Below are 57671 nucleotides of genomic sequence, written 5' to 3'. Positions count from 1 at the left end.
CAATGAAAGTGTGCGGACCCGCTCGGTGGCGCGTCTTCTGGCATTTCAGGATGTACCAGTTCGCCTTCTGGATCGGCGTAAAATGGCGAACCGCAATCGTCGCAAAATTCCATCGCGAATAATTCATCATGACGCTGTATGTCACTGATGCCGCACTCGCGTAGCAACGACAGAATTTGTTCTAGCGGCGTTTGACCTTCGGTCTCGATATCTGTTGGGTCAGGCGGCTCCTCGATAGCTTCTTCTTGTCCATATAGCGGCCACACTACGCCGTAGATAATTTCAGTGGTTTGTCCGATGGAAAATCCTATGCGGTATTCGTCTACACGATCGCTCTCTGGCTGCTCGCTGAAACGACCAATAGTAACGTGCAGATCTTTGCTTTCGATTTCCAGCGTGGTGGAGAGGTAATAACTAGCGGCACGCAAAGAGACCGGCCGAATTTGCTTGTCGCCCTCACGACAGGCGACAAAGTAGGCCTCTGGTAGCAATAAGTCGATCCCGCAGCCGGGCAGGAGCCGACTGACATTAGGCGTTACCTGTGCCAGCCAATGCTCTAATGCAACGCTTTTTTTGGTTGCAGTGCTGGATGCGCTGATGTTACTGCCACTCAGTGCGCCCGGTTGCCAGCAAAAAAATGCGTGTCCGGTTGGCACCACCAAGGTAGCCAGCAAATATCGCGTGTCGGCCAAAAATGGGGCGGTTTCAGGGGCGTTGGGTGGATTGGTAACAATGGCCCCGGTAAGCGCTGCTTGCGACATACGATGCATTAAAGCGTAGGTGTCGGCGTGTGAGCGCGGCAACTGATCAATGGCATACAAGGTCGGCATCAGGGCAACGCGGACATCGGAAGCCAGTATATGTGCGTGCATATGACCTGTTAAGGTGGCGACCATATCGGGCGGAACGCTTCCTGAAGCAATTGAAAACCGCGTCCAGGCCAACACCGGTATAGCAATTAATAAGGTGTCATAGCGCAACCCCCCATGCTCGATCGTCGAAGATTCGCTACAGGCTTCGACTGCATCCATCAAGGCTTCATACGCGTCTGCCTGCTCGGGAAATAGCTGTTCCAGTGCACTATCGATTGGTTCCTGATGATGGCTTTTAAGGAGCTTGCTCAGATGCGTATCGAGCTCGTGCTCCCAAGCCCGTTGCTCTATGCGGCTAGAGGCAAGAACCAGTGCTTGGGCGAGTTCAGTCAGTCGGTGGCTGTCGGTGGAGAACTTACGTGGTGTTTTAGACGGACGGCGCATGATGGTTTGGTACTTTGCGTTGTGAACGAAGAAAATTGCTTAATTGATGTCTTCTATTGTAGTGGACTATCGACGCGGTGACGAAAAAAAACGCCAGCCTAAGTAAATAGTCCGGCGTTTTTTGCTACCCTTTAGCGGTCGTGCTTGTTGCAGCAGCGCATGCTACTGGTACTAAACACATTGCTTTAATACATCGTGTTAAAACATTTACTATGCAACGAAACTGCGACTGGTTGCCGGTCTATACATCAACCGCGACCAGCCGCAACTTACCTTATGCTGCCAGCAACTGACGCAACACGAATGGCAGAATACCGCCGTGTTTGTAGTAGTCAACTTCAATAGGTGTATCAATGCGCAGCAATACAGTCACTTCTTGCGTATCGCCGTTTGCACGATGAATGACAAGGATGGCATCTTGTTGTGGCTTGATTTCACCGTCAATACCTTTAAGGTCAAACGTTTCGTCGCCGGTGATGCCCAGCGTAACGGCGCTGTCGTCGCCCAGAAATTGCAGTGGCAATACGCCCATGCCGACCAGGTTTGAACGGTGAATACGCTCAAACGATCGTGCAAAAACTGCTTTCACGCCGAGTAGTTGCGTACCTTTAGCTGCCCAGTCACGTGACGAACCTGTACCGTACTCTTCGCCTGCGAAGACCATGGTTGGAATGCCGTCATTGACATATTGCATCGCTGCATCGTAAATCGACATTTCAACAGCGGCAGGTTGATGCAGGGTGATGCCGCCTTCAACACGTGAACCGTCTGGTGTTGCCGGGATCATCAAGTTTTTGATACGGACGTTAGCAAAAGTGCCGCGCATCATGATTTCATGGTTACCACGGCGTGAACCGTAGGAATTGAAGTCAGCCTTCAGGACACCATTTTCTGCCAACCATTTACCAGCAGGGCTGGATTCTTTGATCGCACCGGCTGGTGAGATATGGTCGGTTGTGATGGAGTCGCCAAAGACGCCCAAAGCGCGCGCGCCGGTGATGCCGGTAGCAGCCGGTTTCGGCTCCATGGTGAAGTCCTGGAAGAACGGTGGTTCAGCAATGTATGTCGAGGTTGGCCAGTTATAAACTTCACCTTGTGCCACGCCTTTAATGCCTTCCCACAGCTTGCCCGGTGCGCCTTTTACGTCTGCGTAGTTTGCCTTGAAAGTCTTGGCATTCATCGCAAATTTCATTAGCTTGGCAACTTCTTGCGAAGTAGGCCAGATGTCGCCCAGATAGATATCTTTGGCTTTACCATCTTTGCCTTTACCACGGCCAACTGGCTCAGTCATCAGATCGCGCGTCATGTTGCCGGCGATGGCGTAAGCCACAACCAACGGTGGCGATGCCAGGAAGTTAGAGCGAATGTTCGGATGAATCCGTGCTTCAAAGTTACGGTTACCCGATAGGATCGCTGACGCAACGACGTCGTTTTTAACAATCGCTTCGTTCATCGCTGGCGTCAAATCACCAGCATTACCAATACAAGTGGTGCAACCGTATGCAGTGACGCCAAAGCCCAGCTTTTCCAGGTACGGAAGCAGTCCGGCAGCGGTCAGGTATTCGGTCACAACACGTGAGCCAGGCGCGAGCGAGGTCTTGATGTGTGGTGAGACTTTAAGGCCCGCTTCAACCGCTTTTTTAGCTAGCAAACCAGCCGCCAGCATGACACTTGGGTTGGAGGTGTTGGTGCATGAAGTGATCGCTGCAATCAATACATCGCCGTTCATCAGCTTAACGCCATCAGCGTTGACATATTTAGCGTCGAGGTCTTCGGCTTTCTTGTTGAAACCGCTCTCTGCAGCAGATTTACTGAACAATTCAGCGAAGTTGTTTTTTACATTGCCGATTTCGATACGGTCTTGTGGACGTTTCGGACCCGCCAATGATGGTGCAACTGTTCTTAAATCAAGTTCGATAACAGTGGTGTAATCGATGTCGCCTTCTTTTGGAATGCCGAACAATTTTTGTGCGCGGAAATAGCCTTCGAAAGCGGAGATTTCAGCCTTGCTGCGCCCGGTGCCCTTGAAGTAGTCCAGCGTTGCTTCATCAACCGGGAAGAAGCCCATCGTTGCGCCATATTCTGGTGCCATGTTGGCGATGGTTGCGCGGTCTGTCAGGCTGAGGGACGCAGTGCCTTCGCCGAAGAACTCAACAAATTTGCCAACAACCTTTGCTTTACGTAGCAGTTCTGTGATGGTCAGGACCAAGTCAGTTGCGGTACAACCTTCGCGCAATTGGCCTACCAGATTGACACCGACAACGTCCGGTGTCAGGAAGTAAACCGGTTGACCCAGCATACCCGCTTCCGCTTCAATACCGCCAACACCCCAGCCGACTACGCCGATACCGTTAATCATGGTGGTGTGGGAGTCAGTACCGACCAATGTATCCGGGTAAAACACGTCACCCTTTTTGTGCACGCCGCGTGCGAGGTATTCCAGATTGACCTGGTGGACGATACCGAAGCCTGGAGGAACAACGCCGAAAGTATCAAATGCCTGCATGCCCCATTTCATGAACTGATAGCGCTCGTTATTGCGCTGAAATTCCAGTTTCATGTTGAGGTCGAGCGCTTTCTTTTCACGGAAATGATCGATCTGCACAGAATGGTCGACAACCAGATCCACTGGCACCAACGGTTCAATATTTTTTGGATCTTTGCCGAGTTGGGCGGCGACGTTACGCATCGCAGCCAGGTCAGCCAGCAGTGGTACGCCGGTGAAATCCTGCAGGACTACGCGAGAAACGACAAAAGGAATTTCTTCCGTACGTGCGCCAGTTGCGCTCCATGCAGCCAGTTGCCGAACATGTTCTTCAGTTACTTTCTTGCCATCGCAATTACGCAATACTGATTCCAGCACGATACGGATGGAGACCGGAAGGCGTGAAATGTTAATACCGAGTTTTTTTTCAAGTGCAGGCAATGAATAAAATTTGCCTTTCTTGGTATCGGAAATTTTAAATTCCTTGAGCGTGTTCAACGTGTTGCGAGACATGATTTCTCCTTAATTAACAATCCAGGTATTACGGTAATGGGGTACATCTTTGGCACGCATTCAATAGATGAACGGCACTGGTTTACATCTGGCCAGTGTCAGCACGCGAAAATCTCGCACTCTTCCTGACCTAAATTAAAAATTTTAAGCCTGCAAAGAGTCTTTGAACGTTCTTAACGACTTAGAACCCGCTTGCGATCAGCGACGCACGGGCATTATTTGCTGAAAAGGGCGCGAAATATCGGAACGGTCTTGATATCTTCAGTATTTTCAACGCTATATAACTTCTAGTCACGTCCGAGCAGTCAGATAGTAAACTGGTTCTTAAAAAAAGATAGACACTACCGCAGCCATCAGCATACTTGCCACTCCGCTCCAACTGGGCGTGGTAGGTTTGGTCACGGTATTGCCGTATTTCGATTCTTAGCTACGGGCAGGCTCCGCAAGGTTTCCCGTAGGTGCCGGTGCAGGGACCGGGCTCTGCTCGGACGACATGCATTCGTTAGCTAGTTGTTGACCCTTTTTTGAGTCAAGCAACATACCTTTAGTCGGAATGCCAATCCAAACCAAACCATATTTGTGATTTTCATAACGACTGGCACCCGTTGTTGTACTAACGGTGGTGAGACGATGTAGCGTATTACCCCAGCGTAAAGCGATGTGCTTAGGATCTGCAGCGTTACGGTAAATCGTCAATTTGTTACCAAGCTCGCACTTGTAGTCGATGGCGATATCGACTTTGATATCTGGCGTGCCTTCATCTTCGCCATCGTCCGTTTCAAGAGCGGGTATCGCTTTCTTCCCGGTAGATTTTTTAACGGTTTTCTTTTTGACCACTTTTTTGGTCGGCGCAGGCTTAGTGTCAGTAGTTTGGGCAATAGAACTCATGGGCGCAGCGATCAAGAAGCTGGCGCAGAGCAAACTGAGGAAAGTAAAGGTCTTTTTCATTTTGTGTGAACGGGTAGTGAGGCAGTGATTATCAGGCAGTAAATATTACGCAGAAAATGATGACGTTAGCAGGCGCAATAGAATATTTGTAAAGTATAAAAAAGAATGTCTAGTGTAAAAATAATGCGTTGGCAAGCGGTGGCAGGGTAATTCCACTATTTTTTGCCCTTTGTAAAACCGTCCAATAATAACGGTAGCTGGCGCGATCATGCAGAGTGCCGCGATGTTGTATTGGACCCCATGCTGCTTTTTGAGCGGCAAGTAAAATCTCCGCGGCTTCGCTGACTTCGGATTGCGATGGCAAAAATGCGTTCAAAATTTGCTGCACTTGCTGGGGGTGAATACTCCACATACGCGTGTAGCCAAATTCCATTCGGGCACGCCGCGCATCGTCTGCAACCACCGCATTGTTCTTGATATCGGTCGTGACGTTGTGCGAAGGTGTTTTGCCGTGCGCGTGGCAGGCCGCAGCAATCTCAAGCTTGGCACGCGTGACAAGGGGATGAACGAACTGCCCGGGGGAGCGCATCGCATCGCTTGGGATGGCACCATAGTGCGCAGAAACAAAATCCATGATGCCGAACGACAGCGACTCAATTTGGGGCAGTGCGGCAATTGCGGTTACATCGGCTAAAGCACCGTGGGTTTCAATCAGAACGTGGACAGGCATTGTTGTTCTGCCAGCGCGTTGACTGTGGTGATTAATCAGGTCCAACGCTGCAATAACATCGGCGACACGCTCAACTTTAGGCAACATCAGATAGGCCAATCGGGTGGCAGCAGTGTGGCAAATGATTTCTACATCTTGCTCAAAAAAGCTACTCCCCACGTCATGAACCCTTGCACCGATGCGATTGAAGCGATTGTCCGGGCTGGCGATAACCTCCGCCACCAGACGAGCGTGTGCCACTTCGTTACCGGAGGCGGCGCCGTCTTCGCAATCAAAAGTGATGTCAAATACTGGACCCAGAGTATGCTGAAGTGTGACCGACTTGCGCATTATTTTTTCTGCGCCCGCGTAGTGATCACATGCCGGTAATGAGACCGGTTGTTGCTTGCCTAGGAATAAAACCTCGGTAGGATGCATTCGACTTGCTTTTGCGTGAAAGGACTTGGATAGGGTATTAAACTTTGGCTTTTACTGAATAATTCAACTGCACGCTGCGAGAAATAGCTTTAATTTTTTGTATATTAAAATGACTATGACTGGTATTGGTTACACTTCTAACTTACCGGATTTTAGTTTCCGCGTTTCAGTTACTAAACCTTATTACCGAATCTCTCCGCCGAAATTTATCGTAATACTATTTCTCCTTGATATCCCAAAACAAAAATAGAATATCAAGGATGAATATTCGGACGCACGCGACCAGTAAGCGTCGCATGCGTCATCGCGGCAGGACTTAACCTACCAAATGCTTCACGCCTTCACGCTCTTCCAGCAGTTCGTTCAACGTGACATTGATACGTTCTTGAGAGAATGCGTCGATTTCCAGGCCCTGAATAATGGTGTATTCACCGTTTTCAGTAGTGACCGGGAAGCCAAAGATTGTGCCTTCTGGAATGCCATATGAGCCATCCGACGGAACACCCATAGTCGTCCACTTGCCGTTAGTGCCAAGTATCCAGTCGCGCACGTGATCGATTGCTGCGTTGGCTGCGGATGCTGCCGATGACAGACCGCGTGCTTCGATGATGGCTGCGCCGCGTTTGCCGACTGTTGGCAGGAACACGTCTTTATTCCACGCATGGTCGTTGATCAAATCTTTGACCGACTGGCCTTCAACGGTCGCGTAACGATAGTCGGCATACATGGTTGGCGAGTGATTGCCCCAGACAAACATTTTTTCGATTGCGGCCACCGGCTTACCAGACTTGGCAGCAACTTGCGACAACGCACGGTTATGATCCAGGCGTAGCATTGCAGTGAAGTTTTTGGCCGGCAGGTTTGGTGCAGATTTCATCGCGATGTAAGCGTTGGTGTTGGCTGGATTGCCGACGACCAGTACCTTGACATTGCGGGAAGCGACCGCATCCAGTGCTTTACCCTGAACTGTAAAAATTTGAGCATTGGCTTCGAGCAGATCTTTACGCTCCATACCTGGACCGCGAGGACGTGCACCCACTAGCAGAGCAACGTCAACGTCCTTGAACGCTGTCATCGGATCGCTATGTGCGGTTACCTCAACCAGTAGCGGGAATGCGCAGTCGTCGATTTCCATGATGACGCCCTTTAATGCTTTTTGGGCTTTTTCGTCAGGAATTTCCAATAACTGCAAAATGACCGGTTGGTCTTTGCCGAGCAAGTCGCCATTAGCGATGCGGAATAACAGGGAATAACCGATTTGACCAGCGGCGCCGGTTACGGCAACACGCATTGGGGTTTTAGCCATGTTGAATCTCCAGAGTGGTAATGAAAAGCGTAATCTATATTGCGTAACCTCATATGATACCGTCGAATGCAGTATGCGTCAGTTAGTTTTGGCGACATTCCTGCCAAAACCGCCAGCACTTGCGGAGCCACGGAAAGTTTGAGGGTGCAATCTATAGCTGCACGGGTCGTTTAAGACCAACGCGGAATTAGTGTGGTTTGCGTAAATCGACCAGAAAGCAATTTGGCGATCCTAAGCAAAATAGGTTTGTAGCGAGTGTAGGCGCACCAAGTTTGTCTGTCAATCACTATCTTATATCTTATATAAGACATCTTAATGATGTACTTTGTGCTGGACTAGCTGGGTAGTTTTGTGTTGAAATATTACGTTATGAGTTCCAATCCAACAAATATAGTCATTGCTGATCCAGCCACCCCAGGCAATATTGGCGTCCCTGCGGCATCTCCCACATTCAGCCCCCTCTATCAACAAATTAAAGCGCTCATCATGCAGCGCCTTCAGTCTGGCGAATGGAAGCCCGGCGAGCTCATTCCCAGTGAAGTAGAACTAGGCAATCGATTTAAAGTCAGTCAGGGAACCGTGCGCAAGGCAATCGATGAACTGGCTGCAGAAAATCTGGTGATCCGGCGTCAGGGAAAAGGGACATTTGTTGCAACGCATCACGAAGATAAAACGCAATTTCGATTTTTGCGATTGATGCCGGACGACGGACAGCCGAAACCCGCCGAAAAAAGAGTCATCGAACTGAAGCGCTTACGGGCTCCAGCTGAAATTGCACGGCTCTTAAGCATGAAATCCGGAGATTCTGTAGTATTCGTTAAGCGCGTTATGTCGTTTGAGGGAGTTCCCACCATTGTGGAAGAGTTATGGTTGCCGGGCGTAATATTCAAGAGCCTCACATTGGAACGTCTAGCAGAATATCGAGGGCCGATGTATGGCTTATTTGAAACTGAATTTGGTACGCGTATGATCCGCGCCACGGAGCAGATACGTGCGGCCAGCGCGGATGAAGAGATCGCGCTTTTATTAAATGTAGCCCCAATGTCGCCATTATTAAGCGTGGAACGCGTGTCGTTCACCTACGGTGATAAACCGGTTGAGGTTCGACGTGGCCTGTATGTAACGGCGCATCATCATTATCAGAACGAATTAAGTTAGAAATTGTATATTTGCCCTACGTATGCCGAAAAGAAAAGTAGACTAGCGAGGTGTTTGTGGTGATAGGTGTTGCTAAAGGTAATACAGGCGAGCGTCGGTACAAAGGCAAGCCACTGAGTTTGTTGAAGTGTGTAGTTTGAATGGCAAAGTGTAGGCAATAAACCGGTCGTCATTACCGCAAAACGCCATAAGGCGGCTGAATATTTAATAATAATGGTGTGCTGCACCAAAATAAGCGAAAATCATGCAGTTGTTTAATCGCAATTGTTTCAAATACTGAGGAGAACCCCCGTTATGCCCGATGCAGAAGCCGAAAAAAATCCGCGGCCCCAATTTCGCAACATACATATTAGTCACATCATTGGATACCGGTTGCCACTGGCAGGTTTCATCTCTATTTTGCACCGAATCAGTGGCTTGTTGATGTTTTTGCTGCTGCCTTTCATACTATTCTTGCTTGACTCCAGTTTAGTGTCGGAAACCTCCTTCGAGTACCTAAAGGGGTTTACGTCGAACTGGTTCGTTAAACTGATTATTTTGGCATTGTCGTGGGCTTATTTGCATCATTTCTGTGCTGGCATCCGTCATCTGGTCATGGATAATCATATCGGTTTGGACAAAGATAGCGCACGCAGGTCATCGGTTGGCGTATTTGTTGTTAGCCTGCCGCTGGCGCTTATCGTGGCATTAAAACTATTCGGAGCATTCTAAATGGCGAATAATATTGGCTCAAAACGCTTGGTCGTTGGTGCGCATTACGGTCTGCGAGACTGGTTGGCACAGCGTGCTACCGCGGTTGTCATGGCGGTTTATACCGTCGTTCTGCTAGTCTCTTTTTTGACCGCAAATGATTTCAGTTATCAGGGGTGGGCGGGATTGTTCTCGCATCAGTGGTTTAAGCTGGCGACTTTCGTCACGCTGATGGCGCTGTTTTACCACGCCTGGATTGGTGTTCGCGATATCTGGATGGATTACGTTAAGCCTGTCGCTCTGCGATTGGTATTGCAAGTTGCCACAATTTTGTGGCTAGTCGGTTGTGCCGGATGGGCGGCGCAGATTTTGTGGAGAGTGTAATCGTGGCAGCAATCAAATCCACAATTCCTACACGCCGCTTTGATGCGGTAATCGTTGGTGCCGGTGGTTCCGGTATGCGTGCTTCGCTGCAGTTGGCAGAAGCTGGTTTAAATGTTGCCGTGCTATCTAAGGTATTTCCCACACGCTCGCACACGGTTGCGGCGCAGGGCGGTATTGGTGCTTCACTGGGAAATATGTCGGAGGACAACTGGTACTGGCACATGTTTGACACGGTCAAGGGCTCGGATTACTTAGGTGATCAGGATGCTATTGAATTTATGTGTCGCGAAGCAGCCAAAGCCGTTTATGAACTTGAGCATTTAGGTATGCCGTTCGATCGTAACGCTGACGGTACGATTTATCAGCGTCCGTTTGGCGGGCATTCTGCGCACTTCGGTGAAAAGCCAGTTGCACGTGCTTGCGCTGCGGCTGACCGTACCGGTCATGCATTGCTGCATACTCTGTACCAACGTAACGTTCGCGCCAAGACGCATTTCTTTGTTGAATGGATGGCGATTGATCTCGTTAAAGATGCTGACGGCGATGTTTTGGGCGTGCTGGCACTTGAAATGGAAACCGGCGAGATCATGATGCTGGAAGCCAAGACTACAGTCATGGCAACGGGTGGCGCGGGTCGGATCTGGGCCGCATCAACCAACGCCTTTATCAATACTGGCGACGGTATGGGAATGGTTGCACGTGCCGGCATTCCGCTGGAAGACATGGAATTTTGGCAGTTTCATCCAACTGGCGTTGCCGGTGCGGGTGTGCTGATTACAGAAGGTGTTCGGGGTGAGGGCGGTATCCTGATCAATTCTGAAGGCGAGCGTTTTATGGAGCGTTATGCACCTACGCTGAAGGATCTTGCGCCGCGTGACTTTGTATCGCGTTCGATGGACCAAGAAATCAAAGAAGGTCGCGGTTGCGGTCCTAACAAGGACCACCTGATGCTGGATCTACGCCATATTGGCGCCGAGACCATCAAAAAACGTCTTCCATCGATTCTGGAAATTGGTCATAAGTTTGCTAACGTGGATGCGCTCAAAGAGCCCATTCCTGTCGTGCCGACGATCCATTATCAAATGGGTGGAATTCCGACCAACGTTTACGGTCAGGTAGTGGTGCCTAAAGACGGCATCCCTAATGCAATCGTCAATGGTTTGTATGCGATTGGTGAATGTGCTTGCGTTTCTGTCCATGGCGCAAACCGGCTGGGAACCAACTCGCTGCTGGATCTGGTTGTCTTTGGTCGCGCTGCAGGTAATCATATTGTTGACAGCAAGCTTAAAGAACGCAGTAATAAGCCGCTTCCAGCTGGTGCAACAGACGCCGCGATGGCACGTGTCGCCAAACTGGAAGCCAGTACCGGCACCGAGCGTGTGCAAGACGTTGCTAATGATATTCGTAAAACGATGCAGCATTATTGCGGCGTTTTCCGGACCGATGAATTGCTCCAGCAAGGTTACAAAGAAATTATGGTGCTTGATGAGCGCCGTAAGAATGTTTCCTTTCAGGATAAGTCGATGGTTTTCAACACTGCACGCGTTGAAGCCCTTGAACTTGACAATATGATCGAAGTAGCGAAGGCGACCATTACTGCCGCAGCCGCTCGTAAAGAATCACGCGGCGCGCATGCGCATCGGGATTATGAAAAACGCGATGATGAAAACTGGATGAAGCATTCGTTGTGGTACTCCGAAGGTAATCGTCTTGATTACAAGCCGGTAATTACCAAGCCTCTGACGGTTGATACGTTCAAGCCAAAACCACGTACTTTCTAATAAGGTCTAGCCATGTCACGTACTATTAAATTTAAAATCTATCGCTACGATCCGGACAAGGATACGAAGCCTTACATGCAAGATCTGACGGTTGAATTGTTGCCGACAGATAAGATGCTACTTGATGCTTTACAACGCATTAAGGCGGATGTTGATGACTCGCTGTCGTTGCGTCGTTCCTGCCGTGAAGGCGTTTGTGGTTCTGATGCCATGAACATAAACGGTAAAAACGGCCTGGCGTGCACGACTAATCTGAACGAACTATCTGAGCCAATCGTCCTGCGCCCATTACCTGGATTGCCAGTAATTCGTGATCTGATCGTCGATATGACGCAGTTTTTCAAGCAGTACGATTCAGTCAAGCCATATCTAATTAACAACACTATTCCGCCGGAAAAGGAGCGTTTGCAGACTCCCGAACAGCGTGAAGAGCTGGATGGCCTGTACGAGTGTATTCTGTGTGCTTGCTGTTCGACGTCATGCCCTTCATTCTGGTGGAATCCGGACAAGTTCGTCGGACCCGCAGGCTTGTTGCAGGCTTATCGTTTCATTGCTGATAGCCGCGATGAAGCGACCGGTGACCGTTTGGACAACTTGGAAGATCCGTATCGTTTATTCCGTTGCCGTTCGATCATGAATTGCGTTGATGTCTGCCCTAAGGGATTGAATCCTAATGCAGCTATCGGCAAGATCAAAGAACTGATGGTTCGTCGCGCTGTATAGATGGTTCGGCTGTAAAGAATTATTGCAATCGTTGACTCTGATCAGAAGCATTTGAATTTTTGATCAGAGTCGTATTAAGAGTTTTTGCAGTTGAGTTATATTGATTCATCGGTGATCCATAAGAACCACTGTGTTAAACGGAATAAATAAATCATGACCATTACTCACCAGGACGACCCCGCAAAGCGCGCAAGATTGCGCTGGCGTGCACGGCGCGGCCTTTTGGAAAATGATTTGATTCTCACCAGATTTTTGGATGCAAATGAATCCACCATGACGGACGACGATGTCGATGCTTTCACGCGATTGATGAACTTATCCGATGGGGATTTGATGAATTTGCTGATGGGACGCAATGAGGCCGAGGGCGAAGTGAATTTGCCTCAGGTGCATGCTTTGGTCGCGCGACTACGCGTTATCTGAGCAAGAATGATTCCGCCATTGACGCTATATAGTCGGTGAAATGCGACACTTTGCATGCGGAGCAGCAGCGTATAAACGTCTTGTATTTTTATAAAGCACCACCTGTTGAAAGAGGGAAAGCCATGACCAACGCTGAAACAAAAGCAACGCTATCATTTTCTGACGGTAGCCCATCGATCGATTTTCCAATTTACAAAGGGACCGTCGGTCCTGAAGTGATCGATATTCGTAAATTATATGGTGCGACCGGCAAGTTCACCTATGACCCCGGTTTCATGTCCACTGCCGCCTGTAATTCATCGATTACCTATATAGATGGCGACAAAGGTGAACTGCTTTATCGCGGTTATCCGATCGAGCAACTGGCTGTCAATTGCGACTTTCTGGAAACTTGCTATCTGTTGCTGAACGGTGAGTTGCCAACGGCAGAAGAAAAAGTCACTTTTGATGCCACTGTGACCAAGCATACGATGGTGCATGAGCAGATGCAGTTTTTCTTCCGTGGCTTCCGTCGTGATGCACATCCGATGGCTGTTCTGGTCGGTACAGTCGGCGCACTGTCCTCCTTTTACCATGACTCACTGGATATTACTGATCCTCACCATCGTGAAGTGTCAGCAATCCGCCTGATCGCAAAGCTGCCAACTCTGGTAGCGATGGCTTACAAATATAACGTTGGTCAACCGTTTGTTTATCCGCGTAACGACTTGTCATACAGTGCCAATTTTATGCACATGATGTTCTCGACGCCATGCGAAGAATATAAGGCTAGCGATGTATTGGTGCGTGCTCTGGACCGTATCCTGATCCTGCACGCTGATCACGAGCAGAATGCTTCAACATCAACCGTGCGTCTGGCTGGCTCAAGTGGCGCAAATCCATTTGCCTGTATCGCTGCGGGTATCGCTTGCTTGTGGGGCCCTGCACATGGCGGCGCCAATGAAGCGGCACTGAACATGCTAAAAGAAATCGGTTCTGTCGATAACATTCCTGAATTTGTACGTCAGGTTAAAGACAAAAATTCGACTGTCAAGTTGATGGGCTTCGGTCACCGTGTTTATAAAAACTACGATCCACGCGCTAAATTGATGCGTGAAACCTGCTACGAAGTGTTGGCAGAGTTGGGACTAGAAAACGATCCATTATTCAAGCTGGCAATGGCATTGGAAAAGGTAGCGCTAGAAGACGAATATTTCGTTTCCCGCAAACTTTATCCGAACGTCGATTTCTATTCAGGCATCGTACAATCAGCGTTAGGCATTCCAGTCTCGCTGTTCACCGGAATCTTTGCAATGGCGCGTACCGTAGGCTGGATCGCACAATGGAACGAGATGATTTCCGATCCTGAGCAAAAAATTGGCCGTCCGCGTCAATTGTTTATCGGTTCACCTACGCGCGACGTAGTGGAAATAGAGAGTCGTACTCCCGCAAGTAAGTAAGCAGATAAAAAAAGCGAATCGGAAGATTCGCTTTTTTTGTATTGGAAATTAGTAGTTATGCTATGCTCTTGCATCAATGAAGTATTAGTCGGGGTTGCAACGGATAACTGCATATTTGGTCAAGTCCATCAGCGCTATGTTCAGCATTGAAATGTGGCAGAGATGACAAAGTCGAAAAGTGTGAGCACACGATTGTTATGCAACACGTCGTTTCCAAAGAATGCAGCCTTAAGTAAATCGACGAACAAGTCAGCAAGAAGCATAATAAATAGAGTAATCAGCAAAGTAACAGGTAAAGTAATAAATGCAGTAAATAGCAGTTGTAATCTAATCCCTTCCCCACAACTTGATGTGCAATCCGCTAACCGGTCAGGCCGTGTCGCGGAAGGTTATATGAACCCGCTAATCTCGCGATACGCGAAGAAAGGTGAGCAAGATGATGCAGCAATATAGCTCTAATTCGTATCTCTTCGGAGGTAACGCACCGTACATTGAAGAGCTGTACGAGTCATACCTCGACAATCCCGGATCTGTCTCAGATAACTGGCGCGCGTATTTCGACGCCATGCAACACGTGCCTGCAGTCGACGGCTCAGACAAGCCAGACGTTGCCCATGCAACCGTCGTCGCATCATTTGCCGAGCGCGCAAAGAATGGCCCAATTCGCACGATTTCAGCCTCAGCTGACGCCGAAATGGGCCGCAAACGTGTCGCCGCCACGCAGCTGATTGCCGCTTATCGTTATCTTGGATCACGCTGGGCCAATCTCGATCCGCTGCAGCGCCAGGAACGTTTAGCTATTCCTGAGCTGGATCCTACATTTTACGGATTTACTGATGCGGACATGGATATCGTGTTCAACATCAGCAATACCTATTTTGGCACCGAGACTTCCACGTTGCGCGATCTATTGAATTCCTTGCGCGATACTTATTGCCGTTCGATTGGCGCTGAGTATATGTACGTGAGCGACCCGACTGAAAAACGCTGGATTCAGGAACGTCTTGAGTCGACCCGTTCGGCCCCGACATTGACAGTAGAAAAGAAAAAGCACATCCTTGAGCGCCTGACGGCAGCCGAAGGACTTGAGCGCTACCTGCACACACGTTACGTTGGTCAAAAGCGTTTCTCGCTTGAGGGTGGTGAAAGCTTTATCGTCTCACTCGATGAGACCATTCAGCGCGGCGGCGAAAAAGGCATACAGGAAATCGTTATCGGCATGGCCCATCGCGGCCGCCTGAACGTTCTGGTTAATACTCTCGGCAAGATGCCGCAAGAATTGTTTGCTGAGTTTGAAGGTAAACACGGTGATGATTTGCCAGCCGGTGACGTTAAATACCATCAGGGCTTCTCCTCCGACATTACCAGTCCAGGCGGACCGGTGCATTTGTCGTTAGCATTTAATCCATCGCATCTTGAGATCGTCAACCCAGTGGTTGAAGGTTCGGTTAAAGCGCGTATGGAACGTCGTGGCGACAAAGACGGTGCCCAGGTTTTGCCGATTCTGGTGCATGGCGATGCTGCATTTGCAGGTCAGGGCGTTGTCATGGAAACGCTCAATCTGGCGCAAACACGCGGTTACGGCACAGGTGGTACCGTACATATCGTAATTAACAATCAGATTGGTTTTACTACTTCAGATCCACGTGACTCACGTTCGACGCTATATTGCTCAGACGTTGTCAAGATGATCGAGGCACCCGTATTACACGTCAATGCGGATGATCCGGAGGCGGTGGTATTTGCCACCCAGATCGCACTCGACTACCGTGTTGAGTTCAAAAAAGACATCGTTGTAGACATTATCTGCTTCCGCAAATTAGGTCACAACGAGCAAGATACGCCAGCGTTGACGCAACCGCTGATGTACAAAAAGATTGCCCAGCATCCTGGCACCCGTAAAGTGTACGCAGACAAGTTGACCGCACAAGGTACTATCGCGGCCGACGAAGGCGATGCAATGGTTAAGGCCTATCGCGACGCGATGGACGCCGGTAAACATACGGTTGACCCGGTCATCACTAATTTCAAGAGCAAGTATGCCGTAGACTGGTTGCCGTTCCTGAACCGTAAGTGGACGGATGCTGCCGATACTGCAGTGCCGCTAACTGAATTAAAGCGTCTTGCTGGCCGTATTACGACCGTGCCAGATGACTTCAAAGTGCACGCATTGGTTGAGAAAGTATTGAATGATCGCGCCACCATGGGTCGCGGTGAATTAAATCTGGACTGGGGTATGGGCGAGCACCTGGCCTACGCATCTTTAGTGTCGTCGGGTTACACGATTCGCCTGACGGGGCAAGACGCCGGTCGCGGCACCTTCGTTCATCGTCACGCCGTATTGCATGATCAAAACCGTGAGCGTTGGGATGCAGGTAGTTATATCCCGCTGCAAAACGTGTCGGATCAACAGGCACCGTTCAATGTCATCGACTCGGTACTATCTGAAGAAGCAGTGCTTGGTTTTGAATACGGTTACTCTACAGCCGAGCCAAATACGCTCACTATCTGGGAAGCGCAATTTGGTGACTTCGCCAATGGCGCGCAAGTCGTTATTGATCAGTTCATCAGCTCCGGCGAAGTGAAATGGGGTCGTGCATCAGGCTTGGTCATGATGCTTCCGCATGGATATGAAGGTCAAGGGCCAGAGCATTCTTCTGCGCGTCTTGAGCGTTTCTTGCAGTTATGTGCAGACAACAACATGCAAGTTGTTCAGCCGACTACCTCAGCGCAAATTTTTCACCTGTTGCGCCGTCAGATGATTCGTCTGTTCCGCAAGCCGTTGGTGATCATGACACCAAAATCACTGCTAAGGAATAAAGATGCCGGTTCGCCGTTGTCGGACTTGGCAAAGGGCACGTTCCAGACCGTCATCGGTGAAATTGATGACAAGATTGATACCAAGAAGGTCAAGCGTATTGTTGCCTGTTCGGGCAAGATTTATTACGATCTGGTGAACGCACGCAAAGAACGCGGACAGGCTGATGTCGCGATTATCCGTCTGGAGCAGTTGTATCCGTTCCCGCATAAAGCATTTGCTGCCGAGTTGAAGCAATTTTCGAACTTCACCGAACTGGTTTGGGCGCAGGACGAGCCACAAAACCAGGGTGCATGGCTACAGATTCAGCATAATATTTTTGAAAACCTGGATGATGGTCAAAAGCTTGCTTATGCAGGCCGTCCAGCAAGCGCATCGCCTGCGGTGGGTTACTACGACAAGCATTACGCCCAATTAAAAACCTTACTTGATACCGCGTTTTCAAAGCTCAAAGGCTTTGTTCTTACCAAATAACTGAAACTGAAGCTCAGACGTGCTGCAATAACATGGCACGTCTGATACGCACCAATTACGGAGAAATTCATGGCACTTATAGAAGTTAAAGTCCCCCAACTATCAGAATCTGTCGCCGAAGCGACGTTGTTGCAGTGGCATAAAAAAGTAGGCGATCCAGTAGCGCGCGATGAGAATTTGATTGATATCGAAACTGATAAAGTCGTACTGGAGCTGCCAGCCCCAAACGACGGTATCGTGGTTCAGATAGTTGAGCCTGATGGTGCGACGGTCGTCGCCGGTCAACTTATCGCGATTATCGATACTGATGCAGCGGCCAAAGTCAGTCCAATGGAAGTTTCCGCGATCCCAGTCCCGCAACCTGGTCATGCTACGACGCCTGTTGCAGCCCCGGAACTAGCTAGTAATTCTGCGGCTGGCATCGCGATGCCAGCCGCAGCTAAACTGTTATCAGAAAATAATCTGACAGCAACGCAAGTCGCTGGCAGCGGTAAAGATGGTCGTGTGACCAAAGGTGATGTTCTTAATACGCTAGCGACTAAGCCAGCAACACCGGTGGTGGCTCCAGCTGCTGCAGCCGCAAAGCCCGCACTGCAACAGGTTGCTGCGCCAAACAAAGCGAAAAAAGAAGAACGCCCAGAAGAGCGCGTGCCCATGAGTCGTTTGCGCGCCCGTATCGCGGAACGCTTGATTCAATCGCAATCGACCAATGCCATCCTGACGACGTTTAACGAAGTTAACATGCAGCCGGTCATCGATTTGCGTAGCAAGTACAAAGATAAATTCGAGAAGGAACATGGCGTTAAGCTCGGTTTCATGTCGTTTTTCGTCAAGGCTGCAGTCGCTGCGCTGAAAAAATACCCGGTAGTGAACGCGTCTGTAGACGGCAACGACATCGTGTATCACGGGTATTTTGACATCGGTATTGCTGTGGGTTCACCACGTGGTTTAGTCGTACCAGTGTTACGCGACGCCGACCAGATGTCGATCGCCGATATCGAGAAGAAAATTGGCGAATTCGGCGCTAAAGCACGCGACGGCAAACTGACGATGGAAGATTTAACCGGCGGTACGTTCTCTATCTCCAACGGCGGAACATTCGGTTCGATGCTGTCGACACCCATTATCAATCCTCCACAGTCGGCGATTCTGGGTGTACATGCAACCAAAGACCGGGCCGTAGTTGAGAACGGTCAGATCGTCATTCGCCCGATGAACTATCTGGCGATGTCCTATGATCACCGCATCATTGATGGTCGTGAAGCAGTGTTGGCACTGGTAGTTATCAAAGATGCTTTGGAAGACCCAGCACGTCTGTTGTTAGACCTGTAATTAGAGAGTATTTTTGTGATAGAGGTTTGTGCTTCGATGCTGGTTAAAGTCCCGACAGGGGACTCCAACCTGCATCAAGCGTGTGCCTGTGGGTGAGCCAATATCGCAAAGCGCTTCTTTACGCGATTGGCGTTTGTCCAACAAATAAGCCCACGATGAACCTAAGGCATAGCGCACTTTTAGCAATCATCAGTGCGCTTGGCGTTTGGTGTTTAATGGTTATTGCTAAGCGGCGACTTGTTTTGTAATAGGCAAAAATACCGGATTTACTGATACTGACGTAATGCGTAATGCGTAATGCGTAATGCCTGATAGGCAAAGAGCGCCGTAAACGAACGAAGGAAAAACTATGAGTAAGCAATTTGACGTTATCGTGATCGGTGGCGGTCCTGGCGGTTATATCGCAGCAATTCGTGCTGCACAATTAGGTTTTAGTACTGCCTGTATTGATGAGTGGAAAAATGCAAACGGCGATCCAGCGCCGGGCGGCACTTGCACCAATGTCGGCTGCATTCCCTCAAAAGCTTTATTGCAATCGTCCGAGCATTTCGAGCACGCAGGCCACAGCTTTGCCGATCACGGTATCGACATCAAAGAAATGACCCTGAATTTGCCGCAAATGCTGTCACGCAAAGATACAGTCATCAAGCAAAACAATGAAGGTATCCTGTATTTGCTGAAGAAGAATAAAGTAACTTTTTTTCATGGTCGAGGTTCCTTCGTTGGTTCTTTGGGTAAGGCCGACGCCGAAGGCTACGAGATCAAAGTGGCAGGCAAGAGCGAAGAGTCAATCACGGCCAAGCACATTATTCTGGCGACCGGCTCCAACGCGCGCGCGCTGCCTGGCGCAGATTTCGACGAAAAATTAATTTTATCGAATACCGGTGCACTATCAATTGGTGCCGTGCCTAAAAAACTGGGCGTCATCGGTGCTGGCGTTATCGGTCTCGAAATGGGCAGTGTCTGGCGGCGTCTGGGTGCAGAAGTCACCGTACTCGAGGCGCTACCAGCTTTCCTCGGCGCGGTAGATGATCAAATCGCAAAAGAAGCGGCTAAATTATTTGCCAAGCAAGGACTGAGTATTAGTCTGGGCGTCAAAATCGGTACAATCACTGCTGGTGAAAATGATGTTTCGGTCGAGTATACAAACGCCAAAGGCGAAGCCACGAAAGCGGTATTCGACAAATTAATCATTTCCATCGGTCGTACGCCAAACACTATCGGACTGAACGCCGAAACTGTAGGTCTGCAACTCGATGAACGCGGATTCATCAATGTTGATGGCGATTGCAAAACCAATTTGCCCAATGTTTGGGCAGTTGGCGATGTGGTGCGCGGCCCTATGCTAGCGCACAAGGCCGAAGAAGAGGGCGTTGCTGTCGCAGAGCGCATCGCCGGTCAACATGGTCATGTAAATTTCAACACAATTCCGTGGGTTATTTACACGTCACCGGAAATCGCATGGGTGGGTAAAACCGAACAGCAATTGAAGGCCGAAGGCGTTGCTTACAAGGCAGGTACTTTCCCCTTTCTGGCAAATGGTCGGGCGCGGGCGTTAGGCGACACTTCCGGTATGGTAAAGTTTTTGGCGGACGCCAAGAGCGACGAAATCCTGGGAGTTCATATCATCGGACCAATGGCTTCGGAGCTAATTTCGGAAGCCGTCGTCGCAATGGAATTCCGCGCTTCTGCCGAAGATATCGCACGTATTTGTCACGCCCATCCTTCATTGTCGGAGGCCACTAAAGAAGCTGCTCTGGCTGTCGATAAGCGCTCGCTTAACTTTTAAGGAAAAGCGATGCCTCATTTGATCCCGTTATCGATACTACTAACCAGTGTCATAACCATGTGTGTTCTTACCGGTTGTGCGACGACGGGGCAAGGCAACGGACACGTCAAGATTGAAGCCAGCTCCGGCGAACAGTCGATCCATGCTGCGCGCTGCGTTGTAAAAACCGATGGCGGTACCTGGACCGTCACTACACCCGGCGAGATCGTTATTTCTGCTCCGGACGGGGACTTGCACCTGAAATGCAGCAAGAGCGGATACCGGAACGCAGAGATGACCATTAAAGGGCCTCCGGGTGCTGGCGTACCAAACATGGGCAGCGGCGCTCCTGGTGGCGGTGGTATCGGCTTAGGCCAAAACACCCGTATTCCAACGGTAATTGATGGCAAAAATAGCGCCTATCCCGATCAGGTAATGGTCAAACTGGATCCTCTGTAGATGTCGCTATCGTAACGATTGAGCGCGGGTGAGCAGTGGCTCGCCCATTTTTGTTTTTACCCAATCGTTCTGTACTTGTGCGTAAGTGCGGTTGGTAAGTTAAGCATGCGAGAATTCACCATCATGAACGTCCTGGAATGTTATGAGCAGACGTTAGCTCAACGCGGCTTTACGTCCGATGCAGCGCAGTTGCAGGCGGTTGAACGACTACAGCGCTCCTATGAGGAGTGGGTTGCCTTTAAGGCACAGCGCTCCAACTCTTTTAAACGTTTGATCAATCGCCCCGACATACCGCGTGGCTTGTACATGTGGGGTGGCGTCGGACGTGGCAAATCGTTTCTGATGGACAGTTTCTATTCGGTGGTTCCTGTAGTGCGCAAGGTACGCTTGCATTTTCACGAATTTATGCGTGCGGTGCATCGGCAGCTGGATGAATTAAAAGGGGTAGAAGATCCGCTGGATGAAGTAGCCAAAAGAATTGCAAAGAAATATCGTTTGATCTGCTTTGATGAGTTTCATGTTTCGGATATCGCCGATGCGATGATCCTTTACAATTTGTTGCGCGCGTTATTTGAGAATGGTGTCTCGTTCGTGATGACGTCCAACTATGAGCCAGAGACACTGTATCCCGACGGACTGCATCGCGATCGTATGTTGCCCACCATTAAACTCTTGCGCGATAAACTCGATGTTATGAACATCGACGCCGGGATAGACTATCGGCGACTCGCGATGGACCTTGTGGATAGTTATTACACGCCCCTGAACGGTGTCAGTGATCGGGCCTTGCGCCATGCCTTCGCTGGCATAGCGGAAATTGCGGACGAAGATCCTGTGGTGGATATCGAAGCCCGCAAAATAAAGTCGCTGCGACGCGCAGGAGGCGTCATCTGGTTTGATTTTGTGACGCTTTGCGGGGGTCCGCGCTCGCAGAATGATTATCTGGAGATTGCCAGCCGCTTTCATACAGTGATATTGTCCGGCATTCCTCAAATGTCAGCGGCAATGTCCTCCGAGGCACGCAGATTTACTTGGTTGATTGATGTGTTTTACGACCATAAGATAAAACTAATCATGTCCGCCGCGGTACCTCCCGACCAACTCTATACCACAGGCATGCTTGCCAACGAGTTCCATCGGACGGTGTCACGTATTAGTGAAATGCAATCGAAGGAATACATGGATGCGGAGCAGCGGGGTACCGCAGCCGCTATTGCATAAAAGAAATAAAGATAGATCGAAACTTGGTTCGTCACATTTATTGACTTGGACCAATGATGAAAACTACCGGATTGCACCATAGTTTTGACATTATCATTGTCAAGCGTTGCGCGATCAATCAGACTGTGGGTCGTGAGAGGGGTAGTTATTAATGCATGAATGTAACGAAATGGAAGGAAACCTGTGAGATTGACCTCTTTTGTTTTTCAAACGCAACCACCAGTGAGCAAGACATACGCTTGTTCTCAGCGCGCTATATCAATAGTATCCATCATATCGAATATTTCTTTTGCAACAATTTTTTTCTTAAGCTGCGCCATAATGACCGGCACTGCGTCGGCACAGGATGGTATCAAGGTGGCGGATGATATCAACATCACATCCGACAGCAAGCAAGTCAGTAAAGTAAGTGCCGGACAAGAAGATACTGCCCAAAGTGTCTCGCCAGCCAACGCGCCTCCGGAGAATGCACAGAGTGCCAAAGACCCCGTTCAACCGTCGGCTCAAGCGGTAGATAACTTGATGAGAGACCCTAATTCAGTATTCGACTCATCCATCCCTGCTGCAGAATTTATAGCGCGCCACCCGCCAGGTTCCGTCACTTCGGTGACCGAGGCGGATGCGGTATTGACCGATGTAACCAAAGCACGGACCGAGGTAGAACTACGCAACCTCAATGAGCAGCGTGTTTGTTATAAAAAATTCTTTACCACCTATTGTTTGAATGCCGCTAAAGAGCAGCGCAGACTAGCCCTAAAGCAGATTCGTCCGCTGGAAGTGGAAGCGAATGCATTTAAGCGACGTGCCACGGCTGATGACCGGGATAAGGCACTTGCAGAACAACAGGCTAAGACGGAGGCTTCAGCACCGAAAGTACAACAGGATCAAAAGGACAAAGAACTATCCAACGCAAACAAAGTTAAAGAAGGAGCTGCAAAGAACGCCGCTGTCCAGAGCAATACGAAGTTGCATGCTGGTGAGGCTGAGAAGCGGGTTTCGGACAATGCCAATAAATTGCAGAGTATCAAGCAGGCCGAAGCTGCCAGAGCATCTGAGCGCGCTGCGAATAGGGCGGCATTTATCAAAAAAGGCCAGGACGCAGCCGCACGACAGAAGGTAGTGGCTGCAAAGAAGGCTGAAAAAGCACGTCAGCTGGCCGCGAAGAAAGCTGCTTCCGCTCCGGTAGTGACGCCGCTACCGAAGACGGTGATTGTGCCTTCACCAAGCCCGTCGACGCCATCGGGAACAACGTCAGTGCCGGCGGCGCAGCCGTAAGCAATGTGGTGGAGTCTGCGGCTGACACAGGCATCCTATCTTAAATCAATGCTTGATTCTGGGTCCATCAATCATCGCTTGCATATTTGTTAAGGTGATTGGCGCCTGTTTCTGAGGCAAGCAGCAGGTGGGTTGGCGGCGAATCCGGCACAAGTCCCTTGCAACGGTCTCGGTAGCCGGTATTGCGATAGTCCTTGCGACGTCCGCCGCTAACACTCTTCATCATCTTCATCATCTTTATTGGCCAGCCACCCAACCGTTTTAGCTCACATAAGTATCCGCCGTAGATTGAGATACTATGAAACCATAGGCTTTACCGGGCTGAATTCAATCGCGCTCATCAGTACGCTGGCCATCGGATTCTATGGTGCTTCTGGTCGTGATATTTTGCCTTCGCTAATTAAACGTTCAACAAATGAATGATCGCATGTATGTTCGATGAACTGCCGCGCCCAAACCGATAAAGGCGAGAGTCGCCGACGTGACTCCCGGTTGCCATGTCGTCCGGCGATAGCAGCAGTGCCACCATGGTAGTGTGAGGATCGGTTTGGCTATCCCGGGGGCTTTAGGCGCTGAAAAGGGCAACACGATCTGGTTGTTCCTTGTGCTCTGCAAGGTGCTGACCGGACACTACATCGATCTTATATTGGCGCATTGGTCTGCGTAGATTAAACTGCGTTCTGGAGGGTAGTTTAAATATGCCGTAATTATATTGGCGCGACTGTAATGCAAAGTATTGCGCCGAAAATAATAGCAAAATGGTAAAAAATTAGATTAAGCGTTCTTTGGCTTAATATTGCACTCGGGCTTGGATTATTTGCCCCATCATTTAAACTAGAGGCTTTTCATCTACTCAATGTGTTAGATAGATAAAGTTCGACTATACGCATCAACATCTTGTGCCAAACGTAAAATATTTTCTTAACTTTTGTTGAATTCATCGCGGGAATGTGACTATGCTAGATCGAGAAAATATTCACCGCCGTATCATTGAGCTTGAAGTAGAACATCGCGATCTGGATGCTGTGATCGATGTAATGGCCAACGAGGTGCGGCGCGAAGAGTTACAATTGCGGCGTCTGAAAAAGCGCAAGCTGCAGCTAAAAGACCATATTACCCTCTTAAGAATGCAATTAATTCCGGATATTCCGGCATAGGTAAGCGTCAACCGGAATGGGTGAGCGACGGCATAGGCTTCAATCCTCTAGCCGGTTCGTCCATGATCTTGGTGTCATTGGCGACAAATGTCGCTTTGGTCCATTTCATTTTGCGATTCAATGCTGCCGTTTTATGTTGCGATTCGTTGTTATATCCCTTAAGCCTATTACTGACAGTTACCTTGACCGACGACACATCCTCTTTAGCCGAAAATGCACTTCCTGCTGGCAAGCATGACGCCGATATTGACCAATTATTTGGTCCGGGCGGCCCACTGGGACAAGTCGTCGGAGGATTTCGCCCCCGCCTCGCTCAAACAGAAATGGCTAAAGCGATTGCCGAAGCGATCGCCCAGCAGACTACTTTGATCGCAGAAGCTGGTACCGGAACCGGCAAGACCTTTGCCTATTTGGTTCCTGCGCTCCTTTGGGGCGGTAAGGTGATCGTCTCGACCGGTACCAAAAACTTACAGGATCAGCTATTTTCACGGGATATTCCGACCGTACGCAAAGCGCTCAGCGCGCCGGTATCCATCGCGTTATTGAAGGGCCGGGCAAATTATGTCTGCCATTTTCATCTGGAGCGGACGCTTCAAAACGGGCGGATGACATCCAGAGAAGATACGGGTCATTTACGCGAGATTTCGCGCTTCATGAAGACCACCAGTTCAGGCGACAAAGCGGAACTGTCGAAGGTACCCGAGACCGCCTTGATCTGGAACCTCGTAACCTCGACGCGAGATACCTGTCTGGGGTCCGAATGTCAGTATTATCAGGACTGTTTTGTCATGAAGGCCCGAAAAGAGGCGCAGCAGGCGGATATCGTGGTGGTTAATCATCATTTGTTTTTTGCCGATGTGGCGCTCAAAGATACCGGCGTCGCCGAATTATTGCCATCGGCTAACACCATCATTTTTGATGAGGCGCACCAGTTACCAGAGGTGGCGACGTTGTTTTTTGGCGATACGGTGTCGACCTCACATATTCTTGAATTATGCCGGGATGTGCTGGCAGAAGGACTTTCCCATGCGCGTGACGGCGCAGATTGGGCCAAGGTAGTCATGCCCGTCGAAAAAGCTGCGCGGGACTTAAGATTGGCGTTTCCTCAAGATGTCGTGAAATTGGCAGTCAACCAGATCGCCCCATCCAGCGTATTTTTCTCGGCACTGGAGACCTTGCGGCAAGAGTTTGACAGCATGATCGCAACGCTGGAAAAGCAGGCTGAACGTGCGGAGACGATTGAACAATGCAGGGTTCGTGCGATTGAACTCGGTATGCGGCTCGACGCCTGGAATAAGCCGGAGTCAGCCAGTGCCACAGCCAAGACAAATAGTATTAAGGATGCAGTGCATGGCGACGCAGAAGGTCGCGTGCTGTGGGTGGAGGCATTTTCTACCTCTTTACAATTACATCAGACACCGCTTTCCATCGCGCCAATTTTTAATAAGCAGCGTGAGGGCGTTCCGCGTACCTGGATTTTCACTTCCGCGACGCTGGCGGTAAAAAATGACTTCCAGCATTACGCCTCCCAAATGGGTCTCGCAGGTGAACCAGCGCAATCCTGGCCCAGCCCGTTTGAATACGGCGAACAAGGTTTATTGTACGTGCCGCAAAATTTACCGCAGCCAAACTCGCCGGAATATACCGATGCAGTGATCGACGCTGCTTTGCCAGTTATTGAGGCCGCAGGTGGTCGTACGTTTTTGCTTTGTACCACCATTCGCGCCGTGAATCGCGCCGCCGAACGACTGCGTGCTGAATTTGAAGAGCGCAATCTTCCGTTCCCTTTATTGGTACAAGGCGAAGCAGGGCGGACCGAATTGCTGGACCGCTTTCGCGCTGCCGGTAATGCCGTATTGATCGGCAGTCAAAGTTTCTGGGAAGGCGTGGATGTACGTGGAGAGGCGCTGTCGCTGGTGATCATCGACAAACTGCCGTTTTCGCCGCCGGACGACCCAGTGCTAGCGGCTCGCATTGAGGCGCTGGAAAAAAAAGGAATGAACGGTTTCATGCACCATCAATTGCCTGCTGCGATTATTAATTTGAAGCAGGGTGCCGGGCGGCTTATTCGTGATGAGACGGACCGTGGGGTGTTGATGATTTGCGATCCTCGCTTAATTTCCAAAGGCTACGGCAAGCGCATCTGGCAAAGCTTGCCGCCATTTAAACGCACGCGCGATCTCAGCGTGGCAACCGGTTTCTGGACCGCGTTGCCTCCCGCGACCTGACGATTTGCAGGTTTGCCGCCGTTAGCGCGCATAATAACCGCTTCGTATACACGCGTAGCCAAGAAGATGACGCGCAATGACGCGGAATGGCCCCAATGACCCGCAAGAATTCGCAGGTGCTCCTGCAGGTCAAAAATCGGGAGACTGTCATTAACCTGTAATAATGCGGATTTATTGTTCATACCATTATTAGCGATGACTTCCTAAGCAGTTTTTTCAGCGCCTGATATTCGCATACATGCGTAGTCACGCAGAATCAATCAATTTTTCAGTCGTATTAGAGTTGTACTCTGGTGGCTGGGGTTGTTCCTATATAACGTCGTTCCGAATTGCGTAGATTGAGAGGTAGTAATGTTTGCAGCAGTCGATTTGGGTTCCAACAGTTTTCGCTTGCATATTGGCAAATACAATGGTGATGCAATTCGCGTCATAAAAAGTGCACGTGATCCCATTCGGTTAGCTGGCGGTCTGGATAGCAAAGGCAATCTGACCGAAGCGGCGATGCAAACCGCGCTTGATTCGCTTTCCCGTTTTCGTCTAATTCTTGCCGATTATCAACTGGAAGCAGTGCGCGTGGTCGCCACTAATACATTACGTATTGCAAAAAATGCAGCGGCGTTTTTACCAGCATTAGAGGCCGCGATAGGTCACCCGATTGAGATCATTTCTGGCGAGGAAGAAGGACGTCTGATCTACATGGGTGTTGCCAGCATGCTGCGTCTGCCCCATGAGAAGCGTCTGGTGCTGGACATCGGCGGCGGCTCGACGGAATTAATTCTGGGCCGCGGACAGCAGATTGAACGGGTTGAATCGTTTGGGATCGGTACCGTTAATCAGAGTCTGGCCTTTTTTGCCAATGGTAACATCACACCCACCGCGTACGAGGCCGCCATTCTTTCTGCGCGCAGTCATTTTGAGGATGCCGCGCCATCTTATCGTCCCCAAAATTGGACCAACGCTTACGGGTCGTCAGGCACCATCCGCGCCATCGCAGAAACAATCGATAAAAACAACCTTGGTGATCGTCGATTATCTTACAAAAGCCTGGAAGCACTAAAAGAGCGATTCCTTCAGATGGGACATATCAGCCGCATAGACATGGTTGGCATGAAACCGGATCGCGCCTCGGTCATCGTTGGCGGCGTTGCTGTGCTGAGTGGATTGATGCAAGAATTGGGAATCGAAGTGTTGACGCCGATTGAGGCCGGGCTGCGCATGGGTGTCATGTGGGATCTGCAACTGCGGGGTACGCGGCTAGATCGGCGTGAGCAGTCGGTGCATGATTTTCTGCAACGGTTTCATGTTGATCGATTGCGCGCCAACCGTGTGGCCGAGACGGCGAGTGCGTTATTCGGCTTGCTCAGGCCCACTAATGATACGCTGGAAAAGTACCTGCACTGGAGCGGCTTGCTGCACGAGGTGGGGCTGGTTGTATCGCAGAGCGGTTACCACAAACACGCGGCGTATTTAATTGCCAATGCGGACCTTTCCGGCTTTACCACGCGTGAACAGAAAACCATGAGTCAATTAATTCTGGGGCAAAAAGGCAATCTGCGAAAAATCAGTGAAAGTCTGCTTGATCCAGATTTTTCCAAAGCCGCGTTGGCGTTACGGCTCGCCGTGATGTTTTTGCACTCGCGCATGGAGGTGAATCTGGATGAAATCAGGGTCAAGATGAAGAGCAAAATTGAGCTGGACATCAAGCGGGAATGGGTCGCAGACCATCCGACGGCAACCTATTGGATGGAAAAAGAACGTGAATGGTGGCGTGAAATTGGCGTGGAATTTGCTATCAAACGTACTTGAGATTAACGCTTCACAGACGAAGCGCTGCATCGGGCGAGACTATCTGCGCCATCAAATACAGCGAACAAACGACTGCTTCACTGTTGACCTTCCTTTACACCTGTATGTGAATGCATTACTGATCTGCGTGAGTCTACGCAAATAGTCGTGATAAGCGAGATCGCATTAGACCATCGGACGCAGATTTCATACCTTAATTAAAATGACGCGACGCACAATGGATTTACGTGGGCGGCGTAACGTAGGTCTCACTTAAACCCTGGCGTATTTTAAAAACATACGTTGCAAATTCTGATTAAATTGAATATATTATTTATACTATTTAAATTTTGGAGTATACATGGCCACCCGTGCACCCGTCGACGCTGTACCCGCATCAACAAAAAAACCAGTAGCAAAGGCCAAAGCTAAAGTTAATGCTAAAAAAGTAGCCCCGCCGAAAACCGTCGTCAACGCTACCGCAACAGCGCCACCCGCCACAAAAAAAGCGCGGGTTGCAAAGAAGGTGGCGCCGGCAAATACCCCTGCAACAGCTAAACAGCCCATCCTCAGCGCGCCTCTGGCAGAGCTGTCAAAAGCGGTGCCTAAAGCGCTACCGAATGCAGTAAGCGCGGTTAAGCCAATCGCCGCAACAAAAGCCAAGCCGAAAAAAGCGAAGCTGGTTCGTGATAGCTTCACCATGCCGGAAGATGAATATCAAGTGTTGAGCGACGTTAAAAAAGCCTGCCTCAAAGCTGGACTTGCAGTCAAGAAAAGTGAACTGCTCCGGATTGGTGTGTCATTGATCAAAGGTTTAGACAACGCCAAGCTCAAGGCGGCAATAGCCAGTTTGCCGTTAGTGAAAGCCGGACGTCCAAAAAAAGATAAGTAACTCCAATCGGAGCGGGGCAGATCATCTGTCCTCCCCATCCATTCCGCGTCGGGCAAACGAACCAAATCTCGATGAAAATCGAAATCCGTCTGACGCAGGAACGTCTCCCGACAATGGAGGAATTGAATTCATGGATAGTCCCGTTTGAGGCTATCACCGACGATGGTATTTAATGAGGCAAGGCTGCAACGGTTCAATAAGTGGTTTTTTAGGATCCATATTCAATGCTCGCCGATAGAACCGGTGGACCCAAGAATCACAAGACGCTGTAAAGTGGCCGCAGTGCAGTTTCCATACTTAATCCACAAAAGAGCGTTCAATCACAAAATGCCCCGCTTGTCGCGCTGCCCCTTCAGCAAATTTTCGTTGCACCAACATCGTTCTTAAATCATTGAGCATGGCCATGCTGCCGCAGATCATCACGCGATCATATTCAGGATCAATCGCAGGCAATGCGATATCCGTAAAGAGTTTTTGATTTTGAATCAATTCGGTGATTCTACCCTGCGCTGGAAATGGCTCACGCGTTACTGTCGGGTAATAAATCAATTTTTGGCGCACAGCTGCACCTAAAAATTCATGATTGGGTAATTCTTCCTTCAAGTATTGGGGATACACCAAATCGCTTTTTTTACGGACACAATGTACGAGAATAATTTTCTCGTATAGGTCATACGTTTCTGGGTCTTTGATAATACTCAAAAATGGCGCCAAACCAGTGCCTGTTCCTAATAAATATAAGCGTTTTCCCTGCAATAAATTACTCAACAACAGACTACCCGTTGGTTTTTTTCCGACCAATAAAGTATCTCCAGGTTGGACTTTTTGCAGGCGCGATGTCAGCGCACCATCTTGCATTTTGATGCTGAGGAATTCCAAATTCTCTTCATAATTGGCACTGGCAAAACTATAGGCGCGTAATACCGGCGCACCATCAGGACTTTCAGGGTTTGGCAAACCTATCATCGTGAATTGACCATTTTCAAAACGCAATGAATGTGAACGCGTCGCTTCAAATGAGAACAACCTATCCGTCCAATGATGAACTTTGGTGACGGTTTCATGAAAATAAGCGCTGGAGTTCATCTCTGCACCTGACTGCCAGAAAAACGCACTACTGGCAACGATGTAGAAAGCATCTCTCCATCCGTCTTTTTCATCATCCCCTCCAATCGCAATTTTGCCGACACATCGCCACCATATTTAGACGCTACATAAGCATCAACCAGTTGTTTAAAACTTTCTGCGATGGAGTCGCCCTTTAAGGTCAATGCCCTCACGCCATCAATATAAACGGGCGCAGAGGGATGTTCGCCGGAGCCGGGTAGGGAGATGCCGATATTGGCTAACTTACTTTCCCCTGGCCCATTCACCACACATCCCATCACTGCCACGTGCATTTCTTCAACACCTGGAAACGTGCGCCGCCATACCGGCGTCTGGGTACGTAAATAGGTTTCAATTTGACTGGCCAGTTCTTGAAAAAAAGTGCTGGTAGTGCGCCCACATCCTGGACAAGCAATCACCGTCGGCGTAAACGTTCGCAATCCCAAGCTTTGCAATATCTGTTGCGCAACCACCGCTTCTTTAGTTCTGTCACCGTTCGGTTCTGGCGTCAGAGAAATGCGGATGGTGTCACCTATCCCTTGTTGCAACAAAACACCCAGAGCCACTGAGGAAGCCACAATACCTTTTGATCCCATCCCTGCCTCAGTCAATCCCAGATGCAAGGGATACTCACAACGTTGCGCCAATTGACTATAAACAGCAATCAAATCCTGCACGCTGCTGACTTTGGCAGACAGCACAATTTTGTTCGCAGGCAAACCAATTTCAACGGCACGTGCGGCATTCTCCAGAGCCGAAACAATCAATGATTCGCGCATCACTTCTGCGGCCGTTTTCGGTTGCGGAAATTTTGCATTTTCATCCATCATGCGTGCCATTAATGCAGGATCAAGACTGCCCCAATTGACGCCGATTCGTACGGGTTTATTAAATTTGCAGGCAATTTCTATCATGCGGCAAAATTGTTCATCTCGCTTAGCCCCCTTACCAACGTTGCCGGGATTGATGCGATATTTGCTTAAGGCCTGCGCACAATCGGAATAGGTAGAAAGCAAACGATGGCCGTTAAAATGAAAATCGCCTACCAAAGGGATATCGATATTTTTCTGATCCAGCCGATCACGGATGATGGCAACCTTTGCAGCAGCCTCATCATTATTCACCGTGATACGTACCATTTCTGCACCAGCACTTGCAAGATCCATAATTTGACGCACTGTGGCATCTGCATCAGCAGTATCGGTATTGGTCATTGCCTGTACAACGATGGGTGCATCACCACCTATGCGTATTTTGTCGACTTGCACTTGTTTGCTCATACGGCGATCAATGATGTTGTTCATCGTTTTTTCCTGATAAGACTTAGATCAGACCCGCTGGCAAATTAAACACTGCCCGCTCTTGCCGTCCCGCCATCACCTCCACCTCTATCTTGGTAATGCGCCGTAGAGCAGATAATACATCTTCCACTAACACTTCCGGGGTGGATGCTCCTGCTGTCACGCCAACTGTCTCGACATCGCGCATCCAGTCAACCTGCACCTCACTTCCATCAGCCACGAGATAACTTGGCACACCTGCTTCACTAGCGATGCTGCGCATCACCACAGAGTTGGCACTATTTTTCGCACCGACTACCAACACAACATCAACACATCGACTTAATTCACGTACTGCCGTCTGTCGGTTCTGTACGGCATAGCAAATATCACGTGTATCTGGTCCGACTATATGAGGGTAACGACGCTGCAAAGCATGAACGACGCTGCGGGTATCGTCGATACTCAAAGTTGTTTGGGTGACGTAAGCTAATCGCGCATCCGCAGAAAATAATAAGCCATCAACATCTGACGCATTACGCACAACCGTGACGGGTGCATTGACTTGCCCTATTGTGCCAATCACCTCCGGATGTTCTGTCTCTCCAATCAAAATCAACTGATAACCTTCAGCGATATATTTACGTGCTTGATTGTGCACTTTAATCACCAACGGACAAGTCGCATCGAACACGTGCAGTTGCCGCGCCTGCGCATCGTCTTCCACCGATTTGGCTACACCATGTGCACTAAAAATAGTGATGGCACCACGAGGCACCTCTGTCAGATCATCAACAAATCTTGCCCCCTTTTGATGCAAGCTATCTACAACATGTTTGTTGTGGACGATCTCATGGCGCACATATACCGGCGTGCCATATTTGAGCAATGCATGCTCAACAATATCGATAGCACGCACCACGCCAGCGCAAAAACCGCGAGGTTGAGCAAGTATCACGCGCATCACGCGCCTCCTTTTCCATCATCAAATCACATCCATCCAACTTAGCAAAAACTACTGACAATACAACCCCGTACAACTACTAGCATCATTTACCTGATAGTTGTACGGGGTTGTATTGCCGCGATATTGATCTATTCTCGATTTCAATGACGGTACGAACGTCCCGATCTAACGCTATCAGGACTTACCCAAAATAAAAGGATACCGTTTCATGGAAGAGGTATTAATACTGGTTGACCACAACGACCAACCTGTTGGCTTCGGTAATAAATTGGAAGTTCATCAGACTGGAACGTTGCATCGTGCCTTCTCGATTTTTATTTTTAACAGTGATGGTCACATGCTGTTGCAACAACGTTCAGCTACCAAATATCACTCAGGGAAATTGTGGACTAATACCTGTTGCGGCCATCCTCGCCATGGTGAAGACATTGATACAGCGGCACATCGTCGGTTACAAGAAGAAATGGGATTTAATTGCTATTTGCAAAAAGTAGGGGCAATCACTTATCAAGCGCGTGTTTCAAACGAGCTGATAGAAAATGAATTTGATCATATCTTTATAGGAAAATTTGATGACAATCCCGTTCCGAATCCAGCTGAAGTGGAGCATTGGAAATGGATCAGTGCACCAGATTTATTAGTACGCATAGAAGCACAACCTGACGACTTTACTATCTGGTTTAAAAAAATTCTGATGGAGGCTGACGGTTGTTTAGAACATTGGCAAACAATCGCCAATATGCAAACACCCAAACAAAATAATAGCAACAAAAAATAGTGCCCATCTGATGCATATTTGACTCAGGAGATTGCCATGTCCCCACGTCCTCTATTGACATCCGTGCTCCGCTTAAGCGGCGCTACAGGGTGACTACCGACTCGAAGCACAGCTTGCCAATAGGGGAGAATCTGTTGGCCTGGAAATTTATGCCCGATGCGCCAAACCAGGTGTGGACATCCGACATTACCTACTTGTGGACTGATGAAGGCTGGTTGTATCTGGCTATCGTTCTTGATCTGTTCAATAGGGAGGTGATTGGCTGGTAGCTCAAGCCCCGGATGACGACCGCTATCGTGATGGACGCATTGAAGATGGCATGGTTTCGCAAAGGACCGCCACCACGCATGATGCATCATTCGGATCGGTGCAGTCAGTACGCCAGTCATGCATTTCAAGTACAACCCCAGGTATTTGGCGTGACGTGTTCTATTACACGATAAGGGACCTGCTGCGCTTAAACCTCTAAGTATCCACGCACGGCTTCTTAATAGTTTGGCAGATTTAGTAATCGATCAAATTTATTGCGCAACTTTGGTCGTAAAAATAAAATTTTGGATAACCGAAATGGACGGTGACTATGTATGACTTACTCGATACCATCAATACACCAGCATCGCTAAGACAACTTGAACGAAAAGATTTATATCAACTTGCTAACGAATTACGTGCTTTCCTGCTTGATAGCGTGTCAAAAACCGGCGGTCATTTGTCATCCAATCTAGGTTCGGTCGAACTCACCATTGCCCTACATTACGTGTTCGATACGCCGCACGATCGCATCGTCTGGGACGTCGGACACCAGTGCTATGGCCATAAGGTGCTTACAGGGAGACGCCAATTGATGTCGACATTACGTCAATTCGGCGGCATCTCAGGTTTTCCGCGACGTGACGAATCCGAGTTCGATACTTTCGGCACTGCACATTCCAGTACTTCAATTTCCGCTGCACTGGGTATGGCGCAAGGTGCCCGCTGCAAGAATGAAAAACGCCATGCTATTGCGGTGATCGGTGACGGTGCCATCACAGCCGGTCTGGCTTTTGAAGCAATGAATAATGTCGGCATATGCAAGGACCTGCCGATATTGGTGATACTCAATGACAACGACATGTCAATTTCTCCACCAGTTGGTGCACTGAGTCATTATTTAGGGAAATTAATTTCCGGCCAATTCTATTCCTATGCAAAAAAAGGAGCCAAACTGGCTTTGTCGATCGCTACTCCCATACGCGAATTAACACTTGCCCTCGAAAAACATGCTAAGGGATTAGTGACGCCAGCAACCTTATTCGAAGATCTCGGCTTTTATTACACCGGGCCCATCGATGGCCACGATCTCGATGCCCTGATCCCCGTGCTACAAAATCTAAAAACATCTCTTGGGCCGCAGTTCTTACATATTGTCACTCAAAAAGGTCACGGCTATCCGCTCGCGGAAGCAGATCCTCTTCTCTATCATGGCCCAGGAAAATTCAATCCAGTTGAGGGAGTCACTCCCGCTAAAGAAGGTAATAAAACTTACACGCAAATTTTTGGAAAGTGGTTATGCGACGAAGCCGAGATAGACAGCCGTGTGGTGGCGATCACACCCGCTATGTGTGAAGGCTCTGGTCTGGTCGAATTCGCGCGCCGTTTTCCTGATCGCTATTTCGATGTTGGTATCGCCGAGCAGCATGCAGTGACCTTCGCCGCTGGCTTAGCCACCGAAGGTTTAAAGCCTGTGGTCGCGATTTACTCGACGTTCCTGCAGCGCGCCTACGATCAGCTGATCCACGATGTGGCCTTACAAAAGTTACCTGTTGTATTCGCTATCGATCGCGCTGGCGTGGTCGGTGCCGACGGCGCCACCCATATGGGTTCCTATGATTTGGCGTTCATGCGTTGCCTACCGAACCTGATCCTGATGGTGCCGTCTGACGAGGACGAATGCCGTCAGATGCTACACACAGCGCTGCGACAAGACGGGCCGTCTGCCGTGCGCTATCCGCGCGGGGCCGGGCCTGGGGTAACGCCTGCAAGAACACTGACAATGCTGGCAATTGGCAAAGGTGAGATACGCCGCACAACATCCTTGCTAACTGGTCGTATCGCAATTCTTGCCTTCGGCACCATGCTGGCCCCGGCCCTTGCCGCCGCCGATGCATTTGACGCGACGGTTGTTAACATGCGTTTCGTCAAACCCCTTGACAACGACCTGATCAGGAAGCTAGCGCACACGCACGATATGTTGGTGACCGTAGAAGAGGGCTGCGTCATGGGTGGTGCCGGTTCCGCCTGTCTGGAAAGTCTTGCTATGACAGGTATTGCCATTCCCGTTCTACAACTCGGGTTCCCCGATCAGTTCATTGAGCATGGAGATTGTGCAAAATTGCTGCATGTCTGCGGTTTAGATGCGGCCGGTATCGAAATATCAATTCGACGTTGGATGGATGCGATAAAACTATATGAACCTCATCGACATCGCTGATAGACATGTGGAAGTGTCACTCAATACAGCTATATCACGATGAGACATCAGCTGCTTAATTTAGCATATGGAAAGGAATAAGAATCATGATATCGAAAGGCAGCACGCCTATACTTACTTACCCTTGGCCTTGCATAACAAGTTCACTTGAAGATGCGTTGTTGGAAGAAGAAATCACTTGGCTCGATTCCGATTATGATTTTTTGTCCGATGCAGCCCGGGAAAAATATAAACAACATGATTTGGCCAATCTGGCAGTATTCGTAATGCCCTATATCCGTGATTATGAACGCCTTCGCCCAGCTGCCAGATATGTGCTTTGGCTATCTATTTTTGATGATTACTATGAACTTTGCCCTGTGAATGAATTGGCGTTAATTAGGGATCGTTATGTCAATGTAATATTGGGCAAGGAGCCAAATTCCAATGATATTGGACTATTGCGGCAAGTTGCACAATTCAGAAAAGAGGTATTGAATTTTATGCCTTCTGAACTACTTGAGCGAGTAGCCATGGATTTTCATGATTACGTCACTTATGGAATGATGGAGGAATACCCACTTAAACTCATCAAACCAAAACGCTATCCCTCCCTCATTCGGCTTCTATCGATTCGTGAATATGCCATCGGTATGTATCCCTATTTTCATATGGTTGATCTTGCCATCAGTTATGCGTTACCACGTCATATATATATACATCCCGTTATAAAGCACATCAAGCGCCTGCTTTCGTTAATCTTGATGATTCAAAATGACTTTGCTTCTTTGAAAAGGGACGCGGTAAGAGAAACAGAGATCATGAATATTGTGCTGGTTATTCAACATGAAAATAAAATTTCGCAAGAAGATGCCTATTTCGAAGCCATCCGCCTCCATGACGCATATGTAGCTGAAGCTGTCGCTTTGCATCGCAATCTTCCTAATTTTGGCTCTGATCATGCTGCTACTGATGACTATATATGCCATATGGAATTGACAGTAGCTAGTACAAATAAATTTTATTACTCCGTTAAAACAAAACGCTTTGCGCCCTACGCATATCCTGAACCAGAATATGAGATACCCCTTTATAAAACAATCTCTTGAAAAAATTGAAGGAATATCATATGCAACAAGTTTATGATTATGTCATTGTGGGAGGAGGATCAAGTGGATGCGCTTTGGCGGGACGTCTGAGCGAAGATCCAAATGTTTCGGTTATTTTGTTAGAGGCCGGTGGCAATGGCAATAGTTGGCTTGTTAATACCCCCGCTGCGGTAGCGTTGATGGTGCCAAGAAAACTCAACAACTGGGCCTTTGAAACCGTACCTCAGCCGGAACTCAATGGACGCAAAGGCTATCAGCCTCGTGGCAAAGTATTAGGCGGCACCTCGGCCATCAACGCCATGGTTTATATCCGCGGTCATCACAGCGACTACGATCACTGGGCAGCACTGGGAAATAAGGATTGGTCTTACAAACACGTACTACCTTACTTCAAAAGATCAGAACACAATCATGAATTCAACGATGAGTGGCATGGTCAGAACGGGCCTCTTCAGATCAGCAAATTACGTACCAATAATCCATTTCAACGGCATTTCTTGCATGCCGCCGAACAGATCGGATATCCCATTAATCAGGATTTTAACGGAGCCCAACAAGAAGGTATCGGAATCTATCAGGTCACCCAGTATAATGGACAACGCTGTAGCTCCTTTCACGCCTATGTATTGCCACATCTTGGCAAGCGTAACAATTTAACTGTTGTAACTGGCGCCTTTACTCAGCGTATTTTGTTTGACGGAAAATGTGCCGTTGGCGTCGAGTATAGACAGGGCGATCAGCTCCATACCATCCGAGCGCAACAAGAGGTAATTCTGAGTGCCGGCGTATTTCAGTCGCCACAATTGCTTATGCTCTCCGGCATAGGTGATGCCGTTGAATTACAGAAGTTGGCAGTTCCCCTGGTACATCATCTTCCTGGCGTAGGAAAAAATTTACAAGATCACCCAGATTTTATCTTTTGTTACGAGTCAAAAGACATCAACCTTTTTGGATTCTCAATCAAGGGTGGAGTGCATCTGGCAAAAGAAATTTTACGTTACCGTCGCGAACGCCAGGGTATGATCACTTCCAACTTTGCTGAGGGTGGCGGCTTTCTAAAAACGCGGCCAGAACTGGCAACACCCAATATCCAACTGAGCTTTGTGGTTGCGATGATCGACGACCACGCGCGCAAGTTACATGCAAGCCATGGATTTTCCTGTCATGTCAGCTTAATGCGCCCCAAAAGCATTGGTAGTGTCAGCTTGCGAAATAAATCTATTGAAACACCACCAGTTATTGATCCTAAATTTCTGGAACATCCCCAAGATCTGGAGGACATGGTCGAGGGCTACAAAATGACTGAAAAATTGATGATGGCCCCGGCCATTGCACAATTCATTACAGGTATTCCCTTTACTTCTCAAGTCAAAACCGACGACGACATCCGTGCAATTCTTCGTGCCCGCATTGATACCATGTACCATCCGGTAGGCACCTGCAAGATGGGTATTGACGATATGGCCGTGGTTGATCCAAGTCTTAGGGTGCATGGTCTAAAGGGACTACGCGTAGTGGATGCATCCATCATGCCTACGCTCATCGGCGGCAACACCAATGCGGTATCCATCATGATTGCAGAAAAGGCTACGGATATGATTGTTCAAGAACGTAAATTGTCTTGTCTTGTCGCTAGCAATTAACTGCGAGAATTCAACCATGCCTTTATTTCTGAAAGCCTCTATTTCATTAGTGCCGGCACCGTGATGCGACGTAGACCAAAGTGGTGACATACCGGTAAGAAGATGACCCGTCATGCAGTCCCCATCCTCCGTCGAGCCGCCGGGTAACTTCAAAATATCGGAGTATCCCATCCCGGTCAGACTTATCAGGTAAGTATTTAGAAGTGCTTTTTTACTTGCACGTATTTTCTCAAATTCATACTGTGCCTCTTACATCGCACGATGTAATGTAAAAAAAGGGGTGGCCATTGTGGCCACCCCTCAATACTTTGGTTAGTTTGCTGCTTAAGCGATTAAGCCTTCTTCAATTGATCCCGAATCGGCAAATCGCGGATGCGTTTACCCGTAGCAGCAAAAATCGCATTGCACAAGGCCGGTGCAATCGGTGGCGTACCCGGCTCACCGACCCCACCCAACGGCATATCGAACGGGTGTTTAACGATATGCACGCGAATATCCTTAGGAGCGGACAGAGCCCGCAGGACGTCATATTCATGAAAATTACCCTGCACCACAGCGCCGTTCTTGAAGGTAATTTCGCCTGTCATCGCAAGGCTCAGACCCATAATGCAAGCGCCTTCGACTTGTGAACGTATACGGTCAGGTGTAATCGCAGGGCCGCAGTCAATGGCAACGTCCACCCGCGGAATACTGATTTCGCCATTTTCATTGACCACGACTTCAATCACCGCCGCCACATAGCTCATGAAGCTATACGCGACCGCCAGACCTAGCCCGTGTCCGGCAGCAACCTTGCGACCCCATCCGGCCTCTTTGGTTGCAACGTCCACCACGTTACGCATGCGGCCTGTGTCCAGTGGATACAGCGTCGGGGATTCGCCATAGTTGGTCGTATCGGACATTTCTTTCGGCGCGATTTTGCGTGCTGGTCCGATTAAGGCAAGTAAATACTCGCGATGGTCACGCTTGGCGGCGGCAGCAAGTTCGGCCACGAACGATTGCACCGCAAACGCGTGCGGAATGTTGTACACAGAGCGAAACCAGCCGATGCGCGTATGTGCAGGTACCTGAGGAGACTCTATACGAATATTCGGTATCAAGAACGGGATATTGATTGCGCCCATTCCCAACTCGCCCGCAGTTTCGCCCATCGCCCCGACGACGAATGTGGAAGAAATCGTCGGCGCCGCGCTGCGATGCAACCAGGCCAGCGGCATGCCTTTATCGTCGAGTGTCGTTTCGAGACGTTCCAGCGAGACAGTGTGCAAATAGTCATGGCGCAGGTCATCTTCCCGGGTCCATGTCAGCTTTACCGGTTTGCCATCCATTGCTTTGGACAGCAGGGCGGCTTCTGCTGCAAAGTCCGGCTTGGATTTTCGCCCGAATCCGCCGCCCAGCAACGTCACATTTACTTTGACGTCTTCACGCGTCACGCCGAGGCTCTTGGCAACGGTTTCAAGGGTGGCTTGCGGGTTTTGAACGCAGGCCCAGATCTCACATTTGCCACCGACTATGCGTGCGGTAGCTGCCGGTGGTTCCATGGTGGCGTGCGCCAGATGCGGGATATAGTACTCAGCCTCAATTTTTTTGCTGGCATTAGCTAACGCACCCATGGTGTCGCCATCATCGCGCATGACTTTAGCGGGTTTGCGGGCTGCTTCCTGCAGCGTGACCTTAAACGTGGTCGAATCGTAGTTGCCGTTAGGGCCGTCGTCCCACTTGATCTTCAGCGCGTCGCGTCCTTTGATGGCCGCCCAGGTGTTGTTGGCAATTACGGCGATGCCCCCCAAAGGATTGAATAAGGCCGGTGGCGGACTACCTTTCAGTTCCACCACGCGGATCACACCGGGGACCTTCAAGGCGTCGGCCGCATCAAAGCTGGCGACCTTGCCGCCGAATACCGGCGGACGCGCGATGACTGCATAGACCATGCCGTCGATACGTGTATCTATCCCATACTGGGTGTTGCCGGTGACGATATTTTGAAAATCGACGCTGCCGTATTTTTCTTTCCCAATATAGCGAAACTGCGCATCGTCTTTAAGGCGCACCTGATCGGCCGTCGGCACGTTTAAGGCCGCGGCATCGACTGTCAGTGCGCCATATCCCAGCTTGCGCCCGGATTTAGTATGATGAACCTCGTGATTTTTGGCAGACACTTCCGATACAGGGACTTTCCAACGGCTGGCGGCTGCTGTTTCCAGCATTAAACGGGCGGTTGCGCCAACCTGACGCATTGGCGTAAAGAAATGCCGCATGCTGCGCGATCCATCGGTGTTCTGGTTGCCGAAGCGACTCTCGTCGGCATTGGCCTGTACGACGCGGACATGACTCCAGTCAGCATCCAGCTCGTCGGCAACGACCATAGGCAGACTGGTACGAATTCCCTGGCCCATTTCTGAGCGATGTGCAACGATGGTCACAATGCCATCGGTGCCGATGGCGATAAATACTAAAGGATTATTAACCGTGCCGCCCGGCATCTTGGCGCCACCGTATTTCTTGTCTGGCGCCGGGGCATCGGCAGCGCTGACGATACCGTGTGCGCCGACGGTCAACACCAACCCGGTAAATGCACCCACGCCTTTAAGCCAGTTCCGGCGCGACATGTCATTCAGGCCATTGGCTACTGCAGCTTCGGTATCGTTATGGCGATTTTGTGTGGACTGCATCAATTCACTGTCGTAAAACGTGCTCATTTGGCGACTCCATTGTTTGCCGCAACCTGTTTGATCGCTGCCTTAATGCGGGTATAGGTACCGCAGCGGCAGATATTGCCACTCATGGCATTGTCGATTTCCTCGTCAGTCGGTTTGGGCGTAGTTTTAAGTAACGCTGTCGCTGACATTATCTGACCGGCCTGACAATAGCCACATTGCGGTACCCCTAGCGCGACCCAAGCCTGTTGAATCGCTTTGCCGACGCTGTCGTTGGCGATTACTTCAATCGTTGTAATTTTTTTACCCACGGCGGCGCTGATGGGCGTCACGCAGGAGCGTATAGGTGCACCATCCAGATGGACTGTACAGGCACCACAGAGCGCCATCCCGCAACCAAATTTGGTGCCGGTCAGGCCGATATCGTCGCGCAAGGTCCAGAGGATAGGCGTGTCTGCTGGCAGATCAATATTGTGTTGCTTGCCATTGATATTCAGTATTGTCATTTTTTCCACTTTGAGGTGTGTCTAGTAATGGGGGCGAAACCAAGTTTAGTGAACTAATCCAACGCATGGATGTTACTCAATTGTAATCTTGCTATGAATTCAATGTTGAAAAGACGCGGTTTTGCTCTATAAACTGTAGTGAGCGGGCAAAAAAAAATAGCGGCGCCGACGCAATCAGTAGCGAACAGCCGTTTCCATGCTGTAGTATTCGAGGATCAAAAAACTGATTTCTAAGGACTCATGGCTGTATTTCAAAAACCAATTGTGATGCTCGATTTTGAGACCACCGGTTTGAGTCCTGCGATGGGCGACCGCATTACCGAGGTCGCAGCCCTTAGGATTGTGGAAGGCACTATCGTTGAGCGCTATGTCTCGTTAGTCAATTGTGGCGTGTCGATACCGTCATTCATCACGCATCTGACGGGTATCTCGCAAGCAATGGTAAATCACGCGCCGCCCGTCTCTACAGTGATTCCGGAGTTATTGCGGTTTATTGGCAATGATGCGCTGGCGGCACACAACGCTAGTTTTGATGCAAAGTTTTTGTTGGCAGAAAGTGCCGCGCTGGATTTGCAGCCACGCTACAACGCGCTGATTTGTTCGTTAAAATTATCACGTCGGGTGTTTCCCGGCATGACGAGCTATAAGCTGGGATCGCTGGCCTCAGCGCTGAGCATACCGTTTCTTGGCACCGCGCACAGAGCCGAAGCCGATGCGGAAGTATCCGCCCATTTGTTGCTACACGTGGCACAACGGCTGGCGCATACCTATCGTGTAACGTCAATTCATCCGGATTTATTGGTATCGGTTAACAAATTGGCCGCGGCCAAAGTACCCGACTTTCTTGCGCGTCAGCTGCGCCAACTTGCTACGGCTGCCTGAAACGCTACAAGGTGTCAGGCCAAGCACCGGACATGTACGCTTATGTGATGCAAATTAACGGTATTTTGCGGGTCACGCGCAAAATCGCAGAAAGGTCTGACCTTTAGGATGAGGGCTTACAGCTCAGATATAAACCGCATTTTAAAGTTACGGCCTTTAATATTGCCATTACTTAGACGCGAGAATGCGTGTTTAGCCATCCGGCGGTCCAGCGCGACATACGTCATGAACTCAAATACGCTGATTTTACCGACCTGATCTTTGGTCAGGCCGACATCGCCCGTCAATGCGCCCAATAAATCGCCGGGACGCAGTTTGTCTTTTTTTCCGCCCATGATGCATAGCGTTACCATCGGGGCCTGCAATGCGCCGCCTTCGGCCGGTTCCAGGGTATTCAGCTCAAACCAGGTAACCGGGCCGTTCTGATAATCCTCGATCAACTTGACCCATTTTTTTTCATTGGGCGCGCAAAGACTAAGTGCCAGACCTTTGTCGTGTCCGCGACCGGTACGGCCAATGCGATGGATGTGGACTTCCGTATCTTTAGATACGTCGACGTTGATAACTGCCCCTAGCGTCTGAATGTCCAGACCCCGCGCGGCAACGTCGGTGGCGACTAATACTGAACAACTCTGGTTGGCAAACTGCACCAGAATCTCATCGCGCTCACGCTGTTCAAGCTCGCCGTATAACGCTAGCGCGCTAAAGCCCTGATCACGTAATTGCGCAGCTAATTCGCGGCAATGAATTTTGGTATTGCAAAAGGCGATGGTCGATACTGGCCTGTAATGGTTCAGCAACTGGGCGACTGCCGCATTGCGGCCATCGTAAGAGACCTCGTAAAAGCGCTGCTCAATTTGTCCAGAATCGTGCTGCGCTTCCACTTTTACTTCAACCGGCTGGCGTAAAAATTCTGCGCTGGCTTTACGGATATCGTCAGGATAGGTGGCCGAAAACAGTAAGGTCTGGCGACGCTTTGGACAGGCACTGACGATGCCTGAAATCTCTTCGTAAAATCCCATATCGACCATCCGATCTGCTTCGTCCAATACTAATGTCTGGACCGTTGACAGATTAATGGTGCCGCGGCCAATGTGATCGCGTATCCGTCCCGGGGTGCCGACGATGATGTGTGCGCCATGCTCCAACGAACCAATCTGCGGTCCCATCGGTGAACCGCCGCAGAGCGTCAAAATCTTGACGTTGTCTTCCAGTCGCGCCAATCTGCGTAACTCTTTTGCTACCTGATCGGCCAGTTCACGCGTCGGGCAAAGTACCAATGCCTGAATCGCGAAGTAGGTCGGATTAAGTTTATGCAAAATACCAATGCCAAACGCGGCGGTTTTACCGCTACCGGTTTTGGCCTGCGCGATCAAATCACGCCGCTCCAGAATCACTGGCAAACTTTGTGCCTGTATGGTCGTCATTTCGTGATAACCGAGACTATCAAGGTTACGCAAAAGGGCGGGCGACAGGGGAAGATTGGAGAAGGATGAAGTAGTCACAATGGCGGTCATTGACAGAAAAGGGGGGAAGTCTAACAGGCGCACCAGTTTAGGGATAGGGTTGATGCTGTTTTGATGGATTTTACTGGTTTATTGTTGGGTTATCGAGAATTAACATTAGCGGGAAAGCTGATGCAGATCACTAAAAGAAAGCCCTAAAGGCGTTGTTCGAATTTTTCGATGATAGATATGAAAACTTTCCGTTTTTGTTTTGGTTTGTTGACGTCCATAATGGCACCCATGGTTACGGCGCCGGGCAATCGAAGAATGAAAGAGGTGTCCGAACAACGCAGTTTATCGATCGAAACTATCGTCAATAAGGAACGGAAAATATCATGTTACAACTACGTAAAAGCAGTGATCGCGGCGTGGCAGACCATGGATGGCTGCAATCCAGACATACTTTTTCATTTGGTCACTATCAGGATCCGCAGCACATGGGTTTTGGACCCCTGCTGGTCATCAATGAAGATCGTGTGACACCGGGGCAGGGCTTTGGTACGCATGGTCATAGGGATATGGAGATCATTTCTTTCGTGCTGGATGGCGCCTTAGAGCACAAGGATAGCCTTGGAACAGGATCAGTTTTGCACTACGGTGATGTCCAGCGGATGAGTGCGGGCACTGGCGTACGGCATAGCGAATTTAATAGTTCGGCGAGCGACCCGTTGCATTTCCTGCAAATCTGGATTGAGCCGAGTGTAAAAGGCATTCCACCAGGGTATGAAGAGAAACATTTTACACCGGCCGCCAAGCAAGGCCAGTTGCGCTTAATTGCCTCATCCGATGGTCGTGACGGTTCGGTTTTGATTCATCAGGATGCTAGTATCTTTGCCGCTTTGCCGGGCAAAGAAGACATACTGACGCACGACTTGGCGGCTGGTCGTACTGGGTACGTCCACGTGATTCGGGGGGCGATCAGCGTGAACGGGACCGTCTTGATGACAGGCGATGCGCTTAAAATTTCGGACGAAAGCCTGATCACCCTTAGCGGCGCAGGCAGCACTGAAACTGGCGAGACGACAGAGATACTGGTGTTCGATCTGCCATATTAATTTGGTTAGCAACATTTTATTCAGGCTCAACTGAAGCTGGGCCTTCTTTTGTCTGCTATCTGAACCGTAGTATTGGTAACAAAGGCGTGATTGCACTAGTGGGGGGGTGAGTTTCCTGCAACATGGACACTTTAACCTCGCGATATTATTGGGGAACGGGCTTTAACTGCCAATCCAGTACCGCGTTTGACAGCGCAAACGATGGGCGCATTTTATTCCCTAATTAACGTAACCCACGCCGGAACTGTCCGAAACGGTTAAACTCTCGGACGCTCTGGTTGAAGAATTACTGCCCGCGGATGTAATCGTTATCGGCGCGCCGATGTACAATTTTCCGATAAGCGCAAATTAGCAGGCTTGGATCGATCATGTTGCGCGCGCCGGACTGACGTTTACATAAATCGAAACTGGTCTGGCAGGATTGTAACTGGCAAAAAAGTCATCATATTCAGTCACGTGGCGGTAGTAGGCCACGGCGCCGCAAAGGCCATGGATTTTCATGAAACCTACCTGCGTAAAGTATTAGGCTTTATCGGCCTGAGTAACATCAACTTCATTCATACAGAGAGGATGGCAATGGGCGAAGAGGCGGTGGCCAGCGCACTATTGCATTCTCGTAGTACGATGACTGAATTAATTCCAGCCTGAATTATTTAATCCGTTGGCAAGGCACGTCATTTGTCCTGTGACGTGCTTTTTATATTGAAGTTACGTATCTAACTAATGAGCACCCATATAACACCTAACAATGCCGCCGCTGCCCAAATCCATGAATCATTGGAATATGTCACTTCCTGCGCTCTGCCGACGCCTTGGGCGACGTTCCAACTGCATGCCTTTATCGATCATCCTTCCGGGAAAGAACATTTGGCATTAGTCTTGGGCGACGTCAATGACGGCTTGCCGGTCTTGGCGCGGATTCATTCAGAATGCCTGACAGGCGACGCACTATTTAGTCAACGCTGCGATTGCGGGGCGCAACTCGAGGGTTCGTTGCAGCAAATTGCAGCAGAAGGACGCGGTGCGGTGCTGTATTTGCGCCAGGAAGGCCGCGGCATAGGCTTGCTCAATAAGATTCGTGCTTACCACATTCAGGATTCTGGAGCGGATACGGTAGAGGCCAACCAGCAACTCGGCTTTGCGGACGATTTACGACATTACGGAATGTGTGAGCCGATGCTGCAATATCTCGGTATCAAAACTTTGCGCCTGATGACGAATAATCCGCGCAAGATGGATGCGCTCAAAAAAATGGGCGTCCCGGTAGTCGAGCGTATCCCGTTAATCTTAAACAGAAATCCTTTTAACACGCGCTATCTGGATACCAAGGCAGCCAAACTCGGGCACATATTGCCAAACGAAGGTCTGGAGCATCAGGACGAAACCGAATAATCGGTTCTTGCCGGGCTTCTGTCACGATAAGCATCTATAAGCATAAAGACAGCACATTCTAATAATAATCAGACAAAAAGGAGCCATCATGCCCTACGTTCGTTCTCCAATCGACAGCGGCAATCTCGCTAATGCCAATGCTGCGAATACCAGCAAAGCGCCGCGACTGTACTTGGAGGACATCGTAACCGGCCAGCAATTTACGTCGGCGTCGCGGCAGATAACTGCTGACGAAATCAAGCGTTACGCGCAGCAATTTGATCCGCAGCCTTTTCATCTGGATGAGGAAGCGGCTAAAAGCACGTTCTTTGGCGGTTTGGCTGCAAGCGGTTGGCATACCGCAGGGATAACCATGCGATTGTTAGTGGAGAGTGGCATGCCATTGGCTGGCGGTATTATTGGCGCTGGTGGAGAAATTACCTGGCCGCAGGCTACCAGACCTGATGATGTGTTGCATGTTGTAACCGAAGTGATTTCTGTCACGCCGTCCCGCTCACGTCCGGACCGGGGCTTTATTCAGGCACGATCCCAAACCTTTAACCAAAAGGGCGAGGTTGTACAACTACTACTCGCAAAGTTAATGGTTTGGAGCAGGTCTGTGAAGACCTGATAGAGCGTTAACGACGCCACTAATTATATCCAAGCCAAACCACCGATATGCATGCTGCACGCGCCTAGGGGCGATCACGCTGCTCCCTTCAACGTCGTTTATTTTCCTTGATAAATAAACTATGATTCGGCGCAAAGTTAGCGTAGAGCGGAAGCAGGGCAGCGCCAATGGCGTGCGCATTCGATCCAATTGTGCCAGCATGAATTGCGGGACGGGCAATACCCTCCCAGCAGTAGTAATTCATTGCTCTTTCTATTTCTGTTCGTAGTTTTTCCAGCAAAGCACGGTCACAAGATCCGTCAATAATCACCGCGTCCAGGTCAAGCAGGCAAGTTGCGCTGTCAATCGCCAGCCCAATGGCGCAACCTGCGCCATCTAGGCAGGTGCGGGTGTGGGTCAGCCAGGGCTCTTCCAGCACACGCTGATCAAATAATGCAAGAGGGTCGAGATCTGCAGCTACAAATGTCCGTTCCAGCGTTATTAGCGAGGCTTCACTTAATAACTGTTCTGGTAGCGCGGCGTCGTCTGGTCTTGCCAATCTCACCGGGATGGAGGCAAGCGCACCAGCGTTGCCATGCAAGCCTCCTCGCAGATGCCCATCAATCACCACGCCACCGCCAATAAAAGTATCGACAAAAATATACAAAAAACTATTGATGTTACGGCCTTCGCCCGTCACCAGTTCGGCGACGCACGCCGCTGCTGTGTCTTTACAGAACTGCACAGGCAGAACGGTTATATCCTGCATCTGCCGGGCAAAATTAATGCGCAGCCACTGGTTAGCTTGATGCGGATGTACATTCAAAAGTTTATGCCAGCCGCTTAATGTCAGCGGTGCCGCAATGCCGATGCCACTTAATCGCCGCGCTTTTTTCAGCCCTGGCGATTTACGCATTTTTTTAAGTTGCAAGTCGATTTCTGCGAACAACTCTTCGGGATCAGGAAAAGAATAGCATAGCGTGAAACGCTCACGGACCTGCCCCAAAAAATCCAGCAGAAGAATATCCATGCTGCGGCGACCGACCTTGATGCCAATGGATAAAGCGCCCTCCGGATTCAGCGCAAAGGAAACAGAGGGCTCGCCAATTTTCCCGCGCAATGTCTCCAGCTTGATTATCAAACCTTCGTCTATCAAGCGTTTAATAATAAGCGCAACCGCCTGAATACCCAGAGTGGTGATTCGTACCAACTCCGTTTTTGGCATGCTGCCATGCGTGCGCAGCGCTTGAAGTACCACGCGCTCGGGAAACTGACGTGTGCCAATTTGATGGGACGCGTGCGGACGAAAGCCCGCTGACACTGTTGATGAGCCGACCGATTTATTCAATTGGAATTGAAAGCTAGAAGTTGTTTTTGTAGATGACAGAGAAAAAAGGTCGTCATGCTGCCATAGTCGCGCTGTTGATCGCCAATGGAAGTTAGTGCTACAGTAAATTTAATTGTCATGCGGTCCTTCTCTTTATGCGTGCCCGGGCATCGAGATGGCACTTTGTGAACTATAAATAGTTTCTCATGTGAAATTATTCTACTCACGCAAGCGAATATATTCCGAATAGATTAATAAAACAAATGCACTTGTTATTCGTTAACTTAATCACCTCAGATGGCATGCATCTCCCGGTGCGAAATCATAATTACAAACGTAAAGGATTTAGGGATGACAACTACAAAAACGTTGACGATGGACGCTTGTTTGGCGAAATTACGGGAGCGCTTAACAGGTGGACACCGGATTATCCTTGGCGTCGTCGGGCAGCCTGGTTCGGGCAAGTCGACGTTCTCGGAAGCACTGGTAGCGGGTTTGCCAGGACAGGCCATTGCGGTGCCGATGGATGGTTTTCACCTCGCTAATAGCGAATTGGACCGCTTGAAGCGGCGTGATCGGAAGGGTGCTGAAGACACATTTAACAGCGCCGGATATGTTGCGCTTCTCAAAAGATTACGCGATCAGCCCTCTGGCGAGGTGGTGTATGCGCCCGAATTCAGGCGGGAGTTCGATGAGCCAATTGCTAATGCAATCGCCATCACGCCAGAAATCCAATGCGTCATCACAGAGGGTAACTACCTCTTATTGGACCGCGGCCACTGGCGACAAATTAGCGGCTTGCTCGACGCGACCTGGTATCTGGATATCCCGTCTGAGATTCGACAAGAACGACTGATTGCGCGTCATAGGCAATTTGGTCGGGATGAACAGTCTGCCCGTGCATGGGTCAGCCAAACGGATGAACCGAATGCTGTTCTGATTGCCGCAACACAAGGGCGCGCTGACTTGATTTTTAACTGGTCTTCCAGCGCCTGACATGCAATTGCGTACGCTTGGATGTGTTTCGGTGCCGTATGGAGACGATTAGGTCGCATTAAAGCGGAAGGTCGGGCTTGGCCGTTTTGCCGATGCAAGACTATGCGGTTGCCACCGGGCGACGGCAAAATGGAAGAACTTAAATAGCAATATTTGGTCAGAATGGGGAGAGTAAAACATCTCGATGCCTTGTCGGCGTTAGTTACAGACGAGGGTACCTCGGAATAAATTGATTGATTTGAAGGCCGCTAAAATGTAAAGGAGTGCCCATGTCATCGATAGACCCAACAACACCCGTAGCAACGCCAACTTCAGCAACTCAAACCGTGGTCGGTGTTTTCGATAATTATCTGGCAGCTCAACGGGCACAGGATGCACTGATTGCCTCGGGTTTTGATGCCTCCGATGTGCATGTGCGGATGCACGAAGGTCACGCAGCAGTGACCAGCCTAGAAACACAATCAGGCGGCGTAGCGGACAGTTTGCGCGACCTTCTGGCACAATTATTTGGCCGTAGTCATGAAGATATCGGGCATTATTCCGAGGCCATCAGGCGAGGACATGTCGTCGTCGCGATTTCAGTCGTGGATGACGCACTGGTTCCGGTAGCGCAATCCGCTCTGCGTAACGCTGGCGCGCTGGATATCGAAAAGCAGGTGCATAACTGGCGCGAGGGCGGATATAGTCGTTTCGATCCTGCCGCGAGACCGTATTCAATCGAAGAGATCGCGGCAGAACGTGCGCAGATTCGGCCCGCGTTAGTAGACAATCCAGACATCCCGACAGGATCTGAAAATAGCGATTATTTTCCATCGCGCGCTTATCCGTTCCATATGGCGCAGACTCCCTACGATGACATTATGGGCAAGTCGGGCGGTGTCATCACGGGCCGCTCGGTTGCCGACGCTCCTGATAACGACACACTCTAAAATTGCCATCGGAGCACTTCCGTTGTTGCATGCAGGACTTAATACGACGGACGCCTTGTGCGTCCGTTTCACATGTTGGTATCAATCCCTTTTTTGATTCGATGGGCATTCCCATTGTTTGACTTCCGCCAAAGTGGCGCCTTAAGGTAAATATCGACCCGATATCGGTTATTTTTGTGGCGGTCATTGCATCTTGACGGTATCTTAAAAAGAACTGTCAACATTGCACATGGCGCGTTATATTTATTTTTTACGCGCAACCTGATCGGAAGACACTTATGCAATACAAATGGAATTGGATGATGAAGGCCAGTCTGCTCGCCATTTTGACGCTGCATGGGGCTGGCGCTATCGCCGCCAAGACTTTGGTATTTTGTTCAGAGGGTAGTCCTGAAGGATTTGATCCGCAACTCTACACCTCCGCCATATCATTTCAGGCTTCATCGGTGCCGGTCTTTAATCGGCTGGTCGAGTTTGAGACCGGTAGCACCAAAATTGTGCCCGCATTAGCCGAATCCTGGAAGACTTCTGAAGATGGTTTAACTTATACTTTTAATTTAAGGCGTGGCGTTAAGTTTCAAAGTAATGCGCGCTTTAAGCCCTCGCGTGATTTTAATGCCGATGATGTATTGTTCTCCTTTAACCGCATGGGTGACCCTCACCATCCTTTCCATCAACTGCCGTCCGGGCAAAGCTTTGCGTACTATCTGGACATGGGAATGGATAAAATCATCGATAAAGTGGAGAAGCGCGACGACTACACAGTGGTATTCACGCTCAAGCATCCTGAGGCCCCGTTTATCGCTAATCTTGGCATGGATTTCACGTCTATCATGTCGGCGGAATATGCCGAAAAGATGAAGACGCTGGGCCTGCAAGATGTCATCAATCGCGAGCCGGTTGGTACTGGACCGTTTCAGTTTGTCTCCTATCAAAAGGATGCCGTTATTCGTTACAAGGCATTCGATGGTTATTGGGGCGGGCGTCCAAAAATTGATTACCTGATTTTTGCCATTACACCGGATGCTTCTGTCAGGTACGCCAAACTCAACGCCAATGAATGTCAGGTAATGACCCTGCCGAAACCGGCGGATATTCCTTTGATCAAAGCCAATCCTGCATTCACTTTACTCAGCAAAGAAGGCCTAAACGTGGGCTACGTTGCCTTTAATGTCGATAAAAAGCCATTTGACAATAAATTAGTCCGCCAGGCGCTGAGGATGGCGACCGATAAGCAGGCGATATTGAAGATCGTTTTTCAAGGCGCAGGCGTATTGGCTAAAAATCCAATTCCGCCCACGCTCTGGTCCTATAACGACAAGGTTGTGGACGATGCTTTTGATCTCGTGAAAGCGAAGGCGCTGTTGACCAAGGCAGGCTATCCGAACGGCGCGGATATTGATTTGTGGTACCTATCCGCGACCCGTCCCTACAACCCCAATGGCAAGCGCATGGCAGAGCTTATGCAGGCAGACTGGGCTAAAATCGGGATCAGGGCAAGGCTGGTCACCTACGACTGGGCGGAGTACATCAAGCGCAGTAATCAAGGTGAACAACAGGTAATGATGTACGGATGGAACGGCGACAATGGCGATCCAGACAATTTTTTTGCGACTTTGTTAGGTTGTGATGCGATTCCAGGCGGCGGTAATAAAGCACGCTGGTGCAATCCTGCCTTCGAGACCTTGATCCAGCAAGCTAAGCGCACCCCGCGTCAGGCAGAGCGCGCCGCGCTGTATGAAAAAGCGCAGGTGATCGTGCATGAAGAAGCCCCGTGGATCACCATCGCTCACGCAGTACGGTACGCTGCCATCCGTAAAAACGTAATCGGGTTCAAAATGTCGGTATTCAGTGAGTATGAATTTCAACATGTTGATTTGGCGCAATAACCGACCAGCATTCGCGCTTACCTTTTGTGCAAATTTCCCCTGAGATGTGGTGGACGACCTGGTCAATCCGGCAATCATTTGCTATGCCAAAGCAAGCGCTCGCATTGTTGGCCTGGTGGGAGCGAAGCATACAATATGCGACATTTACAGTCGTCCCAATCGTTTGTGCTGTGTTATTGTGCTACGTCTATATCAATAATTGCAGATTGTTGATTGGAACATACCAAGATTGTTGTTGCCGATCCCACCGGGCCCCTATAGCTTTGGCTTCTTCTAATAATTTCAATGGACTCGCCAATATTTGGTAATTAATAAACTCTCCATGTCGCTCTTCTTATCCCGAACAGGTTAGATATAATGAAATCCCGCTTTCTGTACGCTGCTCTTATTTGTTTGTTTTTTTCTACGGCTCATGCTGAAAATAATACGGTTATCACAGAAAGTCAGCGCGCGGAAATGGAAATGACCGCCAAAAACCATCGAATTGATTCTGCTCACGGACAGTATACGTACCTGGTAATCATTTACAATAAAAGCGAAAAAGCCAAAAATCTGAGTGGGCGAGATTTTGTTGCAATTGATGGGAAAGGTGCTCGCTATTCAGCTGGCCTAATTGATCGTGGACTGATTAATAAGCGAATGACAGGGCATGAAACGCGCAGTGGAGTAGTGGGCTTCGAAATTCCTGTTGACCGAAAAATCGTTAAGTTGCTGCTAGAATAATATTTTAACTCGTCCTGGTGGAGAGCATCGCTACACTATTACGACATTTACGGTCGTTAACTTTGTACCTCTTGGATGGGACTAGTAGTGGGCTGGCAGCGCCGTCGTCGCTCGGAATTCGGCTGACGCATCGCGACTGGAGCCAGGGGGCGATCTTCATCACCGGGCATGGCAAGACGCCCGAGTCCAATCCAGACTGGGCGTTACTCGCAAAAACGGGTTTGACGCTGGTAATTTACCTACCTCAGGAGGCCGGACGACTTTCAGGCGTGGCCTTTTTACTCAACGCAATTTGCACGATGGATGCCACCGCGATATTCAGCACTAAAGCAATAAGACCGGTATAAATCGTGAAATTAGTGCCGTTGATTAAAAAGGTGTGCACAGGCTTGATACCATCCGAAAATGCGAGCCAACTTCCACCTGCAAGTCCGACAGCCCATCCGGTCAATAGCGCAGGCCCGCGGAACCAGCCAAAGAAAAGACCGAAAACTACTGCAGGAAACGTTTGCAATATCCAGACTCCGCCTAGTAACTGTAAATCGAGCGCAAATTTGGTAGGCAAAAACAGGATGAATACCAATGCGCCGACCTTGACCACCAGCGATACAATCTTTGCTACCTTTGCTTCGCCAGCGGGTGTGACGTCCGGTTGCACGTAAGCTTTCCAGAAGTTACGTGTAAATAAATTGGCTGCACCAATCGACATCACCGCTGCTGGTACTAACGCGCCAATCGCAATGGCCGCAAACGCAAAGCCTGCAAACCACGGTGGGAACAATGCATTGAATAGCGCGGGCACCACGTCATTGTTGTTCTTGATCGGCAAATTGGCCGCATAAGCCATATAACCGAGTAACGCGATCAAGCCTAACAACACCGTGTAAGCTGGCAGGAACACCGCATTTTTGCGTATCGTGTCTGCGCTTTTAGCTGCAAAAATGCCGGTGAGGGTGTGGGGGTACATGAACGCGGCCAAAGCGGAACCAATCGCCAAACTGGCATACGGCAACATCTGCGCAGGATGCAGAATCAGACCGGTAGCCCCGCCTTTAGCAGCAAATGCATCGCCCGCTGCCTGGAATACATGGCCATATCCACCAAGCTTGGACGGTACCAGAACCACCGCCACCAATACCACAATGTAAATCATCAAATCTTTGACAAAAGCAATGAGCGCGGGTGCCCGCAAACCAGCAGAGTAGGTGTAGAGCGCAAGGATGATAAAAGCCGCCGCAAGTGGCAGTTCGCCGGTCAGACCCAGGGCCTTGATAACGACTTCCATACCCACCAGTTGAAGGGCAATGTACGGCATGGTCGCGACCACGCCGGTGACGGCAATTGCCAGCTCCAGAGGACGCGATTGATAACGACCGTACACCACATCCGCTGCCGTGACATGACCGGCTTTCTGCGCCTCATGCCACAGTTTAGGCATGATCAAAAACACGATCGGATAGACCAGAATAGTGTAGGGCAGGGCAAAGAAACCATAAGCACCAACGGCATACACCAGCGCCGGCACCGCGATCACCGTGTAGGCGGTATAGAAGTCTCCGCCTACCAAAAACCACGTAATCCAGGTGCCGAAATTGCGACCGCCCAGTCCCCATTCATCAAGATGCGCTTCTTTTTTGGTACCGCCAGTTTGCCAGCGTGATGCCAAAAATCCCATCACCGTCACAAGTGCAAAGAAGAAAACAAAGACCGCTAGCGCTGTCCAGTGGATTTGGCCGTCCATTATTTATCTCCTTTTGCAAGACCATGTCGATAGACGATCCAGATCAGGAGAGCAGTGATGGGAACCCAAAGCAGTTGATACCAGTAAAAGAAGGGAAAGCCGAGTAGCGCGGGAAGTTCCTTGTTATAAAACGGAATCCAAAGCAAACCGATGAAGGGCAGCAACAGCAGAATTTTCATCTATTATTCTCCTTGTTTAGAATCCAATATTTCCTAAGTGCACTACATAACAATAGGCGTTTATGCGCTGAGCGCAAGCGCGTTACCAGCGCGTTGGCTAGCTACTGAAGATTTTAGAGCAGCTCATGCTTACCATATTCGGTTCAACGGCTCGCGTTAGAGTCTCCGTATACGTCACTTATAAATTCGTTGGGCAGCGTCTCAATCGAATCCATCGTATCAACGTTCATGGCAACAACCCGATTACGCCCGCGATGCTTGGCTTGGTAAAGCGAAGCATCGGCAGCCGCGACTAATTGCCCTGGATAGCAACCTGCGATGGCGTTGACTGTTGCAGCGCCGACACTAACCGTCACAAATCCACCTGACGTATCAGCAATACTCAGTTGCTCGACGGCGGCACGAATGCGCTCTGCCACTGCCTGAGCACCATCGCTGGTCACTCCCGGCAAGATGACGGCGAATTCTTCGCCGCCATAACGTGCGACCAGATCATAGGCGCGCAATGGCGTGTTGGCCATAGCTGTGGCGACCCGCTTGAGGCAGTCATCGCCAGCTTGATGGCCAAAACGGTCGTTGTATTGCTTAAAATTATCGACATCGACCATCAACAATGTCAATGGATCAGATTTACGTAGCGCGCGGCTCCACTGACTGTCCAGCGCCTCGTCAAAACTACGGCGGTTTGCGATACCGGTCAGACCATCTCGGGTCGCAAGATCCTTTAGGGCATCTTGCGCTTCCTTCTGGACGGTCATGTCACGTAGTGTTTCAACGACCGATATCAAACGTCCGGTTTCATCATAAATTGGGCCAGCATCAATCGCCAGATAGCGTCTTATGCCGAGTTGTGGCATGACGCACCAGTTCTCCGCATAAAGCCCGTTGGGGACTTTTTCAATATTTTTGTTCCATATATACAGATTGTTCACATCGCTGGTCCGCTCGTGAACGATGAGGTCTGCCAGACAAGGTCGCGGTGCCGAATAGAATCCCCGCCAATGATTTGACGTGCCGATCATTTCACTCGCCGCAATGCCAGTAAGCCGCTCGCAAGCGATATTCCATATCACCACTTTGCACTGGGGATCCAGAACAAAGGTGGGCACGACGAGGTGTTGCATCAGACGAATGGCGAAACTACGGTCTTCCTCATTTTTCAATATATTTTTCGCGACTTGCTCAGCGGCATTTTTATTTTTCATTGTGTCTCCATAATTCATAAACCAATGATGACGATTAACTTTTGCATCCGTAGAAAACATATCGAATACAGATATACTGCAGCAGCGTTACTTTGTTGATAATAGCGTAAAGATAAGCATAAATCAGGCGTTTACTTTCACGGCAGCACGGCATTTTTCAATAATATTATCTGCTTGAGGGCTGGTGGAGTATTAATTATGGTTTCTGATTAGAACCGGGCCACGATGTTTTCGCGTGGCAATAAAAACTTATACCGATTGCGTCCCACGGCGCGATCCGTATTTGCGAACTCGTTGGTGTATGTTTAGTGATAATTTCTTTTTTTTATAATAATTGTTGTACATCTGCCGGTGACGCTGAATCTTCAAAGATTGATCTGCGGCTCCTGGCGGATGCTCCCTTAAAGAGTATGTAAAATGTTTTTGCGTTCGCCTGCTAGCTCACCATTCTTTCCTAAAAAAACCCCAAGGACTTCGCCATTTGTTTTAGCTTCGCTAGGGGTGCTCAGCACATTTTGTACTATGAGTATCGCAGCTGACGGCCCCGGGCAATCGCTTCAAGAAGTCGTGGTCTCGGCCAGTCGGAGCGAGCAAAGCGTTATGGACACTGCTGCGTCAATTGATGTGGTGAACGCTAGACAGATTCACGACGGTACGGCTGAACAAAATATGTCAGAACCGCTTGCGCGAACACCCGGAATTTTTGCGCTCAATCGTCAAAACTATGCACAGGATCTGCTAATTTCTTCTAGAGGTTTTGGTGCCAACTCGGCGTTCGGTGCGCGTGGCATCAAAATATTTGTCGATGGAATACCGGGCACTGCAGCTGACGGACAGGGTCAGATTTCTCATATTGATCTGGCTTCCGCGGATCATATCGAAGTCATGCGCGGTCCATTTTCTGTGCTTTATGGCAATTCTGCGGGCGGCGTCATAAACGTTTTTACAGAAAACGGCAAGCCGGGGGCGGAAGTGATGCCGTATTTTTCGTCAGGTTCGTTTGGCCAGCGCAAATATGGCGTCAAAATCGACGGCGATGAAAACGGTATCAACTACCTATTGGACGCCGGTGCGCTGCATACCGATGGCTATCGCGAACATAGCGCCGCTGACAGGAATAACGAAAATGCGAAGTTGCGTTTTAAATTAACGCCAGACACT

The 57671-nt window shown here is 49.6% G+C and carries 47 protein-coding genes and 1 pseudogene (2 of these 48 only partly in view); 32 read left to right on the top strand and 16 right to left on the bottom strand.

The window, feature by feature from the left end; genetic code table 11:
• The 5 genes from HAV38_RS06170 to HAV38_RS06150 form a co-directional block, all read right to left on the bottom strand.
• Positions 1 to 1256, bottom strand: partial view of a DUF2863 family protein gene (locus HAV38_RS06170; protein WP_168053366.1) — the 5' portion only. The gene continues 1 nt to the left of window position 1, outside the view; the window shows 1256 of its 1257 coding nt (coding positions 1–1256); its start codon is at positions 1254 to 1256; the stop codon is cut by the window's left edge — 2 of its three bases fall inside, at positions 1 to 2.
• Positions 1257 to 1530: 274 nt separating this feature from the next.
• Positions 1531 to 4254, bottom strand: a complete 2724-nt coding sequence (gene acnA / locus HAV38_RS06165; RefSeq protein ID WP_168053364.1) for an aconitate hydratase AcnA — start codon at positions 4252 to 4254, stop codon at positions 1531 to 1533.
• 423 nt (positions 4255 to 4677) lie between these two features.
• Positions 4678 to 5142: an MliC family protein gene (locus tag HAV38_RS06160; RefSeq protein ID WP_245182214.1), complete on the bottom strand. Its 465-nt coding sequence runs from the start codon at positions 5140 to 5142 to the stop codon at positions 4678 to 4680.
• A 169-nt stretch (positions 5143 to 5311) separates the two neighbouring features.
• Positions 5312 to 6289, bottom strand: coding sequence for an HpcH/HpaI aldolase/citrate lyase family protein (locus HAV38_RS06155; protein WP_168053360.1), 978 nt, complete (start codon positions 6287 to 6289; stop codon positions 5312 to 5314).
• A 316-nt stretch (positions 6290 to 6605) separates the two neighbouring features.
• Positions 6606 to 7595, bottom strand: a complete 990-nt coding sequence (locus HAV38_RS06150; RefSeq protein ID WP_168053358.1) for a malate dehydrogenase — start codon at positions 7593 to 7595, stop codon at positions 6606 to 6608.
• 369 nt (positions 7596 to 7964) lie between these two features.
• On the opposite strand from HAV38_RS06150, the gene HAV38_RS06145 reads away from it, so the two are divergent.
• The 17 genes from HAV38_RS06145 to HAV38_RS06065 all read left to right on the top strand — a co-directional run bounded on the left by HAV38_RS06145 (position 7965) and on the right by HAV38_RS06065 (position 29602).
• Complete coding sequence (locus HAV38_RS06145; RefSeq protein WP_168053356.1) at positions 7965 to 8753, top strand: GntR family transcriptional regulator; 789 nt, start codon at positions 7965 to 7967, stop codon at positions 8751 to 8753.
• Between the two features lie 294 nt (positions 8754 to 9047).
• Positions 9048 to 9464 carry a succinate dehydrogenase, cytochrome b556 subunit gene (gene sdhC, locus HAV38_RS06140; protein WP_168053354.1) on the top strand — a complete coding sequence of 139 codons (417 nt, stop codon included), beginning with the start codon at positions 9048 to 9050 and terminating at the stop codon, positions 9462 to 9464.
• The gene (gene sdhD / locus HAV38_RS06135) at positions 9465 to 9827 is read left to right on the top strand and encodes a succinate dehydrogenase, hydrophobic membrane anchor protein (protein ID WP_168053352.1); all 363 of its coding nucleotides are present in this window, start codon (positions 9465 to 9467) and stop codon (positions 9825 to 9827) included.
• 2 nt (positions 9828 to 9829) lie between these two features.
• On the top strand, positions 9830 to 11608 hold the full coding sequence (gene sdhA, locus HAV38_RS06130; protein ID WP_168053350.1) for a succinate dehydrogenase flavoprotein subunit: 1779 nt from the start codon (positions 9830 to 9832) through the stop codon (positions 11606 to 11608).
• Between the two features lie 12 nt (positions 11609 to 11620).
• A complete protein-coding gene (locus HAV38_RS06125; protein ID WP_168053348.1) occupies positions 11621 to 12331 on the top strand; it encodes a succinate dehydrogenase iron-sulfur subunit in 711 nt (236 codons plus the stop codon).
• Positions 12332 to 12484: 153 nt separating this feature from the next.
• Positions 12485 to 12754 (top strand): FAD assembly factor SdhE, encoded by a 270-nt coding sequence (locus tag HAV38_RS06120; RefSeq protein WP_168053346.1) that lies wholly within the window; start codon positions 12485 to 12487, stop codon positions 12752 to 12754.
• A 122-nt stretch (positions 12755 to 12876) separates the two neighbouring features.
• Complete coding sequence (gene gltA, locus HAV38_RS06115) at positions 12877 to 14193, top strand: citrate synthase (RefSeq protein ID WP_168053344.1); 1317 nt, start codon at positions 12877 to 12879, stop codon at positions 14191 to 14193.
• A 436-nt stretch (positions 14194 to 14629) separates the two neighbouring features.
• Positions 14630 to 17485 carry a 2-oxoglutarate dehydrogenase E1 component gene (locus HAV38_RS06110; RefSeq protein WP_168053342.1) on the top strand — a complete coding sequence of 952 codons (2856 nt, stop codon included), beginning with the start codon at positions 14630 to 14632 and terminating at the stop codon, positions 17483 to 17485.
• 69 nt (positions 17486 to 17554) lie between these two features.
• Positions 17555 to 18817 (top strand): 2-oxoglutarate dehydrogenase complex dihydrolipoyllysine-residue succinyltransferase, encoded by a 1263-nt coding sequence (gene odhB, locus HAV38_RS06105; protein ID WP_168053340.1) that lies wholly within the window; start codon positions 17555 to 17557, stop codon positions 18815 to 18817.
• A gap of 349 nt (positions 18818 to 19166) precedes the next feature.
• Complete coding sequence (gene lpdA / locus HAV38_RS06100; RefSeq protein WP_168053338.1) at positions 19167 to 20606, top strand: dihydrolipoyl dehydrogenase; 1440 nt, start codon at positions 19167 to 19169, stop codon at positions 20604 to 20606.
• A 9-nt stretch (positions 20607 to 20615) separates the two neighbouring features.
• Entirely contained in the window at positions 20616 to 21044 is a 429-nt protein-coding gene (locus HAV38_RS06095) for a hypothetical protein (protein ID WP_168053336.1), read from the top strand.
• Between the two features lie 123 nt (positions 21045 to 21167).
• Positions 21168 to 22265: a cell division protein ZapE gene (gene zapE, locus HAV38_RS06090; protein WP_168053334.1), complete on the top strand. Its 1098-nt coding sequence runs from the start codon at positions 21168 to 21170 to the stop codon at positions 22263 to 22265.
• 321 nt (positions 22266 to 22586) lie between these two features.
• Entirely contained in the window at positions 22587 to 23540 is a 954-nt protein-coding gene (locus tag HAV38_RS06085; protein ID WP_168053332.1) for a hypothetical protein, read from the top strand.
• 956 nt (positions 23541 to 24496) lie between these two features.
• A complete protein-coding gene (locus HAV38_RS06080) occupies positions 24497 to 24697 on the top strand; it encodes a YdcH family protein (protein WP_168053330.1) in 201 nt (66 codons plus the stop codon).
• A gap of 20 nt (positions 24698 to 24717) precedes the next feature.
• Positions 24718 to 26925 carry a DNA repair helicase YoaA gene (gene yoaA / locus HAV38_RS06075; RefSeq protein WP_245182213.1) on the top strand — a complete coding sequence of 736 codons (2208 nt, stop codon included), beginning with the start codon at positions 24718 to 24720 and terminating at the stop codon, positions 26923 to 26925.
• A gap of 351 nt (positions 26926 to 27276) precedes the next feature.
• Positions 27277 to 28731: a Ppx/GppA phosphatase family protein gene (locus tag HAV38_RS06070; protein ID WP_168053328.1), complete on the top strand. Its 1455-nt coding sequence runs from the start codon at positions 27277 to 27279 to the stop codon at positions 28729 to 28731.
• A 340-nt stretch (positions 28732 to 29071) separates the two neighbouring features.
• Positions 29072 to 29602 (top strand): hypothetical protein, encoded by a 531-nt coding sequence (locus tag HAV38_RS06065; RefSeq protein WP_168053326.1) that lies wholly within the window; start codon positions 29072 to 29074, stop codon positions 29600 to 29602.
• Between the two features lie 297 nt (positions 29603 to 29899).
• On the opposite strand, the gene HAV38_RS06060 is transcribed toward HAV38_RS06065, so the two are convergent.
• Genes HAV38_RS06060 through ispH form a run of 3 tightly spaced genes read right to left on the bottom strand, consistent with a single transcriptional unit; the run spans position 29900 to position 32953 of the window.
• A complete protein-coding gene (locus HAV38_RS06060; RefSeq protein ID WP_168053324.1) occupies positions 29900 to 30688 on the bottom strand; it encodes a ferredoxin--NADP reductase in 789 nt (262 codons plus the stop codon).
• The gene (gene ispG, locus HAV38_RS06055) at positions 30685 to 32013 is read right to left on the bottom strand and encodes a flavodoxin-dependent (E)-4-hydroxy-3-methylbut-2-enyl-diphosphate synthase (RefSeq protein ID WP_168053322.1); all 1329 of its coding nucleotides are present in this window, start codon (positions 32011 to 32013) and stop codon (positions 30685 to 30687) included. Before ispG ends, HAV38_RS06060 begins: the two co-directional genes overlap by 4 nt.
• A gap of 19 nt (positions 32014 to 32032) precedes the next feature.
• Positions 32033 to 32953 carry a 4-hydroxy-3-methylbut-2-enyl diphosphate reductase gene (gene ispH, locus HAV38_RS06050; protein WP_168053319.1) on the bottom strand — a complete coding sequence of 307 codons (921 nt, stop codon included), beginning with the start codon at positions 32951 to 32953 and terminating at the stop codon, positions 32033 to 32035.
• Positions 32954 to 33164: 211 nt separating this feature from the next.
• Between ispH and idi the strand changes: the two genes are divergently transcribed.
• From idi to HAV38_RS06025, 5 genes and pseudogenes are all read left to right on the top strand, one after another.
• Positions 33165 to 33734, top strand: a complete 570-nt coding sequence (gene idi / locus HAV38_RS06045; RefSeq protein WP_168053317.1) for an isopentenyl-diphosphate Delta-isomerase — start codon at positions 33165 to 33167, stop codon at positions 33732 to 33734.
• Positions 33735 to 33793: 59 nt separating this feature from the next.
• Positions 33794 to 34174, top strand: a pseudogene (locus tag HAV38_RS21850) (DDE-type integrase/transposase/recombinase); the annotation flags it as partial.
• 140 nt (positions 34175 to 34314) lie between these two features.
• Positions 34315 to 36204: a 1-deoxy-D-xylulose-5-phosphate synthase gene (gene dxs / locus HAV38_RS06035; protein WP_168053312.1), complete on the top strand. Its 1890-nt coding sequence runs from the start codon at positions 34315 to 34317 to the stop codon at positions 36202 to 36204.
• Between the two features lie 86 nt (positions 36205 to 36290).
• Positions 36291 to 37292, top strand: a complete 1002-nt coding sequence (locus HAV38_RS06030; protein WP_168053310.1) for a terpene synthase family protein — start codon at positions 36291 to 36293, stop codon at positions 37290 to 37292.
• Positions 37293 to 37312: 20 nt separating this feature from the next.
• Positions 37313 to 38935 carry a GMC family oxidoreductase gene (locus tag HAV38_RS06025; RefSeq protein WP_168053307.1) on the top strand — a complete coding sequence of 541 codons (1623 nt, stop codon included), beginning with the start codon at positions 37313 to 37315 and terminating at the stop codon, positions 38933 to 38935.
• 332 nt (positions 38936 to 39267) lie between these two features.
• Here the strand turns inward: HAV38_RS06025 and HAV38_RS06020 are convergent, their stop codons facing one another.
• Both HAV38_RS06020 and HAV38_RS06015 read right to left on the bottom strand, forming a co-directional pair.
• Positions 39268 to 41544, bottom strand: a complete 2277-nt coding sequence (locus HAV38_RS06020) for a xanthine dehydrogenase family protein molybdopterin-binding subunit (RefSeq protein ID WP_245182236.1) — start codon at positions 41542 to 41544, stop codon at positions 39268 to 39270.
• 86 nt (positions 41545 to 41630) lie between these two features.
• Positions 41631 to 42098, bottom strand: a complete 468-nt coding sequence (locus HAV38_RS06015; protein WP_168053305.1) for a (2Fe-2S)-binding protein — start codon at positions 42096 to 42098, stop codon at positions 41631 to 41633.
• Between the two features lie 240 nt (positions 42099 to 42338).
• Here HAV38_RS06015 and HAV38_RS06010 point away from each other — a divergent pair, with 240 nt between their 5' ends.
• Entirely contained in the window at positions 42339 to 42980 is a 642-nt protein-coding gene (locus tag HAV38_RS06010; RefSeq protein WP_168053303.1) for a 3'-5' exonuclease, read from the top strand.
• A gap of 116 nt (positions 42981 to 43096) precedes the next feature.
• On the opposite strand, the gene dbpA is transcribed toward HAV38_RS06010, so the two are convergent.
• Positions 43097 to 44497 carry an ATP-dependent RNA helicase DbpA gene (dbpA, locus tag HAV38_RS06005; RefSeq protein WP_168053302.1) on the bottom strand — a complete coding sequence of 467 codons (1401 nt, stop codon included), beginning with the start codon at positions 44495 to 44497 and terminating at the stop codon, positions 43097 to 43099.
• A gap of 323 nt (positions 44498 to 44820) precedes the next feature.
• Here dbpA and HAV38_RS06000 point away from each other — a divergent pair, with 323 nt between their 5' ends.
• From HAV38_RS06000 to HAV38_RS05985, 4 genes are all read left to right on the top strand, one after another.
• Complete coding sequence (locus HAV38_RS06000) at positions 44821 to 45540, top strand: pirin family protein (protein WP_168053300.1); 720 nt, start codon at positions 44821 to 44823, stop codon at positions 45538 to 45540.
• A 357-nt stretch (positions 45541 to 45897) separates the two neighbouring features.
• Positions 45898 to 46188: an NAD(P)H-dependent oxidoreductase gene (locus HAV38_RS05995; RefSeq protein WP_168053299.1), complete on the top strand. Its 291-nt coding sequence runs from the start codon at positions 45898 to 45900 to the stop codon at positions 46186 to 46188.
• A gap of 75 nt (positions 46189 to 46263) precedes the next feature.
• Positions 46264 to 46932: a GTP cyclohydrolase II gene (gene ribA / locus HAV38_RS05990; RefSeq protein WP_168053298.1), complete on the top strand. Its 669-nt coding sequence runs from the start codon at positions 46264 to 46266 to the stop codon at positions 46930 to 46932.
• A gap of 88 nt (positions 46933 to 47020) precedes the next feature.
• On the top strand, positions 47021 to 47542 hold the full coding sequence (locus HAV38_RS05985) for a MaoC family dehydratase (protein WP_168053297.1): 522 nt from the start codon (positions 47021 to 47023) through the stop codon (positions 47540 to 47542).
• Positions 47543 to 47630: 88 nt separating this feature from the next.
• Here the strand turns inward: HAV38_RS05985 and HAV38_RS05980 are convergent, their stop codons facing one another.
• Entirely contained in the window at positions 47631 to 48869 is a 1239-nt protein-coding gene (locus HAV38_RS05980; RefSeq protein WP_245182212.1) for an ROK family protein, read from the bottom strand.
• Between the two features lie 330 nt (positions 48870 to 49199).
• Between HAV38_RS05980 and HAV38_RS05975 the strand changes: the two genes are divergently transcribed.
• The 3 genes from HAV38_RS05975 to HAV38_RS05965 all read left to right on the top strand — a co-directional run bounded on the left by HAV38_RS05975 (position 49200) and on the right by HAV38_RS05965 (position 52662).
• Entirely contained in the window at positions 49200 to 49844 is a 645-nt protein-coding gene (locus tag HAV38_RS05975; protein ID WP_168053295.1) for a nucleoside/nucleotide kinase family protein, read from the top strand.
• 269 nt (positions 49845 to 50113) lie between these two features.
• Positions 50114 to 50773, top strand: coding sequence for a hypothetical protein (locus HAV38_RS05970; RefSeq protein ID WP_168053293.1), 660 nt, complete (start codon positions 50114 to 50116; stop codon positions 50771 to 50773).
• A gap of 278 nt (positions 50774 to 51051) precedes the next feature.
• Positions 51052 to 52662 carry an ABC transporter substrate-binding protein gene (locus HAV38_RS05965; RefSeq protein WP_168053290.1) on the top strand — a complete coding sequence of 537 codons (1611 nt, stop codon included), beginning with the start codon at positions 51052 to 51054 and terminating at the stop codon, positions 52660 to 52662.
• A 187-nt stretch (positions 52663 to 52849) separates the two neighbouring features.
• On the opposite strand, the gene HAV38_RS22255 is transcribed toward HAV38_RS05965, so the two are convergent.
• Positions 52850 to 52948 carry a DUF5710 domain-containing protein gene (locus HAV38_RS22255; protein WP_221313760.1) on the bottom strand — a complete coding sequence of 33 codons (99 nt, stop codon included), beginning with the start codon at positions 52946 to 52948 and terminating at the stop codon, positions 52850 to 52852.
• Positions 52949 to 53019: 71 nt separating this feature from the next.
• On the opposite strand from HAV38_RS22255, the gene HAV38_RS05960 reads away from it, so the two are divergent.
• Positions 53020 to 53385, top strand: coding sequence for a DUF4352 domain-containing protein (locus tag HAV38_RS05960; protein WP_168053288.1), 366 nt, complete (start codon positions 53020 to 53022; stop codon positions 53383 to 53385).
• 244 nt (positions 53386 to 53629) lie between these two features.
• Here HAV38_RS05960 and mctP read toward each other — a convergent pair whose 3' ends face one another.
• The 3 genes from mctP to HAV38_RS05945 all read right to left on the bottom strand — a co-directional run bounded on the left by mctP (position 53630) and on the right by HAV38_RS05945 (position 56510).
• Positions 53630 to 55126 (bottom strand): monocarboxylate uptake permease MctP, encoded by a 1497-nt coding sequence (mctP, locus tag HAV38_RS05955; RefSeq protein ID WP_168053286.1) that lies wholly within the window; start codon positions 55124 to 55126, stop codon positions 53630 to 53632.
• On the bottom strand, positions 55126 to 55305 hold the full coding sequence (locus HAV38_RS05950) for a DUF3311 domain-containing protein (RefSeq protein WP_168053284.1): 180 nt from the start codon (positions 55303 to 55305) through the stop codon (positions 55126 to 55128). The genes mctP and HAV38_RS05950 overlap by 1 nt, the downstream gene beginning before the upstream one ends.
• 143 nt (positions 55306 to 55448) lie before the next feature.
• The gene (locus HAV38_RS05945; RefSeq protein ID WP_168053281.1) at positions 55449 to 56510 is read right to left on the bottom strand and encodes a sensor domain-containing diguanylate cyclase; all 1062 of its coding nucleotides are present in this window, start codon (positions 56508 to 56510) and stop codon (positions 55449 to 55451) included.
• Positions 56511 to 57032: 522 nt separating this feature from the next.
• On the opposite strand from HAV38_RS05945, the gene HAV38_RS05940 reads away from it, so the two are divergent.
• Positions 57033 to 57671, top strand: partial view of a TonB-dependent receptor family protein gene (locus tag HAV38_RS05940; RefSeq protein WP_168053280.1) — the beginning only. 1407 nt of this gene lie beyond the right edge of the window; only the first 639 of its 2046 coding nucleotides appear in the window; it begins with the start codon at positions 57033 to 57035; its stop codon lies off the right edge, out of view.

Source organism: Glaciimonas immobilis (genome assembly GCF_011947285.1).
Taxonomy (GTDB): Bacteria; Pseudomonadota; Gammaproteobacteria; order Burkholderiales; family Burkholderiaceae_D; genus Glaciimonas; species Glaciimonas immobilis.
The sequence above is the reverse complement of the archived record's forward strand: the minus strand, read 5'-3'. Positions and strand labels throughout refer to the sequence as shown.

What these genes read in the sequence shown, in the direction of transcription:
- acnA (WP_168053364.1), bottom strand. Translation starts at nt 4,254, where the DNA reads ATGTCTCGCAACACGTTGAACACGCTCAAGGAATTTAAAATTTCCGAT.
- HAV38_RS06160 (WP_245182214.1), bottom strand. Translation starts at nt 5,142, where the DNA reads ATGAGTTCTATTGCCCAAACTACTGACACTAAGCCTGCGCCGACCAAA.
- HAV38_RS06155 (WP_168053360.1), bottom strand. Translation starts at nt 6,289, where the DNA reads ATGCATCCTACCGAGGTTTTATTCCTAGGCAAGCAACAACCGGTCTCA.
- HAV38_RS06150 (WP_168053358.1), bottom strand. Translation starts at nt 7,595, where the DNA reads ATGGCTAAAACCCCAATGCGTGTTGCCGTAACCGGCGCCGCTGGTCAA.
- HAV38_RS06145 (WP_168053356.1), top strand. Translation starts at nt 7,965, where the DNA reads ATGAGTTCCAATCCAACAAATATAGTCATTGCTGATCCAGCCACCCCA.
- sdhC (WP_168053354.1), top strand. Translation starts at nt 9,048, where the DNA reads ATGCCCGATGCAGAAGCCGAAAAAAATCCGCGGCCCCAATTTCGCAAC.
- sdhD (WP_168053352.1), top strand. Translation starts at nt 9,465, where the DNA reads ATGGCGAATAATATTGGCTCAAAACGCTTGGTCGTTGGTGCGCATTAC.
- HAV38_RS06125 (WP_168053348.1), top strand. Translation starts at nt 11,621, where the DNA reads ATGTCACGTACTATTAAATTTAAAATCTATCGCTACGATCCGGACAAG.
- HAV38_RS06120 (WP_168053346.1), top strand. Translation starts at nt 12,485, where the DNA reads ATGACCATTACTCACCAGGACGACCCCGCAAAGCGCGCAAGATTGCGC.
- gltA (WP_168053344.1), top strand. Translation starts at nt 12,877, where the DNA reads ATGACCAACGCTGAAACAAAAGCAACGCTATCATTTTCTGACGGTAGC.
- HAV38_RS06110 (WP_168053342.1), top strand. Translation starts at nt 14,630, where the DNA reads ATGATGCAGCAATATAGCTCTAATTCGTATCTCTTCGGAGGTAACGCA.
- odhB (WP_168053340.1), top strand. Translation starts at nt 17,555, where the DNA reads ATGGCACTTATAGAAGTTAAAGTCCCCCAACTATCAGAATCTGTCGCC.
- lpdA (WP_168053338.1), top strand. Translation starts at nt 19,167, where the DNA reads ATGAGTAAGCAATTTGACGTTATCGTGATCGGTGGCGGTCCTGGCGGT.
- HAV38_RS06095 (WP_168053336.1), top strand. Translation starts at nt 20,616, where the DNA reads ATGCCTCATTTGATCCCGTTATCGATACTACTAACCAGTGTCATAACC.
- zapE (WP_168053334.1), top strand. Translation starts at nt 21,168, where the DNA reads ATGAACGTCCTGGAATGTTATGAGCAGACGTTAGCTCAACGCGGCTTT.
- HAV38_RS06085 (WP_168053332.1), top strand. Translation starts at nt 22,587, where the DNA reads ATGACCGGCACTGCGTCGGCACAGGATGGTATCAAGGTGGCGGATGAT.
- HAV38_RS06080 (WP_168053330.1), top strand. Translation starts at nt 24,497, where the DNA reads ATGCTAGATCGAGAAAATATTCACCGCCGTATCATTGAGCTTGAAGTA.
- HAV38_RS06070 (WP_168053328.1), top strand. Translation starts at nt 27,277, where the DNA reads ATGTTTGCAGCAGTCGATTTGGGTTCCAACAGTTTTCGCTTGCATATT.
- HAV38_RS06065 (WP_168053326.1), top strand. Translation starts at nt 29,072, where the DNA reads ATGGCCACCCGTGCACCCGTCGACGCTGTACCCGCATCAACAAAAAAA.
- HAV38_RS06060 (WP_168053324.1), bottom strand. Translation starts at nt 30,688, where the DNA reads ATGAACTCCAGCGCTTATTTTCATGAAACCGTCACCAAAGTTCATCAT.
- ispG (WP_168053322.1), bottom strand. Translation starts at nt 32,013, where the DNA reads ATGAACAACATCATTGATCGCCGTATGAGCAAACAAGTGCAAGTCGAC.
- ispH (WP_168053319.1), bottom strand. Translation starts at nt 32,953, where the DNA reads ATGCGCGTGATACTTGCTCAACCTCGCGGTTTTTGCGCTGGCGTGGTG.
- idi (WP_168053317.1), top strand. Translation starts at nt 33,165, where the DNA reads ATGGAAGAGGTATTAATACTGGTTGACCACAACGACCAACCTGTTGGC.
- dxs (WP_168053312.1), top strand. Translation starts at nt 34,315, where the DNA reads ATGTATGACTTACTCGATACCATCAATACACCAGCATCGCTAAGACAA.
- HAV38_RS06030 (WP_168053310.1), top strand. Translation starts at nt 36,291, where the DNA reads ATGATATCGAAAGGCAGCACGCCTATACTTACTTACCCTTGGCCTTGC.
- HAV38_RS06025 (WP_168053307.1), top strand. Translation starts at nt 37,313, where the DNA reads ATGCAACAAGTTTATGATTATGTCATTGTGGGAGGAGGATCAAGTGGA.
- HAV38_RS06020 (WP_245182236.1), bottom strand. Translation starts at nt 41,544, where the DNA reads ATGTCGCGCCGGAACTGGCTTAAAGGCGTGGGTGCATTTACCGGGTTG.
- HAV38_RS06015 (WP_168053305.1), bottom strand. Translation starts at nt 42,098, where the DNA reads ATGACAATACTGAATATCAATGGCAAGCAACACAATATTGATCTGCCA.
- HAV38_RS06010 (WP_168053303.1), top strand. Translation starts at nt 42,339, where the DNA reads ATGGCTGTATTTCAAAAACCAATTGTGATGCTCGATTTTGAGACCACC.
- dbpA (WP_168053302.1), bottom strand. Translation starts at nt 44,497, where the DNA reads ATGACCGCCATTGTGACTACTTCATCCTTCTCCAATCTTCCCCTGTCG.
- HAV38_RS06000 (WP_168053300.1), top strand. Translation starts at nt 44,821, where the DNA reads ATGTTACAACTACGTAAAAGCAGTGATCGCGGCGTGGCAGACCATGGA.
- ribA (WP_168053298.1), top strand. Translation starts at nt 46,264, where the DNA reads ATGAGCACCCATATAACACCTAACAATGCCGCCGCTGCCCAAATCCAT.
- HAV38_RS05985 (WP_168053297.1), top strand. Translation starts at nt 47,021, where the DNA reads ATGCCCTACGTTCGTTCTCCAATCGACAGCGGCAATCTCGCTAATGCC.
- HAV38_RS05975 (WP_168053295.1), top strand. Translation starts at nt 49,200, where the DNA reads ATGACAACTACAAAAACGTTGACGATGGACGCTTGTTTGGCGAAATTA.
- HAV38_RS05970 (WP_168053293.1), top strand. Translation starts at nt 50,114, where the DNA reads ATGTCATCGATAGACCCAACAACACCCGTAGCAACGCCAACTTCAGCA.
- HAV38_RS05965 (WP_168053290.1), top strand. Translation starts at nt 51,052, where the DNA reads ATGCAATACAAATGGAATTGGATGATGAAGGCCAGTCTGCTCGCCATT.
- HAV38_RS05960 (WP_168053288.1), top strand. Translation starts at nt 53,020, where the DNA reads ATGAAATCCCGCTTTCTGTACGCTGCTCTTATTTGTTTGTTTTTTTCT.
- mctP (WP_168053286.1), bottom strand. Translation starts at nt 55,126, where the DNA reads ATGGACGGCCAAATCCACTGGACAGCGCTAGCGGTCTTTGTTTTCTTC.
- HAV38_RS05950 (WP_168053284.1), bottom strand. Translation starts at nt 55,305, where the DNA reads ATGAAAATTCTGCTGTTGCTGCCCTTCATCGGTTTGCTTTGGATTCCG.
- HAV38_RS05945 (WP_168053281.1), bottom strand. Translation starts at nt 56,510, where the DNA reads ATGAAAAATAAAAATGCCGCTGAGCAAGTCGCGAAAAATATATTGAAA.